52 protein-coding genes, 1 tRNA gene and 1 riboswitch (1 of these 54 cut by a window edge) are annotated in these 57115 nt (G+C 65.0%); of the genes, 10 read left to right on the plus strand and 43 right to left on the minus strand.

The annotated features are described in order from the left end of the window. Window positions 1-226: 226 nt before the first annotated feature. The 14 genes from AC1DJB_RS17075 to AC1DJB_RS17140 all read right to left on the minus strand — a co-directional run bounded on the left by AC1DJB_RS17075 (window position 227) and on the right by AC1DJB_RS17140 (window position 15349). Window positions 227-299: transfer RNA gene (locus AC1DJB_RS17075), tRNA-Asn, on the minus strand. A gap of 62 nt (window positions 300-361) precedes the next feature. Further along, window positions 362-2323 carry a DNA primase gene (gene dnaG / locus AC1DJB_RS17080; RefSeq protein ID WP_441433468.1) on the minus strand — a complete coding sequence of 654 codons (1962 nt, stop codon included), beginning with the start codon at window positions 2321-2323 and terminating at the stop codon, window positions 362-364. A gap of 48 nt (window positions 2324-2371) precedes the next feature. Continuing rightward, the gene (locus tag AC1DJB_RS17085) at window positions 2372-3682 is read right to left on the minus strand and encodes a deoxyguanosinetriphosphate triphosphohydrolase (protein WP_441433469.1); all 1311 of its coding nucleotides are present in this window, start codon (window positions 3680-3682) and stop codon (window positions 2372-2374) included. Window positions 3683-3795: 113 nt separating this feature from the next. Further along, complete coding sequence (gene dusB, locus AC1DJB_RS17090) at window positions 3796-4977, minus strand: tRNA dihydrouridine synthase DusB (RefSeq protein ID WP_284989739.1); 1182 nt, start codon at window positions 4975-4977, stop codon at window positions 3796-3798. Between the two features lie 58 nt (window positions 4978-5035). Beyond that, window positions 5036-5647, minus strand: a complete 612-nt coding sequence (locus AC1DJB_RS17095; RefSeq protein ID WP_234750748.1) for a response regulator transcription factor — start codon at window positions 5645-5647, stop codon at window positions 5036-5038. Next, complete coding sequence (locus AC1DJB_RS17100; protein ID WP_476910587.1) at window positions 5644-6528, minus strand: sensor histidine kinase; 885 nt, start codon at window positions 6526-6528, stop codon at window positions 5644-5646. Before AC1DJB_RS17100 ends, AC1DJB_RS17095 begins: the two co-directional genes overlap by 4 nt. Continuing rightward, the gene (locus tag AC1DJB_RS17105; protein WP_476910588.1) at window positions 6501-6800 is read right to left on the minus strand and encodes a hypothetical protein; all 300 of its coding nucleotides are present in this window, start codon (window positions 6798-6800) and stop codon (window positions 6501-6503) included. The genes AC1DJB_RS17100 and AC1DJB_RS17105 overlap by 28 nt, the downstream gene beginning before the upstream one ends. Window positions 6801-6822: 22 nt before the next feature. Further along, complete coding sequence (locus AC1DJB_RS17110) at window positions 6823-7599, minus strand: ABC transporter permease (RefSeq protein WP_307052577.1); 777 nt, start codon at window positions 7597-7599, stop codon at window positions 6823-6825. Then, on the minus strand, window positions 7596-8534 hold the full coding sequence (locus AC1DJB_RS17115) for an ABC transporter ATP-binding protein (RefSeq protein WP_307052578.1): 939 nt from the start codon (window positions 8532-8534) through the stop codon (window positions 7596-7598). Before AC1DJB_RS17115 ends, AC1DJB_RS17110 begins: the two co-directional genes overlap by 4 nt. 104 nt (window positions 8535-8638) lie before the next feature. Beyond that, window positions 8639-10072, minus strand: coding sequence for a YibE/F family protein (locus tag AC1DJB_RS17120; RefSeq protein ID WP_307052579.1), 1434 nt, complete (start codon window positions 10070-10072; stop codon window positions 8639-8641). A gap of 195 nt (window positions 10073-10267) precedes the next feature. Further along, window positions 10268-11641: an FAD-binding oxidoreductase gene (locus AC1DJB_RS17125; protein WP_441433471.1), complete on the minus strand. Its 1374-nt coding sequence runs from the start codon at window positions 11639-11641 to the stop codon at window positions 10268-10270. A 202-nt stretch (window positions 11642-11843) separates the two neighbouring features. After that, complete coding sequence (locus AC1DJB_RS17130; protein ID WP_441433472.1) at window positions 11844-12818, minus strand: GNAT family N-acetyltransferase; 975 nt, start codon at window positions 12816-12818, stop codon at window positions 11844-11846. Between the two features lie 2 nt (window positions 12819-12820). Further along, window positions 12821-14206 (minus strand): glycine--tRNA ligase, encoded by a 1386-nt coding sequence (locus tag AC1DJB_RS17135; RefSeq protein WP_059387867.1) that lies wholly within the window; start codon window positions 14204-14206, stop codon window positions 12821-12823. A gap of 87 nt (window positions 14207-14293) precedes the next feature. Further along, window positions 14294-15349 carry a DMT family transporter gene (locus AC1DJB_RS17140; protein ID WP_441433473.1) on the minus strand — a complete coding sequence of 352 codons (1056 nt, stop codon included), beginning with the start codon at window positions 15347-15349 and terminating at the stop codon, window positions 14294-14296. Window positions 15350-15373: 24 nt separating this feature from the next. Here AC1DJB_RS17140 and AC1DJB_RS17145 point away from each other — a divergent pair, with 24 nt between their 5' ends. Then, window positions 15374-15604 (plus strand): RNA-binding S4 domain-containing protein, encoded by a 231-nt coding sequence (locus tag AC1DJB_RS17145; RefSeq protein WP_059387868.1) that lies wholly within the window; start codon window positions 15374-15376, stop codon window positions 15602-15604. Window positions 15605-15669: 65 nt separating this feature from the next. Here the strand turns inward: AC1DJB_RS17145 and AC1DJB_RS17150 are convergent, their stop codons facing one another. Next, window positions 15670-16317 (minus strand): alpha/beta hydrolase, encoded by a 648-nt coding sequence (locus AC1DJB_RS17150; RefSeq protein ID WP_059387869.1) that lies wholly within the window; start codon window positions 16315-16317, stop codon window positions 15670-15672. A 69-nt stretch (window positions 16318-16386) separates the two neighbouring features. On the opposite strand from AC1DJB_RS17150, the gene AC1DJB_RS17155 reads away from it, so the two are divergent. Both AC1DJB_RS17155 and AC1DJB_RS17160 read left to right on the plus strand, forming a co-directional pair. Next, window positions 16387-17229 (plus strand): SGNH/GDSL hydrolase family protein, encoded by an 843-nt coding sequence (locus tag AC1DJB_RS17155; RefSeq protein WP_441433475.1) that lies wholly within the window; start codon window positions 16387-16389, stop codon window positions 17227-17229. Window positions 17230-17294: 65 nt separating this feature from the next. Next, window positions 17295-17714: a hypothetical protein gene (locus AC1DJB_RS17160; protein ID WP_441433476.1), complete on the plus strand. Its 420-nt coding sequence runs from the start codon at window positions 17295-17297 to the stop codon at window positions 17712-17714. Between the two features lies 1 nt (window position 17715). On the opposite strand, the gene metX is transcribed toward AC1DJB_RS17160, so the two are convergent. After that, window positions 17716-18837, minus strand: a complete 1122-nt coding sequence (gene metX / locus AC1DJB_RS17165; protein ID WP_306961357.1) for a homoserine O-acetyltransferase MetX — start codon at window positions 18835-18837, stop codon at window positions 17716-17718. Between the two features lie 13 nt (window positions 18838-18850). Next, a riboswitch (SAM riboswitch) is annotated at window positions 18851-18966 on the minus strand. Window positions 18967-19181: 215 nt separating this feature from the next. Here metX and AC1DJB_RS17170 point away from each other — a divergent pair. Then, window positions 19182-21548: a S8 family peptidase gene (locus AC1DJB_RS17170; RefSeq protein WP_306961355.1), complete on the plus strand. Its 2367-nt coding sequence runs from the start codon at window positions 19182-19184 to the stop codon at window positions 21546-21548. A 60-nt stretch (window positions 21549-21608) separates the two neighbouring features. Here AC1DJB_RS17170 and AC1DJB_RS17175 read toward each other — a convergent pair whose 3' ends face one another. Beyond that, window positions 21609-22925 carry a bifunctional o-acetylhomoserine/o-acetylserine sulfhydrylase gene (locus tag AC1DJB_RS17175; RefSeq protein WP_306961353.1) on the minus strand — a complete coding sequence of 439 codons (1317 nt, stop codon included), beginning with the start codon at window positions 22923-22925 and terminating at the stop codon, window positions 21609-21611. A gap of 246 nt (window positions 22926-23171) precedes the next feature. Here AC1DJB_RS17175 and AC1DJB_RS17180 point away from each other — a divergent pair, with 246 nt between their 5' ends. Further along, window positions 23172-23810, plus strand: coding sequence for a VOC family protein (locus AC1DJB_RS17180; protein ID WP_028266517.1), 639 nt, complete (start codon window positions 23172-23174; stop codon window positions 23808-23810). A gap of 100 nt (window positions 23811-23910) precedes the next feature. Here the strand turns inward: AC1DJB_RS17180 and AC1DJB_RS17185 are convergent, their stop codons facing one another. After that, window positions 23911-24675: a CPBP family intramembrane glutamic endopeptidase gene (locus AC1DJB_RS17185; RefSeq protein ID WP_284989751.1), complete on the minus strand. Its 765-nt coding sequence runs from the start codon at window positions 24673-24675 to the stop codon at window positions 23911-23913. Window positions 24676-24775: 100 nt separating this feature from the next. Here AC1DJB_RS17185 and AC1DJB_RS17190 point away from each other — a divergent pair, with 100 nt between their 5' ends. Next, entirely contained in the window at window positions 24776-25456 is a 681-nt protein-coding gene (locus AC1DJB_RS17190; RefSeq protein ID WP_059387874.1) for a histidine phosphatase family protein, read from the plus strand. Between the two features lie 16 nt (window positions 25457-25472). Here AC1DJB_RS17190 and AC1DJB_RS17195 read toward each other — a convergent pair whose 3' ends face one another. The 11 genes from AC1DJB_RS17195 to tdh all read right to left on the minus strand — a co-directional run bounded on the left by AC1DJB_RS17195 (window position 25473) and on the right by tdh (window position 36840). Next, complete coding sequence (locus AC1DJB_RS17195; RefSeq protein ID WP_059387875.1) at window positions 25473-26264, minus strand: DeoR/GlpR family DNA-binding transcription regulator; 792 nt, start codon at window positions 26262-26264, stop codon at window positions 25473-25475. Between the two features lie 23 nt (window positions 26265-26287). Beyond that, window positions 26288-27127 carry a class II fructose-bisphosphate aldolase gene (locus tag AC1DJB_RS17200; protein ID WP_441433477.1) on the minus strand — a complete coding sequence of 280 codons (840 nt, stop codon included), beginning with the start codon at window positions 27125-27127 and terminating at the stop codon, window positions 26288-26290. Continuing rightward, complete coding sequence (locus AC1DJB_RS17205) at window positions 27124-28092, minus strand: 1-phosphofructokinase family hexose kinase (protein ID WP_441433478.1); 969 nt, start codon at window positions 28090-28092, stop codon at window positions 27124-27126. The genes AC1DJB_RS17200 and AC1DJB_RS17205 overlap by 4 nt, the downstream gene beginning before the upstream one ends. Continuing rightward, the gene (locus tag AC1DJB_RS17210; RefSeq protein ID WP_284989754.1) at window positions 28089-29039 is read right to left on the minus strand and encodes an ROK family protein; all 951 of its coding nucleotides are present in this window, start codon (window positions 29037-29039) and stop codon (window positions 28089-28091) included. The genes AC1DJB_RS17205 and AC1DJB_RS17210 overlap by 4 nt, the downstream gene beginning before the upstream one ends. An 8-nt stretch (window positions 29040-29047) precedes the next feature. Further along, window positions 29048-29965: an SIS domain-containing protein gene (locus tag AC1DJB_RS17215; protein ID WP_332601460.1), complete on the minus strand. Its 918-nt coding sequence runs from the start codon at window positions 29963-29965 to the stop codon at window positions 29048-29050. Between the two features lie 215 nt (window positions 29966-30180). Continuing rightward, entirely contained in the window at window positions 30181-31404 is a 1224-nt protein-coding gene (gene hutI, locus AC1DJB_RS17220) for an imidazolonepropionase (RefSeq protein WP_332601461.1), read from the minus strand. A gap of 11 nt (window positions 31405-31415) precedes the next feature. Continuing rightward, window positions 31416-32528, minus strand: a complete 1113-nt coding sequence (locus AC1DJB_RS17225; protein ID WP_441433479.1) for an NAD(P)/FAD-dependent oxidoreductase — start codon at window positions 32526-32528, stop codon at window positions 31416-31418. 65 nt (window positions 32529-32593) lie between these two features. After that, window positions 32594-33064 carry a pyridoxamine 5'-phosphate oxidase family protein gene (locus AC1DJB_RS17230; protein WP_059387879.1) on the minus strand — a complete coding sequence of 157 codons (471 nt, stop codon included), beginning with the start codon at window positions 33062-33064 and terminating at the stop codon, window positions 32594-32596. A 54-nt stretch (window positions 33065-33118) separates the two neighbouring features. Further along, on the minus strand, window positions 33119-34519 hold the full coding sequence (locus tag AC1DJB_RS17235) for a 6-phospho-beta-glucosidase (protein ID WP_441437985.1): 1401 nt from the start codon (window positions 34517-34519) through the stop codon (window positions 33119-33121). Window positions 34520-34525: 6 nt separating this feature from the next. Next, complete coding sequence (locus tag AC1DJB_RS17240) at window positions 34526-35734, minus strand: glycine C-acetyltransferase (RefSeq protein ID WP_307052588.1); 1209 nt, start codon at window positions 35732-35734, stop codon at window positions 34526-34528. 59 nt (window positions 35735-35793) lie between these two features. Next, window positions 35794-36840 (minus strand): L-threonine 3-dehydrogenase, encoded by a 1047-nt coding sequence (tdh, locus tag AC1DJB_RS17245; RefSeq protein WP_284989759.1) that lies wholly within the window; start codon window positions 36838-36840, stop codon window positions 35794-35796. A 115-nt stretch (window positions 36841-36955) separates the two neighbouring features. Between tdh and AC1DJB_RS17250 the strand changes: the two genes are divergently transcribed. Next, on the plus strand, window positions 36956-37894 hold the full coding sequence (locus tag AC1DJB_RS17250; RefSeq protein WP_476910589.1) for a LysR family transcriptional regulator: 939 nt from the start codon (window positions 36956-36958) through the stop codon (window positions 37892-37894). Here AC1DJB_RS17250 and AC1DJB_RS17255 read toward each other — a convergent pair. The 11 genes from AC1DJB_RS17255 to AC1DJB_RS17305 all read right to left on the minus strand — a co-directional run bounded on the left by AC1DJB_RS17255 (window position 37891) and on the right by AC1DJB_RS17305 (window position 51261). Further along, window positions 37891-39075, minus strand: coding sequence for a Gfo/Idh/MocA family protein (locus AC1DJB_RS17255; protein ID WP_332601465.1), 1185 nt, complete (start codon window positions 39073-39075; stop codon window positions 37891-37893). The two genes, AC1DJB_RS17250 and AC1DJB_RS17255, sit on opposite strands and share 4 nt — an antisense overlap. 14 nt (window positions 39076-39089) lie before the next feature. Next, entirely contained in the window at window positions 39090-40808 is a 1719-nt protein-coding gene (locus tag AC1DJB_RS17260) for a DUF4091 domain-containing protein (protein ID WP_476910590.1), read from the minus strand. 63 nt (window positions 40809-40871) lie between these two features. Next, on the minus strand, window positions 40872-41843 hold the full coding sequence (locus AC1DJB_RS17265; protein WP_476910591.1) for a carbohydrate ABC transporter permease: 972 nt from the start codon (window positions 41841-41843) through the stop codon (window positions 40872-40874). After that, window positions 41836-42786, minus strand: coding sequence for a carbohydrate ABC transporter permease (locus AC1DJB_RS17270; protein ID WP_476910592.1), 951 nt, complete (start codon window positions 42784-42786; stop codon window positions 41836-41838). Before AC1DJB_RS17270 ends, AC1DJB_RS17265 begins: the two co-directional genes overlap by 8 nt. Beyond that, window positions 42783-44105: an extracellular solute-binding protein gene (locus AC1DJB_RS17275; RefSeq protein WP_306961326.1), complete on the minus strand. Its 1323-nt coding sequence runs from the start codon at window positions 44103-44105 to the stop codon at window positions 42783-42785. The genes AC1DJB_RS17270 and AC1DJB_RS17275 overlap by 4 nt, the downstream gene beginning before the upstream one ends. A gap of 280 nt (window positions 44106-44385) precedes the next feature. Then, the gene (locus AC1DJB_RS17280; protein WP_306961324.1) at window positions 44386-45390 is read right to left on the minus strand and encodes a LacI family DNA-binding transcriptional regulator; all 1005 of its coding nucleotides are present in this window, start codon (window positions 45388-45390) and stop codon (window positions 44386-44388) included. A gap of 101 nt (window positions 45391-45491) precedes the next feature. Then, window positions 45492-46109 carry a DUF5666 domain-containing protein gene (locus AC1DJB_RS17285; protein WP_476910593.1) on the minus strand — a complete coding sequence of 206 codons (618 nt, stop codon included), beginning with the start codon at window positions 46107-46109 and terminating at the stop codon, window positions 45492-45494. A 186-nt stretch (window positions 46110-46295) separates the two neighbouring features. Continuing rightward, window positions 46296-47804 carry an Asp-tRNA(Asn)/Glu-tRNA(Gln) amidotransferase subunit GatB gene (gatB, locus tag AC1DJB_RS17290; protein WP_476910594.1) on the minus strand — a complete coding sequence of 503 codons (1509 nt, stop codon included), beginning with the start codon at window positions 47802-47804 and terminating at the stop codon, window positions 46296-46298. Continuing rightward, window positions 47804-49375 carry an Asp-tRNA(Asn)/Glu-tRNA(Gln) amidotransferase subunit GatA gene (gene gatA, locus AC1DJB_RS17295; protein WP_306961319.1) on the minus strand — a complete coding sequence of 524 codons (1572 nt, stop codon included), beginning with the start codon at window positions 49373-49375 and terminating at the stop codon, window positions 47804-47806. Before gatA ends, gatB begins: the two co-directional genes overlap by 1 nt. 4 nt (window positions 49376-49379) lie before the next feature. Beyond that, window positions 49380-49676: an Asp-tRNA(Asn)/Glu-tRNA(Gln) amidotransferase subunit GatC gene (gatC, locus tag AC1DJB_RS17300; RefSeq protein WP_184736130.1), complete on the minus strand. Its 297-nt coding sequence runs from the start codon at window positions 49674-49676 to the stop codon at window positions 49380-49382. Between the two features lie 136 nt (window positions 49677-49812). After that, the gene (locus tag AC1DJB_RS17305) at window positions 49813-51261 is read right to left on the minus strand and encodes a CitMHS family transporter (protein WP_306961317.1); all 1449 of its coding nucleotides are present in this window, start codon (window positions 51259-51261) and stop codon (window positions 49813-49815) included. 226 nt (window positions 51262-51487) lie between these two features. Between AC1DJB_RS17305 and AC1DJB_RS17310 the strand changes: the two genes are divergently transcribed. Together AC1DJB_RS17310 and AC1DJB_RS17315 are read left to right on the plus strand one after the other, a co-directional pair. Then, the gene (locus tag AC1DJB_RS17310) at window positions 51488-53320 is read left to right on the plus strand and encodes a sensor histidine kinase (RefSeq protein ID WP_476910595.1); all 1833 of its coding nucleotides are present in this window, start codon (window positions 51488-51490) and stop codon (window positions 53318-53320) included. Further along, window positions 53317-53991 (plus strand): response regulator, encoded by a 675-nt coding sequence (locus AC1DJB_RS17315; protein WP_476910596.1) that lies wholly within the window; start codon window positions 53317-53319, stop codon window positions 53989-53991. Before AC1DJB_RS17310 ends, AC1DJB_RS17315 begins: the two co-directional genes overlap by 4 nt. 93 nt (window positions 53992-54084) lie before the next feature. Here the strand turns inward: AC1DJB_RS17315 and AC1DJB_RS17320 are convergent, their stop codons facing one another. Next, the gene (locus tag AC1DJB_RS17320) at window positions 54085-54465 is read right to left on the minus strand and encodes a RidA family protein (RefSeq protein WP_284989773.1); all 381 of its coding nucleotides are present in this window, start codon (window positions 54463-54465) and stop codon (window positions 54085-54087) included. A 57-nt stretch (window positions 54466-54522) separates the two neighbouring features. Further along, the gene (locus AC1DJB_RS17325; protein ID WP_476910597.1) at window positions 54523-55035 is read right to left on the minus strand and encodes a GNAT family N-acetyltransferase; all 513 of its coding nucleotides are present in this window, start codon (window positions 55033-55035) and stop codon (window positions 54523-54525) included. Window positions 55036-55551: 516 nt separating this feature from the next. On the opposite strand from AC1DJB_RS17325, the gene AC1DJB_RS17330 reads away from it, so the two are divergent. Then, window positions 55552-56907, plus strand: coding sequence for an LLM class flavin-dependent oxidoreductase (locus tag AC1DJB_RS17330; protein WP_306961308.1), 1356 nt, complete (start codon window positions 55552-55554; stop codon window positions 56905-56907). Window positions 56908-56991: 84 nt separating this feature from the next. Here AC1DJB_RS17330 and AC1DJB_RS17335 read toward each other — a convergent pair whose 3' ends face one another. Next, window positions 56992-57115, minus strand: the end of a protein-coding gene (locus tag AC1DJB_RS17335) for an inositol monophosphatase family protein (RefSeq protein WP_307052598.1). The gene runs 704 nt beyond the window's last position; only the last 124 of its 828 coding nucleotides appear in the window; the start codon falls outside the window, past its right edge — the gene reads right to left on this strand; the stop codon is at window positions 56992-56994.

Genomic DNA, 57115 nt, shown 5'->3' on the forward strand with positions numbered 1-57115 from the left:
GCCTCTTCAAACTCTGCAACAACAACGGCACCTGGACCCAGCTCACCGCCGACCTCACCGCCTACAAAGGCCAAACCATCACCCTCTGGTACAACGTCCACCTCGACGGCTCCAGCCCCGCCGACGACACCTGGATGTACCTCGACGACATCACCCTCACCAACAGGTGAGGCACAGACGCCAAAAATCCCCGCCCTCTACTGAGGACGGGGATTTTTGAGTAGCGCTCCTCCGACTGGACTTGAACCAGTAACCCTTCGATTAACAGTCGAATGCTCTGCCAATTGAGCTACGGAGGAATGAAGCGTGTACAAGCCTAACAAAGGGCTGCCGGGAAACGAAATCGGCGCCAGGGCGGCCCTCAGCTGTCCATGCGGAGCGCGCGGCGCTGCATTTCCAGCTGCATGAGTTCCCGGTTGAGGCGCTGGAACTCCTCCGGCTGGGCCGAGGCGTCCAGTCGCTGCAACTGGCCCATCTTGTCCGCCTTGACCCTGGTGATCTGCAGCTCGAAAAGCCGGGCCAAAATGTCGCGGCAATAGCGCTGAAGCGCTTCGGGCGTGCTGGCCGGCAGTGGGACGACGGCAAGCTCGGAGACCAGGCCTTGGAGCGGTTCCGGAACCTCCTGGCGAATCCCTTCCACCCAGGCCACAGGGTCTCCCGCGTGTGCCAGCCCGGCGGCCCGGATGGCGGTGTGCACGGCTGAGTAGGCCGGAGTGACGAAATGGGACGCTTCAAACCGTTCCCATGCTCCGCCGCTAAGCGCAGCTTCGCCACCCAGTACGGCCGGGTTCTGGATGACCACTTCGAGGGCCTGCCGTTCCATGGCGGCAATGGGATCCCGCGGATCCGGGCGCATGAACGCGATGGGAGCGTTCGACGGCGGTGCTGCCGCCGGCTGGCCGGACTGGCCCGGCGCTGCGCCTTGCCCGTGCCCCGGGGTTCCTGGAGTGCCTGCAGATCCCGCAGTTCCTGTATTGCCCGCCGCGCCGGAAGCAGCGCGTTTGGCGGCCAAGCCCACGGCCCGGCTGACTTCCTCGATGGGCATGCCGAGCCAGCCTGCCAGCTCGCGGACATAGGCGGGACGGATACCGGAATCACGAATCTGCGCCACGACGGGGGCCGATTCCCGCAGGGCGGCGACCCGGCCTTCCACGGTGTCCAGGTTGTGGCGTTTGAGTGAGGCCCGGATAGCGAATTCAAAGAGGGGCCGACGGGTGCCGATCAGGTCCCGGACAGCCGCGTCGCCCTTGAGCTGGCGAAGATCACAGGGGTCCGCTCCGCTTGGTTCCACGGCCACGTACGTCTGCGCGACGAAACGCTGGTCTTCTTCAAAGGCGCGCAATGCGGCCTTCTGCCCGGCGGCGTCGCCGTCGAAGGTGAAGATGACCTCTCCCCCGGTGCCGTCGTCGGACAGCAAGCGGCGGGCGATCTTGATGTGGTCCGTACCGAAGGCCGTACCGCACGTGGCCACAGCGGTACCGACGCCGGCAAGGTGGCAGGCCATGACGTCCGTGTACCCCTCCACCACCACCAGTTGCCGGTCCTTGGCGATGTTCCGCTTGGCGAGGTCGATGCCGTAGAGGACTTGGGACTTCTTGTAGAGCACGGTCTCCGGAGTGTTCAGGTACTTCGGTCCTTGGTCGTCCTCGTAGAGCTTGCGGGCGCCGAAGCCGATGGTGTCGCCGGCGATGTCCCGGATGGGCCAGATGAGGCGGCCCCGGAAGCGGTCGTAAATGCCCCGGTTGCCTTCGGAAAACATGCCCGTCAGCTTCAGCTCAGCGTCCGTGAATCCGCGTCCGCGCAGGTATTTCAGGAGTGAGTCCCAACCCTGCGGCGCGTAGCCGACGCCGAACTGTTCGGCCGCGGTCCGATCGAAGCCGCGGCCATGGAGGAAATTGCGGCCCTCGGCGGCCCCTGCCGTGAGCAATTGGGCACGGAAGAATTCGTCGGCGATCTTGTGGGCATCCAGCAGCCGTTGGCGCTTGCCGACCTCTTCGCGGTTGGGACCCGTGCCGCCGTCTTCATAGCGGAGCTCGTAGCCGATCCGGGCTGCGAGCTTTTCCACGGCTTCGTGGAAGGAGCTGTGGTCCATTTTCTGGACGAAGGAGATGGCATCGCCGTCTTCGCCGCAGCCGAAGCAATGGTACCGGCCCACTTGCGGACGGACAGTGAACGACGGCGAGCGCTCGTCGTGGAAGGGACACAGGCCTTTGAAGGTCCCCAAGCCGGCACCCTTGAGGGTGACGTAGCCGTCCACTACTTCCTTGATATCGGTGCGCTGGCGTACTTCGTCGATATCTTCACGTTTGATCAGGCCAGCCACGTCACCATCCTAGTCGCTCCGCACGGGCAGCCGCGGGCCGCCGTCGGGCTACCAGAGCGAGGGGAGGCTGCCCACGAGGCGTTCGTACATCGCCAGCGCCGAAGCGTCCGTCAGGGACGCCACCTGGTCGATGACAACGCGAAGCCGGGCGCCGTCGTCGGGGGCGTCCCGCCAGTCCGCGGCGAACATCGGTTCCAGATGCCGGTCTCCGCTCGCGTTGAGCACGCCGACGAGGGCGTGCAGGACTTCGCGCTGGCGCTCATAGACGGGCTGCCGATGGTCGGTGGAGATCACGAACGTCGTGGCAAGGCCCTTCATGGCCGCGATCTCGGTGACGGTTTCCTCGGGGACCATGAGTTCCGCAGCGTACCGGGTGAGGTGGTCCGGTCCGAAGTGCGCCCTCGTGGTCTCCAAGGCACTCTGGCAGAACCGGCCGATCAACTGGCTGGTCATGTCCTTCAGCGCGGCCATCGACTTGCGGCTGCCGTCGGCTTCGCGGACCCACACGCTCGTGGCTTCGAGGCGGGCCAAGGCAGCATCGATTTCAGCGGGATCGTTGTGGGGCAAGTACCACTGCTTGGTGTAGCCCACCACGCGGGCCCGGTGGTCCGGATTGTCCAGCCACTTCAGCTGGAAATGGCCGGCAACAATGGCGTCCTCGACGTCGTGGACGGAGTACGAGATATCGTCGGCTAGGTCCATCACCTGGGCCTCGATGCAGGAACGGTTGCCCGGTGCGCCGTCACGAAGCCAGGCAAACACGGGCAGATCGTCCTCGTACGCACCAAATTTGCTGCTGCGCTGTCCGTGGATGACGGGGGCGTCGACGGCGGACCACGGGTATTTGGACGCGGCGTCAAGGCTGGCGCGGGTCAAGTTCAGGCCCGCGGGCCGGCCGTCGGCGGCAAGGACCTTGGGTTCAAGCCGGGTCAGCAGGCGCAGAGTCTGGGCGTTGCCTTCGAAGCCACCGATTGCATGGGCGACCTCGTTGAGCGCCGATTCCCCGTTGTGGCCGAAAGGCGGATGGCCAAGATCGTGGCTCAGGCACGCCGTATCCACAACATCCGGATCGCAACCGAGCGCGCGGCCCAATTCGCGGCCCACCTGGGCCACTTCAAGGCTGTGCGTCAGTCTGGTGCGCACGAAGTCATCGGTATCCGGGGCCACCACTTGGGTCTTGGCCCCGAGCCGCCGGAGCGCTGACGAATGCAGCACCCGTGCCCGGTCCCTTTCGAAGTCCGAGCGGTAGGTATTCTTGCGGGGTTCCTGGACCCAGCGTGCCGAGTCGGCCTCCACGTAGCCTGGAATGCCCGTTGCGTTTTCGGCCGGGCGTGCTGCAGACATCGCTTCAGTTCCCATGGGTATCTGCCTCCTCCGCTTGCCGTGCACCGGCGTCTCTTCAGCCCGTGCCTATGCAGCCAGTTTTCCACGACTCGGGCCGTGCGCGTGCACGCGCCGGTCCGGGCCGCGCTTTAGCCGCCTGAGACGTCGAGTTCGGCTGCGGCGATATCGCGCGTCTGGTCCGCGTCCATCTGCCGGCTGAGAAGCCAGTCCTTGGGCAACGCCGGCTTTTTGGGGGAACCTGCGCGTCCGCGCGGGCCTTCCGAATCGATGCCTGGGTACGGCAGGTCCATGTCCAGCTGGTCCAGCAGCTCGCGCAGGACCTCGAGCGTCGGTACCGTGGCCAGTTTGGCACGCAGCTCCCCTCCCACCACGTAGCCCTTGAAGTACCAGGCCATGTGCTTGCGGATCTCACGCAGCGCCTTGTACTCGTCGTTGCCGAAGGTTTCGATCATGAGCTCGGCGTGGCGGTAGACGCCCTCGGCTACTTCGCGCAGGCCCGGACGGTGGCGCTGGTCGCTTCCCTCAAACGCGGCTTGGAGGTCGCCGAAGAGCCACGGGCGACCTTGGCAACCGCGGCCCACTACGACGCCGTCGATCCCGGTTTCGCGCACCATGCGGACTGCGTCTTCGGCGGACCAGATATCCCCGTTGCCCAGGACGGGAATGTCCGGGAGGGCTTCGCGCAGGCGTGCGATGGCGGACCAGTCGGCCTGGCCGGAGTAGAACTGAGCGGCCGTGCGGCCGTGGAGCGCGACGGCGGCAACGCCCGAATCGCGGGCGATCCGGCCGGCGTCGAGGTACGTGAGGTGGTCCTCGTCAATGCCCTTGCGCATCTTGATGGTCAGCGGGATGTCGCCCTTGGAGGCTTCCTTGACAGCGGTCTGGACGATCGAGGTGAAAAGGTCGATCTTCCAGGGGAGGGCGGATCCGCCGCCGCGCCGGGTGACCTTGGGCACGGGGCAGCCGAAGTTGAGGTCGATGTGGTCCGCCCGGTCTTCTTCGACGAGCATGCGCACTGCCTGGCCAACGGTGACGGGGTCCACGCCGTACAACTGCACGGAACGGACTTTTTCATCGTCGTCATGGGAGATGATGCGCAACGATTCCGGGGTGCGCTCCACTAAGGCACGGGAGGTCACCATCTCCGCCACATACAGGCCGCCGCCGTATTCACGGCACAGCCGACGGAAGGCCGAGTTGGTGATTCCGGCCATCGGGGCGAGGATCACGGGGGTGTCCACCGTGATCCGGCCGAGCTGCAGCGGGGGCAGTTCGAGCTTGGGCGAAGGGGGCGTTGCTACTACAGTCACCCGTCCATTGTCTCAAAGCGGGGCAAATCGACGGGACGGTCGAATACGTGCCTGGCCGCTAGAGCAGCCAGCCGTTGTCTTCGGCGATGCGCACGGCCTCGGCACGCGTCCGGCCGCCGGTCTTGGCCATCGCGGCGGACAGGTAGTTCCGGACGGTCCCTTCGGAAAGCATCGCTGACTTCGCGATGTCGGCTACCGTTCCGCCGTCGGACGCTGCCTTGAGCACCTCCCCCTCGCGTTCGGTCAAAGGGCTGTCTCCCGCGGTCAACGATTCCGCGGCAAGCACCGGGTCCACCACCCTGAGCCCTTGGTGTACGCGGCGTACCGCTTCGGCCAGTTGCCGGGCAGGCGTGTCCTTGACGACGAATCCGGAGGCGCCGGCCTGCATGGCGCGCTTGAGGTAGCCTGGCCGCCCGAAGGTGGTCACCATGAGGACCCGGCAGGACGGCGCGGCCCGCCGCACGGCGGCTGCCGCGCTGATCCCGTCCAGGCCAGGCATCTCGACGTCGAGCATTGCCACGTCGGCGGAGTGCTCGACGACGGCGGCCGCCACCCCTGTCCCGTCGCCCAGTTCGGCGACCACCTCGATGTCCGGCTCCAGCCCCAGCAACGCGGCCAATGCTCCGCGCACGAGCGCCTGGTCGTCTGCGATCACCAATCGGATACTCATACCTCCACCGCCAATCTGAACCCTCCCAGGTCGCTCGGGCCAATGCTGACCGTTCCCCCGGCGGCACCCACGCGTTCACGGATCCCGGCCAGTCCATTCCCGGAGCGGCCCCCGGAGGCCGGACCGACGCCGTCGTCCTCGACTAGAACGCTCGACGCCGTCAACCGGACGCGGCAGCGCGCGGCGCCGGAGTGCCGCACAACGTTGGTGACGCCTTCGCGCAGCACCCAGCCGAAGAGCTCCCGGTGACGCGCCGGAACCTGTTCGACGGTTCCCGGCAATTCGGCGTCGATCCCTGCCGATTCCAGGGCCGTCCGGGCGACTGCGAGTTCCGCCAGGACGTTGACGCCGCGGTAACCGGCCACCGTGGCGCGGACGTCGGCGAGCGCGCCACGGGCCAAGTCCTGCACCGCGGAGATCTCGGCGGCGGCCCGGTCGCGGGCCGGGTACTCGCCGGGGACGGTGTCCAGCATCCTGCCGGCCAATTCGGCCTTCACGGCGATGACCGTCAGGGAATGCCCCAGGATGTCGTGCATGTCCCGGGCCACGCGGCTTCGCTCCGCCGCCACGGCTGCATCGGCCAGTTCAGTCTGCGCTTCCCGGAGCCGTGCGGTCTGCCTGATCAGCCGCGCGAAGGCGGACATCATGAGGCCGAGGGACACGATGATCCCGGCCTGGAGCAAGGCCTGCTCCCCGTTGCCCGTCACCAACTGGGTGGTGAAGGAAGCGAGGGCCAATCCGACGATGAGGAAGAAATCCGCGCGCGGCGGAAGGGACGTCATGGCGATGGCGCAGGCCAGGAACGTCCAGGTCCACAAGGTTTCCCGTCCGATGATGAGGATCATCACCCCGTTCAGCGCCAGCAGGATGAAGACGGACACGATCCCCGCCCGGACGCCCAGCGCCAACTGATCTGTGGCAGGAAGACGTAGGCGGCGAAGAACACCATCAGGGACGCCGACGCCGCCGTTTTCCAGGCCAGCGGCTCGTCCACGGACCACACGATGTTCCACGTTGGCCAGGCCCAGAGCAGGATGGAGAGTCCCGCGCCGATGAACCAGCCCCGTGGCCCAGGACCGCGGAACATGGCACCGCGGAACATGTTGCCGACGAGCATGTCCCTGAAGGAGGTTCGGCCTTGGCTGCTGGTCATGGTGACCACCCTAGCGGCCTGTTCAGACACGTTTCGTGTCGCGGCGGAACGCCATCGCAGCCCCGGCCACGAAGATTGCGAGCCAGATGAGGACGTTGACGATCCACGCCCAGTCGAACTCGCCGGTGATGGGGCTTCGGGCCAATTGCCCGATCCCGTACGCGGGCGTGAACTTGGCGATGTTCCCGAAGGTCTCCCCCATGATCTCGATCGGCATGAACAGTCCACCGAGCATGGCAAGGATGGCCAGGGCCGGGCCGAGGATCTGCATGACGTTCTGGCTCGGCATAAGGTATCCGACGAACAAGCCCAGGGCCGCGAAGACCAGGGAACCCAGCCAAGCGACCAACCCCGCGGTCAGCCAGGTCTGGGCATCCATGGTGACACCTGCAAGGGCGCCGATGACGAACTGGGCCACGACGGCAACAAGGGACAGCGTGAGGGCGGCCATGGCTTTCACCGCGATGTACGCACCGGGCAGGAGGGGCGTGAGGCGAAGCTGGCGGCTCCACCCTTGGGCACGCTCCACCGCCACTTGGCTGCCGGCGCCCGTAGCGGCGGTCATCGCGGCATAGACCGTGAGGCTGATGAGGATGTACTGGCCGTAGCTGTGCCCGTTGGGCAGGAGCTTGTCCTTGTTGGAGAGGCCGAAAATGAAGAAGAAGACGGCTGGCATGAATACCGTGAACATGATGGTCCGGCGGTTCCGGAGCATCCGCTTGATCTCGATCCAGAGGAACGTGCGGTTGACCCCGCCGGTGGACGGTTTCCGTTCCTGGAGGACTGTTGCCGCGCTCATACGAGGTCTCCTTCAAACGTGATGCTTGTGGATTCCGGCGCGGCATCGTCTCCGGTGAGGGCGACGAAGGCCTCCTCGAGGTTGTTGGCCGCCACTTCGACGTCGTGGGCGCCCGTGTTGTTGAGCAGGAAGCGCACGACGGCGTCCGAGTCGCCCGTGCGGACGGTGAGGCGGCCGCCGTCGTAATCCATGCTTTCGACGGGCGGCATCCCGGCCAGGAGCCCGCGCTCAGCCGCCGGAAGCGAAGCCTTGACGGTTCGGCCCGAGGCAAGGTTCTTGATCTGGGCGGCGGTGCCGTCCGCCACGATGCTGCCTTGCCGGACCAGCACAATCCTGTCCGCGTAGGCGTCGGCTTCTTCGAGGTAATGGGTGGCGAAGATGACGGTCCGTCCGCGCTGGGCGTCGCTCCTGATCGCGGTCCAGAAGTCCCGTCGTCCCGCCACATCCATGCCGGTGGTGGGCTCGTCCAGGATCAGCAAACCGGGATCGGAGACGAGGGCCATGGCGAAGCGCAGCCGCTGCTGCTGGCCGCCGGAACACTTTTCGACCTTGCGGTCGGCGATCTCCAGGATGCCCGCCCGCGCCAGGACTTCGTCCACGGGCCGGGAGGAATCGAACATGGCAGCGTTGAGCTGCACGGTCTCGCGGACGCTGATGTCCCGCAGCAAGCCGCCGGTCTGCATCACGGCTGCCACCTGGCCGCGGGCGATGGCTCCCCGGGGAGTGTGGCCGAAGATGGAGACGCTACCCTGGTCCGGGGCGCTCAATCCGAGGATCATGTCGATCGTGGTGGTCTTGCCCGCCCCGTTGGGACCGAGGAACGCCACCACCTCCCCCGGCTGCACGGTGAGGTCCAGGCCGCGTACGGCGTGGACCTTCCCGAAGCTCTTGTGCAGTCCGGCGGCTTGGACGGCCGGCACACTCGCTGTTGTCATGACTCTCCTTGGCTTTGGTTTGCTCCACTACCCATCAAAGCCGGGATCCGTGTCCGGCGCCCGGGCGTGTGTCACCAATGAGGGATGACAAATGTCATCGGAGGCTAGCGGCGCTCGGCTTCCCTGCGTGCCCGCCTGGTCATGACGACGGCGGCAAGCTCGCCAGTATCGAAGGACTCGAAGGCATCGGTGGAACCGGCGTTTTCAAGCTCGCGGACCTTCCCGTCGTCGTCGAGAGCTGGCGCCGCATCCGCCGCGACGGCAGCCGCGAGCCGCCTCGGACCGGTCGCCTTCACCACCAGCACGGCGATCAAGGTGGTCACGGGGATGGCCAGCACCAGGCCGATGGAGCCCACCAGTGTACGGATGACTTCCTCGGACAACTCGGCACTGGTCAGGGCATCGACCAGCGGACGGTCGTAGAGCATGACGATGATCAGGAGGGGAAGGGCTGCGCCGGCGTAGGCAAAGGCGATGGTGTAGACCGTGGAGGCGATGTGGTCCCGGCCGATCCTCATGGCCGAGGTGAACAGCTTTCGCGCGCCAGTCTCGGGTGCGAGCTCGTAGAGTTCCCACACGGCCGCGGACTGGGTGATCGTCACGTCGTTGAGCACTCCGAGCCCGGAAATGATCAGACCGCAGAGAATGATTCCGGAGAGCGAGATCTTGTCCGACATGTTCACGAGCGTGGCGCCCTCGCTGCTCGCGATCCCGGTCAGGTTGGCCGCATCCGTGGCCCAGGCCGCCAGCAGCGCCGTAATGCCGAGGCCGAAGATCGTACCCAGCAACGCGGTGGAGGTCTTGGCCGAGAATCCGTGGGCGAAATAGAGCACCCCCATCATGATGGCGGTGGAGCCGACCAAAGCCACGAGCAGCGGCGGCTTGCCTTCCACCAGTCCCGGAAGCATGAAGCTCACCATCACCACGTAGGCTCCGGCCAGCCCGAGGAGCGCCCTGAAGCCGCGCCAGCGCGCCACCGCAATGACCACCACGGCATACAGGATCGCCAGAAGGGCCATGGGAACGGTCCGCACGAAGTCGAGGAAAACGTACGACGGCGAGCCGTTGCCCGCCGCTGCGCCCTGCACACCGGAGAGGTTCAGGTAGCGGATGCTGTCCCCCACTTTGACGCCGTGGGACTTGGCCACGTCCGGGTTGATGACCACTTTCACCGGGCTGCCGCCGTTATCCGGTTGCGTGGACGCGAAGGTGCACTGGGAGCCCTGCGGCTGTGCGCCGCTGCTTTGGTTCGTGCCGTTCGTACTCGGAGCCTGCGTACCTTGCGTGCAGCTTTCCTGAGTAACCGCCTGGATCTTGCCCGTATCGAACGTCACCCCGGGAGCGGCCGTGTAGGGGCTCGCGAACGTGATGCCCTCTTTGCTCCCCGATGGCCACATGACCAGCATGGCAACGATCGTGAGTACCGCGATCGGAGCCAGCACGGCCACGAGGAGCCAGTTGGCCCGCCTGCGTGACGCGAGCGCCGTCGGGCTTGGCTCGAAATGCTCCGCGTGTCCGTGTGAATGGCCGTGACCCATTAGCTGCAAAACCTCATGCCCACAAGCCTACGTGGGGCAGCGCTGTGTCCCACCCAACTAGCTCGCAGTTGTTGTCGTTATGAGGGCTCAGAACGACAACAAATGCGTGGGCCCACGCCGCCAGGGTTCCCTGGCCGAGCTTGCGAGGCGAGGGTGGCGGTGGGGATCAGTTGGGCTCGCTTGATACCCGAGTGCTCAGGCGGGTTTGATGTTTTGGTTCACGTGGAAGAGGTTTCCTGGATCGTACTTGCCCTTGATGGCTTGCAGCCGCTCGTAGTTGACCCCGTAGTTGTCACTGATCCTGCTCTGGTCTTCCGCATCCATGAAGTTGATGTAGCCGCTGGCAGCAGAGTGCGGACGGAGAGCCTCCGCGTAGTTCCGGGCCCAGGCAATGTTGGCTTCATTGTCCGCGGGGTCCGGCCATTGTGCCGCGATCACCGGGGCGAACTTCATGCCGCGGTTCGCGAAGGCGGTGTCCTGGGCTCCGACCCGGGCCGCCGCGCCGTCGATCGGGTAGACATGGACGGCGGTGTTGAGGCTGGTCACCGTGGACCCGAACTCCGCATGCGCACCAATGACGCCATCGTTGAGTTCACTGATGAAGTTGGCTTTCCAGTATCCTTGCAGCCCCTTGGGATTGAGCCCGTCAAATGCCACGTTGAGTGCCGGGTACGGCATCGGGGTGATCAGGGATCCGGCTACGGGTGCGGCTTCGAGGAACGGCGCCCAGCGGGATTCGCCTTCGGCCATGTCTCCCGTCCACATCCCGACCACGACGCACACTGGCTTGCCGTGCCATTCTTCCGGAAGGAACGGCACCGGCGGGCCTTGATGGAAGCCGAGGAACGCGCCGAACTCTTCGGGAGCGGAGTCCATGTAATCCCGGTAGAACTTCGCCACCGTCTCGGTGTTCTCAGCTCCATAGATGACAATGCCCACATGGACCATGTCCACCGGGTGCAGCTTGTACTCCAGCGACGTCACCACACCGAAATTACCCCCGCCTCCCCGCAAGGCCCAGAAGAGATCTTCGTTCCGGGTTTCGCTCGCAGTCAGGAACTTGCCGTCCGCAGTCACCACGTCAGCGGAGATCAAGTTGTCACAGGACAGTCCGTGCTTGCGGGCAAGATAGCCGATGCCGCCACCCAGGGTCAGGCCTGCGATGCCGGTGGATCCCACAATCCCGCCAGTGCTAGCGAGTCCGAAGGCGTGGGTGGCGTGGTTGAAATCTGCCCAGGTTGTTCCCGCCTCGGCACGGGCCGTACCGGCGTCGGGGTCAACACGGACCCCGGTACGGTTGACGAAATCTATGACAAGGGCATCGTCCCAGGTCCCGAAACCGGGGGCGCTGTGGCCGCCGCCGCGGATAGCCAATGGCAGGGAATTGTCCCGGGCGAAGTTCACGCTCGCGATGACGTCCGCCACTTGGGCCACCCGGACGACTCCCGCCGGACGCTTGTCGATCATCCCGTTAAAGACGGCACGGGCGGAGTCATAGTCAGGATCGCTGGGAGTGACGAGTTGCCCACGGAGCTGTTCACGGAGTCCGTCGAGGGCTGTTCCATTCATGGGTGTTACCGCCGATTCTCTTCATGAGACCGGATTCGTTCCACCCGCCGCTACCCCACCAGAGCAACGGCCGGGGCTTACGTCGTCATGCCTACACCCAGTGCAGCAGCGCCGTCAAGGGTTCACCCAACTGGCTCGCAGTTGTTGTCGTTATGAGGGCTCAAAACGACAACAACTGCGAGCCAGTTGGGCCAGCCGCAAGCTATTCGCTGACCACCAGGGTGTCCGCACCGCGCAGCTTCGCCTTGCCCAGCTCGAGCAAGGGATCGACGACGGCGCACACGGCCGTCATGGAATCGTCCACTTCAAGGAGCACGGGGTGCTGGTAAGCAATAAGCGCCAGCAGGTCGCGGACCGCCTCCCGCGCCTCGTCATCCGGCAAAAGCGGGTCGTGGCCAAGGAACACTTCCGAGGGCTCGTCCGAGCTGCCCTGGGCATAGCTGATGGCGAAGGCCTGCAGCTTGCCCTTGCGGGTGGCCGGAACGCCGGCGCCAAAGGCACTCGCCTTGGGCGCTCGCAGCACGACGGCTCCGTGGGCCCCTGTCAGATCGTCGAGGAACAGCCGCTGCACGGTGGGGATGCCCAGCTCGCCGGGGTTGTCCCAGTGGTGCACGGCTGTGTAGTACCGGCCGACGACGTCGCTCAGTTCCACCGATCCCGTGGCGAGGTCCTCCACCCGCTCGGAAGCGGCTTCTTCGGAGCCGTCACCAAACACAGGCAGCCTGAGCGGCTCGGGATCCACCACCACAAGCCGGGAACGCTGGATGGGTGCAAGCCCTGCCCACTCGGCGAAGGCGGCACCGGCCGTGCCGGGCTCCACTTTGCTGCGCAGCTTGGTGACGCCCGACGGCGACTGCCCGGCTTCGCGCCGCAGCATGGTCAGGAGCGTGGCCCCGATCCCGCTCCGGCGGTGGTCCTTGGCAACCTCGATGTAGGCCCAGAGACGTTCCGCGTGCAGGGACGCCTCGTGGACCACCCCCGCGGCCACCGGAATTCCGATGCCGTCAACGACGTCTTCCGCCACGATGCACCGGCGCCAAGGCTGGCCCTGGCCGCCGTTGCTCGACGGCGCAAGGGCGGCGCGGAATTGCTGGGCCGGCAGGGTCTCCGGCCCACCCCACATTTCCAGGAGCGCGAGGTCGTCGCCCTCACGCCATTCGCGGTACTCGATGGACACGCTTAGGCGCCGATCAGTCGTGCGGCCAGGTAGCCCTCCACCTTGTCCAGGGACACACGTTCCTGGCTCATGGTGTCGCGCTCACGAATGGTGACGGCCTGGTCATCGAGGGTGTCGAAGTCCACGGTGATGCAGAACGGGGTACCGATCTCGTCCTGGCGACGGTAGCGGCGGCCGATGGCGCCGGCGTCGTCGAAGTCGATGTTCCAGTTCTTGCGCAGCTGGGTGCCCAAGTCCTTGGCCTTCGGGGACAGGTCCTCGTTGCGGCTCAGGGGCAGCACGGCTGCCTTGACCGGCGCCAGGCGCGGGTCAAGCTTCAGGACAGTACGGACGTCGACGCCGCCCTTGGCGTTGGGTGCCTCGTCTTCCGTGTAGGCGTCCACAAGGAAGGCCATGAAGGAGCGCGTCAGGCCGGCGGCCGGTTCAATGACGTACGGCGTGTAGCGCTCGTTGGTGGCCTGGTTGAAGTAGCTGAGGTCCTGGCCCGAGGCCTTCGAGTGGGTGGAGAGGTCGAAGTCGGTGCGGTTGGCGATGCCCTCGAGCTCGCCCCACTCGGAGCCCTGGAAACCGAAGCGGTACTCGATGTCCGTGGTGCCCTTGGAGTAGTGGCTGAGCTTGTCCTGCGGGTGCTCGAAGAAACGCAGGTTCTCCGGCCGGATGCCCAGATCGGTGTACCAGGACATGCGTTCTTTCATCCAGTACTGGTGCCATTCCTCATCCGTGCCCGGCTCGACGAAGAATTCCATTTCCATCTGTTCGAACTCGCGGGTGCGGAAGATGAAGTTGCCCGGCGTGATCTCGTTGCGGAAGGACTTGCCGATCTGGCCGATGCCGAACGGCGGCTTCTTGCGGGACGTGGTGAGCACGTTGCTGAAGTTGACGAAGATGCCTTGCGCGGTTTCCGGGCGCAGGTAGTGCAGGCCTTCTTCACTGGCCACTGGGCCCAGGAACGTCTTGAGCAGGCCGGAGAACTCCTGCGGTTCGGTCCACTGGCCGCGGGTGCCGCAGTTGGCGCAGGCGATGTCCTTGAGGCCGTTTTCGGCGGGACGGCCCTTCTTTTCCTCGTACTCTTCCTCGAGGTGGTCGGCGCGGTAGCGCTTGTGGCAGGAAAGGCACTCGACCAGGGGGTCGGAGAACACCTCGACGTGGCCGGAGGCTTCCCATACCTGGCGGGGCAGGATCACGGAGGAATCCAGGCCCACCACGTCTTCGCGGCCGCGGACAACGCTCTGCCACCACTGGCGCTTGATGTTTTCCTTGAGCTCGGCACCGAGGGGGCCGTAGTCCCACGCGGACCGGGAGCCACCATAGATTTCACCGGCCTGGAACACGAAGCCCCTCCGCTTGGAGAGGGAAATGACCTGGTCGAGGACGGATTTTGCTGCCATGGGTACTCCAATGTTCTACAGGGCCGCTGGGTGCGGTCCGTGGTTGTGCGCGAAGGTAATGCTGTGCAGGAAGCTGCGTGTCCTAGCCTACCGGCCTTTGACCGCTGTCCTGCCTCCGGGACTGGCCCGAATGGCGCTTGGCGGGACGGCGGGAGAGAGCGCGCCCTTCGGCCAAGGCAGCGTGGCGACGATGATGGCGAACAGGGTCAGCAAGGTGCCAAGGATCGTGGGGAAAGCCACCAAGGTTCCCGGAGCCGGCAGGATCAGGTCAAGCGCGAGGGATCCGAGCAGCTGCCCGGCGATCATCCCCAGCCCCGTGACCAAAACACCGAGGCTGCGGACCAACAAAGCAGCCAGGCCGATAAAGACGCACCCCATCGGGCCGCCCACGTAATACCACCACTCAGCAGGAAGGGCGTGGCCGGGACCAAGCAACGACACCTTGATGAGCCAGGCGATCCAGAGAATGACCGTTCCGGCCACGAAATTCACCAGCGTCGCGGCGATGGGGCTGCCGTAATGCATCGTGGCAGTCCCGTTCATGGCTTGTTGGAAACTCATGAGGCAACCCGCCACGACTGGCAACAGGATCGGGAACAGCAAGGACCCGACGTCGGCCGCAGCCCCGAGGCGCGGCGACACGGCCCAGGCGACGGCGGCGATCGTCAGGATGCTTCCCAAAATCCTGACCCCCGTGATCGAGCGTTTCCCGCCGGGACCGATGCCGAGCCGGTCCACGAACAGGCCGCTCACGGTCTGCCCTGTGATCACGGCTACCGTGAACAACGCGACTCCAAGAAGGCCAATGGTGAACGATTGGGCAATCACGTAGAGGGCGCCGATCCCGCCAGCCACCACATAGAACCGCGGAAAGCTGCGCTCCTTGACGGCAGGCACTATCCGGCGCAAACCAGCGCGGCCTTTCGGCAGCGCAAGGCCGATCACGGCGATCAGTACCAGCCCGGTAGTGAAGCTGACGACGGCGGCCGCCACGCCGTCGTCGAGCTTTGCCCCCAGCGCACTGTTGATCCGGCCTTGGACCGGAAGCAGGGTACCGTTGGCCACCGCGAGAAGCAGGCCGGTGAGCAACGGACGGGAGGTGCTTCGGATGGCGGGACGGGACGATTGCGGCACTTTCACCACCTCACTTCAGGCATCATTGCTTGTATGAGCAACCCGGAAATCGAAGAAATCCCCATCCGCGACGACATGATCCGACTCGGCCAGCTCCTGAAGCTCGCCAACCTGGTGGAGGACGGCGTGGAAGCCACGGAACTCATCAAGAACGGCCTGGTCAAAGTCAACGGCGAGATCGACGATCGGCGCGGCCGCCAACTCCATGTCGGCGATACGGTGACCGTCAACGGACAGACGGTGCGGATCGCGGCCGCTTCCTAGGGCAACGCGGGGTCACTTACGGCCCATAACGTACTTCGGGATGGGCCGTAAGTGACCCCGCGTTGCTACGAGAGGACCTTGTGCTCCAGGAATTCGCCAACGTGGCCGATTTCCTGCTGATTGATGCCGTGCCACATGCCTGTGTAGAGCACCTTGGTGAGGTCCGTGTGCTTTCGGACCCAGTCCATGGTGTATTCGATCTTGTCCGGGGTGATAACAGGATCCTGCTGGTCCCGTCCCCAGAAGAGCGGCACGGAACCGTCCAGTTCGGCGTCGCGGAATGCGGGGTCCGCATCGGCGTCGACGGCGAAGCCTGAAAGCCCGACGACGGCGGCAAAGTCCGCCGGGCGCTGCCGCAACAGCGAGGTGGCCATGGCCATGCCCATGGAAAAGCCGAGAAGCGTCACCGAGCTGTGGTTGGACTTGAAGGAGTCCAACCAGGAAAACACGTACTCCGCGGCGTCCTTGACGGCATCGAGGGAATAGTCGATGGACGCCGTGAGCGGGAACCACGTGAAGCCCGGGCCCGTCGCGATCGGCGCACGGAGCGAAGCGACGACGAAGTCCTGGGGCAACAAGCCTGCAAGGCTGAAGAGGTCCTGCTCGTTGGACCCGTAACCGTGCAACAGGACCAGCAATGGCTTGCCAGCCCGCTCCTCCTCTTCGTGGGACCACAAAACGACCGGGGCAGGAAAGGCGGAAGCTTGACTCATGGGACTATTCTTGCAGTTACCCATGAGTAACAAGCTACGGGCGCGTGGCGTTGCAGCAAGAGGCAGGATATGGACGTGAGTGACATTGATCCCACGGTGGGACCAAAGCCGGACGAACGGATTCATCCGTGGACCCGCTACGTGGCATTGGGTGATTCCTTTACCGAAGGGATCGGCGACCCCGAGCCCAACAACCCCGGGGGACATCGTGGCTGGGCCGACCGCGTAGCCGAGGAACTGAGCCGGGGACACCGGGATTTCGCCTACGCCAACCTGGCCATCCGCGGGCGGTTGCTTCAGCAGATCCTCGACGAACAACTTGGCCCGTGCAGGGACCTCAAGCCGGACCTCGTGAGCATCTCCGCAGGCGGCAACGACCTCATCCGTCCCGGCGGCGATCCCGACGCCTTGGCCGAGAAACTCGATGCCGCAGTGCAGACCCTGAGTTCCGACGGCGCCACCGTGGTTCTCTTCAACGGTCCGGACACCGCGTCATCGGTCCTCGGCCGGATCCGCGGCAAAGTGGCCATCTACAACGAAAACCTCCGCACGGTGGCCGCCCGCCACGATGCCGTGATCGCCGATATGTGGTCCCTGCGGCAACTCTCCAACTCCCAGATGTGGGACGAAGACCGCCTGCACTTCTCGCCGCTCGGCCATCACACCATCGCGGCGATGGTCCTCGATTCACTCAATGTGCCCCACAACCTCGAGCCGCTGTTCCCCAAGCCGCTCCCCCAGCGCAGCTGGCGCGAGGCCCGCTCGGGCGACCTCGTATGGGCCCGGGAGTATTTTGTCCCGTGGGTCATCCGCCGGATCCGGCACCGCTCCTCCGGCGACGGCATCCTGCCGAAACGCCCGACGCCGGGACCCGTCTTCGGTCCTGCCGACACCATCCTGCCCCGGAGCTGAACGGGAGCCGTGTGGGTCACAGGGAGCGGGGCTAAGCTGGTGAAAGACTAGGGAGGCCCTCCACCGTGAACAATGTGATCTTCTGGATCATCGTCTGCTCTTGGCTGATTCCCATGGGGATCCGCATGTACAACCGATCGCGCCAGCGCAGGCTACGGGACTTCCCTCCGCAGGATTACCCCGGGCAGCCCTATCCTCCACAGGATTACCCCGGGCAGCCCTATCCTCCACAGCACTACCCCGTCGGATACCCGGAGCAACCCCCGGTCATCTTCCCGGCTGAGCCGCAACCCCCGGTGGGAATGCCCGGACCTCAGGCCGCTCCGCCGTCGTCTACTCCGCAAGCGAACAGCGCGCCCCAGCCGGACAGCGCGCCGCAAGGCTACCGGGCACGGAAACTGGCCGAACTCGACCAGGAGTACAGCGACGGGAAAATTGCCATGGAGGACTACATGAAGCTCCGCCAGGAGATCATGAACGGCTGATTCAGCCGAAGAACGCCTCCCGCAGCTGGGGGCCGAGCTGGCCGATCTCGGTGAGGAAACCGTCGTGCCCGATGGGCGCCTCGATCACATGAACGGGGACTTCTCCGGGCAAGGCCTTGGCCAGCTCGTGCGATTGTTCCGGGAAATAGAGCCGGTCCGAGTCCACCGAGGCAACGAAGAACTTCGCCGTGGCCACGGACAACGCGTCCTCCAATGAGCCCCGGCCGCGAGTGATGTCGTGGCTCATGAGCGCCTCAGTGATGGCGATGTAGCTGTTGGCGTCGAAGCGCTGGACCAGCTTTCGTCCCTGGTGGTCGAGGTAGCTCTCCACCTGGTAGCGGCCCCGGTCCCCTAAGGCCGCAGCCTGCAGGGGCGCCTCGCCGCCTTGGGCGTTCCTGCCGAAGCGGAAGTCCAGTTCATCCGCCGAACGGTAGGTGATGTGGGCGATCCGCCGGGCAAGGGCCAGCCCCGCCTCGGGCGCTGCCTGGCCGTAGTAGTCGCCGCCCTTGAAGTCGGCGTCCTGCCGGATGGCGAGAGTCTGGGCCTGCGCGAACGCAATCTGTTCGGCAGTGCTGTACGCCCCGATCGAAATCACGGCACATCGCTTGACGCGGTCCGGATAGCTGACGGCCCATTCCAGTGCGCGGGCACCGCCCATGGACCCTCCCACCACGGTATGCCAGCTGTGGATCCCCAAGGCGTCGGCCAGCCGGGCTTCGGCTATGGTGCTGTCCCGCAGGGTGACGAGCGGGAAGCGGGAGCCCCACGGCTTGCCGTCAGGAGCGCTCGACGACGGCCCGGTGCTGCCGTAGCAGCCTCCCACGATGTTGACGGAGACCACGAAGTAGCGGTCCGTGTCGATGGTGGCGCCGGGACCAACGAGTTGCTCCCACCAGCCTTCTTCATCGCTCTCGCCACGGGCCACATGGGTGCTGCCGGTCAGTGCATGCTCCACGAGGACGGCGTTGGAAGCGTCGGCGTTGAGCCGGCCCCATGTCTCGTACGCAAGGACGACCTCAGGGAGGAAACCCCCGGCCTCCAGTTCGAGCCCTCCTACGGAAACATACTTGAGGGTTCCGTCCTGGGTACCGGAAAGGGGTATGGCTGTTGCAGCAATTGTCATTCGTCGACACCTCACATCGCGCTTGCCCGCCGCCAACACAGCGAAGGGCCAGGTCTTCACCCGGGGCACCCCGCCGCGAAAGGAGGGTTGCCGGCCAGCAAGCCGGGGCTGTCGCTGGCACTCATGACCTATGGGAAGAGTCTAGGAAAACCGGACCCCTTCTGACGAAGATTATGACAGCTTTGTGACACTTGGCCGCGTTTTGTTCACGAAGCCGGGGTTGTGGATGTCTGAAATTGAAGAGACGGGTGATGCCTGTGTGACTGGAGATAGAATTGGGCGCAGCAGTCTGCATCCTTCGGATGTCTCCGCCGCCACTGTGCGTCACAGGAAGATTGAAGCTCGTGAAAAAGCCATCCGGCGTCGTTCCAATAGCCCTGTTCTTGCTGGTATCAGGTTTCACCGTGGGAGTGCCGCTGCCGGCGCACGCCGACACGACTCCGGCAGCAGGCGAAGACAGATACGTGGTCCACTACGCCGAAGGCACCGACGTTGACGGGAAGACCGCGGAGCTGCGCTCGCAGGGAGTCTCGGTGGACAAGACGTTCACGCATGCCGTGAAGGCCGCGGTCGTCACGGCGACGCCAGCGAAGGCCGCTGCGTTGGCGAAGTCGAGCCGGGTTGTGTCCGTGGACCGGGATATGCCGGTGCGGATTTCAGACACTCAAGCACCGGCACCCTGGAACCTTGACCGGACCGACCAGAGATCCCTGCCCTTGTCTGGGAGCTACACGCCGCCTTCGAGCGGCGCCGGGGTACCGATCTACGTGGTGGACACCGGCGTGTTGGCCACCCACCAAGACTTCGGCGGACGCGTGACGGTCGGATATAACGCCGTCGGCATTGGAAGCAACAACGGCGTGGACGACGGCAAGGGAACCACAGACTGCAACGGCCACGGCACGCACGTCTCGGGAATCGCAGCAGGAGCCACCTTTGGGATGGCCAAAGCGGCAACGATCGTGCCCGTACGAGCGCTCAACTGCGCCGGGGGCGGATCGTCACTCGATGTCATTGCCGCTCTCGACTGGATCGTTCAGCATCACCAAGCCGGTCAACCCGCTGTCGCCAACCTTAGCCTTAGCCTCCTGACCGGTACGGACCAGAGCCTGGACGCCGCCGTCCAAGGCGCGATTGACAGCGGGATCACGGTAACCTTGGCTGCAGGAAATAGCAGCGTCGACGCGTGCACACGCTCCCCTGGCCGAGTGCCCGCAGCCCTCACCGTGGCTGCTAGCGACCCGAACGACAGCCAAGCAGGGTTCTCCAACTACGGTCCCTGCGTCGACCTGTACGCACCAGGGGTCCAGATCACCTCCGACTGGGCGACCTCGAATACTGCGACCAATGTCCTCAGCGGAACTTCAATGGCCTCGCCCCACGTCGCAGGAGCGGCCGCGATGCTCCTCGCCATGCATCCCTCGTGGAGCCCCGCGCAGGTCTCGGCAACGTTGACCGTCGGCGCAACAGCCGGAATAGTCCAGTCAACCGGAAACTGCATGCCTAACCGGCTGCTGTACGTCAGCCCGTCGCTCTTTTCGCCGTCGCAAGACCCGTTGGGCGGATTTGCGGCCACGACCCCCTGCCGGCAGCTTGACACGCGGGACGGGACCGGTGGCGTCAACGGGCCGGTCGCCCCCGGCCAGACGATCAGCGTCAAGGTTGCTGGACGCGGCGGCCTCCCGGCGACCGGAGTTTCCGCTGTCGCAATGAACATCACGGTGGCCAACCCGACGTCGAACGGCTTCATCACCGCGTACGCCGGCGGAACAAATCGTCCGGCGACCTCGAACCTGAATTTTGCCCCAGGGCAGATCGTCCCGAATTTCGCGATCACGCCGGTGGGGTCGGATGGCACGATTTCCTTCACGAACAGCTCCAACGGCACGGTCCAGCTCATCGCCGACATCACCGGTTACTCCCTCACGCCTGGCGCGTCGCCCGCTCCCGGGACGTTCTCCGCCCAGGCCCCGTTCCGGCAGTTGGATACCCGTGACGGCACCGGTGGCGTCGGCGGACCCGTTGCCCCCGGACAGACCATCAACGTCAAAGTCACAGGCCGCGGCGGTATTCCCTCTTCCGGTGTTTCCGCCGTCGCGATGAACATCACGGTGGCCAATCCCTCGTCGTTCGGCTTCATCACCGCCTACGCTGGAGGGACTCCGCGACCGAACGCCTCGAACGTGAACTACGCCGCGGGACAGATCGTTCCGAATTTCGCCATTACGCCGGTCGCTCCCGACGGGACGATTTCATTCACGAACACCTCCGGCGGAACCGTCCAGATCATCGCCGATACCTCGGGCTATTACCTTGCGGGCACACCGTCAACCGCCGGGGCGTTTTCCGCGCAGGCCCCGTTCCGCCAATTGGATACCCGTAACGGCACCGGCGGGATCAACGGACCTGTTGCCCCCGGACAGACCATCAACGTCAAGGTCGCGGGACAGGGTGGCATTCCAGCGTCCGGTGTTTCCGCTGTCGCGATGAACATCACCGTGGCCAACCCGACGTCGTTCGGGTTCATCACCGCCTACGCCGGAGGAAGCCCGCAGCCGAGCACCTCGAACGTGAACTACGCGACGGGACAGATCATCCCGAACTTCGCCATTACGCCCGTCGCTCCGGATGGCACGATCTCCTTCACCAACAACTCCAACGGCACAGTGCAGCTCATAGCCGACACTTCCGGGTACTACATCGCGGGCTAACCGCGAGATGGGGCGCCCATCGGAGTGGGCGACCCATCACGGAACGAACCGGCGACTGGCCTAGCTGCCCTTGGCCGCCCGGAATCCTGACTCGAGGTCCGCGAGGATGTCGTCGATGTGCTCGATCCCGACGGACAGCCGCACCAGTCCCGGGCTCACGCCGGCCACGGCCTGCTGTTCTGGGGTCAGCTGGCTGTGCGTCGTGGACGCGGGGTGGATGACCAGGGAACGGACATCGCCGATGTTTGCCACATGGGAATGCAGCTCCAAGGCGTCCACGAAGCGCTTGCCGGCGTCGATCCCGCCCCGGATGGTGAAGGACACCACGGCGCCGGTTCCCCGGGGCCCGTACTTCCGTCCTCGTTCGAACCACGGGCTGGAAGGCAGCCCCGCATACGCGACCGATTCGACGTCGTCGCGCCCTTCCAGCCATTGCGCCACTTTGGTGGCGTTGTCCACGTGGCGTTCCACCCGCAGGCTGAGGGTTTCGATTCCTTGGGAGATCAGGAAAGCGTTGAACGGTGAAACTGCCGAGCCGAGGTCGCGCAAAAGCTGGACCCGGGCCTTGAGGATGTAGGAGAGGTTCGCGCCGAGGGCACCGTCCTTGCCGAGGTCGCGGGCATAGACCAGGCCGTTGTAGCTCGGGTCCGGGGTGTTGAAGTTGGGGAACCGCTCAGGGTCCTTGCCGAAATCGAAGTTGCCGGAGTCCACGATGACACCGGCAATGGCGGATCCGTGCCCGCCCAGGTATTTGGTGGCCGAATGCACCACGATGTCAGCGCCCCACTCGATGGGCCGGATCAGGTAGGGCGTGGCGAGGGTGTTGTCCACGACGAGCGGGACTCCAGCCTCGTGCGCGGCGCGGGAGACGCCTTCGATGTCCAAAACGTCCTGGCGGGGGTTGGAGACAACTTCCGCGAAGAACAGCTTGGTGTTTGGCTGCACGGCCTCGCGCCAGTGGTCGAGGTTGTCCGGGTCCTCGACGAAGGTCACCGAGATTCCGAATTTCTTCAGCGTATGCGCCAGCAGGTTGTAGGTGCCGCCGTAGAGGCTCGGGCTGGCCACCACGTGGTCACCGGCCTCGGCGACGTTGAGGATGGCGAACGTTTCCGCGGCCTGGCCGGAGCTCAGCAGGAGCGCGGCCAAGCCGCCTTCCAGGCTCGCTATGCGCTGTTCCACCGCATCCTGCGTGGGATTGCCGATCCGGGTGTAGATGGGCGCCAGCTCGGCGAGCGCAAAGCGGTTGGCAGCGCTTTCCGCGCTGGGAAACACGAACGAGGTGGTCTGGTAGATGGGGAGTGCCCGGGCTCCGGTGGCGGAGTCCGGCTCCTGACCGGCGTGGATCTGGCGCGTTTCGAATGACCATCCTTGGGACATGCGGACTCCTGGTTGTCTGGGCTCTTGCCGTGCTTCAGCTTGCCGGGCCGAAGTATTCAGCCTGCCGGTGTTCGGTTGCCGCCAGTCTAGGGATGGTGTTGCGGGCTCCGGAAGCTTTGTGACGAACACAGTAGTTTTCGGTCCCGGCACGTCCTGAAGTGACTCTGAGCTGCCTTTTCGATACATCCCACCTTGGTTAGGCTTGACTTAGCTGAGAGCTCCATCACAAAGTGCCAAGATGAAGCCATGCGCATGGATCACGTCTCTTACGCTTGTGAACGAGATGGCCTTTTGGCCACCACCGAGCGGATTTCCGCAGCATTGGGAGTGGACGCAGTCCGGGGCGGAGTGCACCCGCGCTTCGGTACCCGGAACATGATCATTCCCCTTGCTGACCACAAATACCTGGAAGTTGTCGAGGTCCTTGACCACCCGGCATCCGACAAGGCACCTTTTGGACAAGCCGTCCGTGCACGCTCCGCCGCGGGAGGTGGTTGGATGGGCTGGTGCGTCGCTGTGGACGACCTGAGCCCGTTCGAACAGCGGCTTGGACGCGCCGCCGTTCCTGGCAACCGCAAGTTCCCGGACGGCCGCGAACTCGTCTGGTCGCAAATCGGCATCCTGGGGCTCATCGCCGATCCCCAGGTTCCCTACTTGCTGCGGTGGGAGGGCGACCCTGCACTTCACCCGTCCCTCGTCTACCCAAGCGACGTCAAGATGTCCAGCCTCACCATCGCCGGCTCCGCGGAGCGTGTCACCGAGTGGCTAGGGGAACCCGTGGAGAAGCCTCTCGAGGACGTTGCAGTCCAATGGATGGCTCCGCACGGAACGCCGGGAATCATGTCGGTAACGTTCGAAACCGCCAACGGAGCCGTCACTATCTGACGGACCATCGGGCCAGGAGTGCCCGGGAAGAACTTCGGCCGCCATATGCGGGTGCCAATGACGTCACCCCGCAGTGGCGGCCGAAACCTTTTAACGCGCTTCAGCCCAGCCCGATTGCCTTGCCGAAGACGCTGAAGCCGACGAACGCCACGATGTCCAGGAGAGCATGGGCCACCACCAGCGGCATGACCCTTTTGGTCTTGGTGTAGATCCAGCCGAACACGAGGCCCATGACGGCATTGCCGATGAAGGGCCCGAAGCCTTGGTACAGGTGGTAGCTGCCGCGAAGGAGCGCGCTGAGCACAATCGCCAGCGTGGTGCTCCACCCGAACTTCCCGAACCGGTCCAGGAGGTAGCCCACGACGATGACTTCTTCGACGACGGCGTGCCGCACCGCGGAGAGGACCAGGACGGGCACTGTCCACCAGTAGGAGTCCAGGCCGCTGGGGATGATCGCCGTCGTAATCCCGAGGGCGCGGCCGGCCGCGTAGAGGCCCAGCGACGGGATCCCGATCAGCGCGGCGAGGCCCAGTCCTTGCAACGCGTCACGGCCCGGGCGGGCGAAGTTGAAGCCCAGCCGGGTGAAGCCCGAGGGACTCTCCGCGGTTTGGCGGTGCAAAGACAGGAAGTAGAACACCAACACCACCGGGACCAGGGCAAACGCGATGTCCAGCAGCTGGTAGGTGAGATCGAAGTACTCGCGCGTGCTCTGCGAGCGGTTGAGCGTGGACGTCGCATGGGCCAAAGGCCCTTGGGTCATCTTGTCCAACAACTGCACCACGGAGTACACGGCCGATTGGCCCAGGGACAGGCCAAGGACGATCAGTACTTCGGCGCGCAACCGGCGCGTTGAGGCTAGGAGCATGCTCCTATCTTGCCTTCATTTGCCTGAGGTTTCCCCTGAGGCGGGTCCACCAGTGTCCGCCTGCGCGGGCCGGGCCACTCCTGAGCCTATGCTTGGTGGGATGAGCGCGCCAGCACGAATCTTCATGATCCGGCACGGCCAGTCCGCCGCCAACGCCGACACTTCCATCTACAACCGTGTGCCCGATTACCGCATCCCGTTGACGGAGCTTGGCGTAGAGCAGGCACGGGCTGCGGGTGAGGCGCTGCGCAGGAAGCTCGACGGCGAACCCGTATGCGTTTACGTCTCTCCGTACCTTCGGGCCTACCAGACCCTTGAGGCACTGAATCTGGGCAGCCTCACGGAAAGAGTCATCGAGGAGCCCCGGCTGCGTGAACAGGACTGGGCCAACTTCCAGATCGCCGGAGACATCGGGGACCAGAAGGAGCTCCGCAACCTCTACGGGCATTTCTTCTACCGGTTCCGCGAGGGCGAATCAGGCTCCGATGTGTATGACCGGATTTCGTCCTTCATGGAAACCCTGTACCGGCATTGGGAGAAACCCGACTACGCGCCCAACACCCTGCTGGTGACCCATGGCCTCACCATGCGGCTCTTCTGCATGCGGTGGTTCCACTGGTCTGTGGAGTACTTCGAATCTCTCAACAACCCGGGCAACGCGGAGCTACGGACACTGATCCGCAACGACCAGGACAAGTACGATCTGGACACGCCGTTCAGCCAGTGGGTGCAGCGCAGCACCGATGAAACCGTGCTGAATGCTCCCCCGATGGTCTTCTGACGGTCACTTATCGAAGCTAGTCGTCCTTGGCCACGATCACTTCGGTGCCGCTTGCTTCAAACGCAGCCTTGTCTTCTGCCGTGATGCCCGAATCGGTGATGAGCCGCCGGAAGTCGTACCCGGCCATTGCCGCGAAGGCACGCTTGCCGATCTTCGTGGAGTCGGCCAGGACATAGGAGTCGGTGGCACGCCGGGCCATGACGGTATTCACCATGGCTTCTCCCTCGTCGGTGATGGTGGGCCCGATCTTGGGATCGACGCCGTTGACCCCGATGAAGGCGATGTCCAAGGCAACCTTCTGCATGATGACATCGGTGTAGGGCCCCACAAGTTCGTAGGAACGCGGGTTCAGGATGCCGCCGGTGACCATGATCTTGATGTTGGGGCGCACGGCAAGCTGGGCTGCGATGTTGATGGCGTTGGTGACCACCGTCAGCATGGGCCGGTTGGAGGGCGCGTTCAGGTCTTCGCGGGTAGAAAGCACCTGGGCCAAAGCCGTGTTGGTGGTGCCTCCGCTGAGTCCGATCACGGCCCCGGGCATGATGAGCTCCGAAGCGGCCAAGGCAATCTGCTGCTTGGCCTCGGCGTGGTCATCCCTGTTGTAGCGCCCCGGAAGTTCGTACGCCACGGATCCCGTGGTCGCACCCCCGCGGGTTCGGCTCAGGAGCCGCTGCTTGGCGAGGCTGTCCAGGTCACGGCGGGCCGTCGCCGGCGAGACGGCCAAGCGGGTCACGATATCCTCGACCTCAACATGCCCTGACTCGGCGAGGAGATCAAGGATGGCTGTCAGTCGATCGTTGCGGGTCATCACGAACCTTCCGAAAATTGGGACTAGTTCACTTTCGCGAACAGCGTCAGCAGACGTGCGGTTTCCAACACCAAGGCGTCACGTCCGGCCTTGATGTACTTGCGGGAGTCCACCACGGAAGGGTTGGCATCCAGGTACTCACGGACGGCGCGGGTGAAGAACCCGTTCAAGTGTGTGGATACGTTGATCTTAGTCATACCGGCCCGGATTGCCGCCACCAGCGTTTCATCTGCTACGCCGGAGGACCCGTGCAGGACGAGCGGCAGCCGGACGGCTTCCTTGAGCCGGGTGATCAGGGCCAGGTCCAGGGCTGCGCTGCGTTCGGTCATGGCGTGCGAGGAACCAACGGCGACGGCGAGGGCGTCGACGCCGGTGGCTTCCACGAAGGAACGGGCTTCGGCCGGATCGGTGCGGACTCCCGGGGCATGGGCACCGTCCTTGCCTCCCACCTTCCCGAGCTCGGCCTCGACGTAGACCCCGTGGTCCTGGGCGTAGGTGGCGACCCGACGCGTGACTTCGACGTTCGCGCGATACGGCAAGTGCGCGCCGTCGTACATGACGGACCCGAAGCCGAGGTCGACAGCCTGCAGGGCAAGTTCTTCGGATTCGGCGTGGTCCAGGTGCAGGGCCACGGGCACCGAAGAGTCCCGGGCGATGGACATGGCACCCCGGGCGATCGGTACGAGTCCGCCGTGGAAACGGACACAGTTCTCCGAGATCTGCAGGATCAACGGAACACCAGCCGACTCCGCCCCGGCTACCAGGCCTTCCGCGGTTTCGAGGTGGATGACATTGAAGGCGCCCTGTCCGATTCGGTTGGCCGTGGCGGTGTCCATGAGTTCCCGTGTACTGACGAGCGTCACAGGGTCTCCTTCCAGCTGAGAATGAGTTGGTCTTCGAGGTCCGCGTAGAGCGGCGAGATCTCGCCGGCGGCCGGCATGAGCACCGCGGCGGCGGACCAGGCTGTAGCCCGGCGGAGGATCGTGGGGATGTCGGTGATGCCGTCGGCGAGCGCGACGGCGGCCGCCGCCACTCCGGCGTCGCCGGCTCCTGTGGGGTTGCCGCTGAGTGGTTCCGGGAGCCGGGCGGCCCAGTACCCTCCGGGGGCGGCATGGTGGAACGCGAGCATGCCGTCGGCGCCGGCACTGACCAGGACCGTCTTGGCCCCGAGCCCGATCAAACGCTCTGCTGCTACGTCCAGGCTGCTTTCCCCTGTTGCTTCGAGGAGCTCGTGGTTGTTGGGCTTGAGGAGGTCCGCCCCGGCGCGTGCGGCGGCGATGATCCCGGGACCGGAGGTATCGACGACGGCGGGAATCCCGGCGTCGTGCGCCAGGCGCACCAGCGCCGGGTAGAAGTCGGCCGGAGCGCCGGGCGGCAGGCTGCCGGAACCGACAAGCACTCCCGGGCTTTGACCGTCCAGGGCGTCGACGACGGCGGCGGCCAGCGCCTGCCATTCTGACGGTTGGAGGGGACTGCCCTCTTCATTGAAGATGGACGTTTCGCCGCCCACCGTATCGACGAGGGCGATGCTGCGCCGAGTGTCCGCGGCGACTGGAACCAGGCGATGCGGCACGCCGCTGCTGAGGAGTTCGGCAGCGAATTCGGCACCCGCCGTGCCGCCGCAGGGCGCGAGTGCCAGCACGGGATGGCCCAGCTGGTGCGCCACGCGCGCAACGTTGAGGCCTTTTCCGCCTGCGCGGCTGAGGGGCGCGGCAACACGATGGCTTGCTCCGGGGGTGATCCCGGCGACGTGGTAGCTCAGGTCGATGGCCGGATTGGGCGTGACGGTGATGACCCGTTTCATGGCCTGGTTCATCGGCTGGTTCATCGCCCCGTCCCCGTGCCGGAGGCGGCCTTCGCAGCCGGGAGCAGTGCCCGGGCCCTCATGGCGGCGCCAAGCAAACCCGCATCCTGGCCCAGTTGGGCGCGCATGATGATGGGCCGGCGTTGGAAATCGAGCAGTTCATCGAGGCGGGAACGCAGTGGCTGCAGAAGTCCTTCTCCGGCTTCGGCAAGCCCGCCACCCACTACCACTGCCTCGGTGCCGATGATGCTGACGCATTGGCTGAGGCTGAACGCGAGGGCGTCCACGGCGTCGGCCCAGATCCGGGCCGCAAGGGCATCGCCGGCTGTGGCCCGTTCGAGGACTTCACGGGCACCGGCGCGCGGAGTTCCGGCTTTGTCGCTGTAACGCCGGGCGATCGCTCCGGCGGAGCCGACGGCCTCGAGGATCGTGTGGCCCGGACCGTCGGGGTCCGGAACGAGGGCGTGCCCCAGTTCCCCGGCGAAGCCGCCTGCGCGTACCGGGTACCCGTCGGAGATGACAGCGGCGGCGATCCCGGTGCCGACCACCATCACCACGACGTTGCGAAAATCCCGGGCCGCTCCGAAACGGAATTCGGCTTCGGCGGCCGTGCTGACATCGTGCCCGAAGGAGACCGGCAGTCCGAGGCGTTGCGCGGCCTTTTCCCCAAAGGGAAAGTTCCGCCAGCCCAGGTTCGCCGAATAGATCCCCACTCCGGTGTCGGAGTCAACGATTCCCGGGACCACAATGCATGCTGCCTTCGCCGGGTGGGCGGGGAATTCAGCGGCAAATTCCGAGGCCAATGCCTCAACGGCGTCCAGGATCGCCTCGCCCGGCCGCAAAGGATCATGCGGCGTAGCCCTGCGGCGTAAACCCAGGACATTCCCGGCTGTGTCGACCAGGCCTGCCTTCAGATCGGTCCCTCCGACATCGAAGGCCAGGACTGCGGATTCAGCGGCTCCGAGAACCATGGGATTGCCTAGGCCGTGGCGTTCAGGACAACAGAGCGCGTGAGGTTGCGCGGGAGGTCGGGGTTGAGGCCGCGCACGCGTGCCCGCTCCAGGGTGACCTTGTGGACCCGTGCCAGCTCGGCGAGCGGGTGCTTGCCGGTATTGACGTAGAGGGCGCCGGTGCGGCCCATGTCGGCGTCCAAGCCCTCGGGCTGCGGGCCGAAGATCCACGTCACCCGGCCAGGGGCGGCGATGGAAATGGGACCGTGCCGGTATTCCATTGCCGGATAGGATTCGGTCCAGCCCTGAACTGCTTCGCGCATCTTGAGGCCTGCTTCGTGGGCCAGGCCAACGGTCCAGCCGGTACCGAGGAAGGTGAACTGTTCGGCGTCGAGCAACTCCTGGGAAACGGGCTCGGCCACTGCCGGACGGGCGTCCTCGATTGCCGTGCCGAGTTCGATGCCCAGGCTCGTCAGGAGGTACACGAGGGCGGTCGTGGCGAAGCGGGTCTGGACCACCGATTTCTCGTCCGCGTAGGGAAGGCCGATCACGGCGTCCGCCAGGGTGGTGATGGGTGAATTCACGTCGCCGATCACCGCGATAGTGCGGACTTTTCCACGCAAGGCTTCCAGGAGCTCAAGCACCTCCGTGGTGGTGCCGGAGCGGGTAATGGCGATGACGGCGTCGTACTGGCGGCCCGCGCTGTTGTGATTGAGGAAGGCTTCGGACGCTGCGAACGCGTCGGTGACGCCCTTGCCTGCGGCTTCGCGGGCGGCGGCATAGCTTTGCGCCATGAACCATGAGGTACCGCAACCGACGACGGCGATCCGCTCGCCGTCGACGGGAAGCAGGTGCTCCGCTTTGGATTGCTCGACGGCCCGCTGCCAGACCTCGGGCTGCGAAACAAGCTCTTCTTCCATGAAGGCCCCGAGGGTGTTGTTACTCATCGCACTTACCATTCCTGTCCGCGCTACTTCGACGCGCTCTTCAACACTCAATCATTTGACGTTTTATGATCCATATAAACACTAAACGATCATATTCAATCGCACAAGGATCGTGCGGCACCTCGGACACGCCCAAGCAAAAGCAGGGCCCCTCCATCTGGAGAGGCCCTGCCTGTGCTGCGAAAGCTGTAGGGAGACGCGTTGCGGAGGCGCCGCTAGACAGCGCGGACGCCCGCCCGCCACACGGCGAAAGTCAGCGGGATTCCGGGCCGGTACGCCAGATGGGTCGCCGACGGCGCCTTGAGCATGTGCAGGTCGGCGCGGTGCCCGACGGCGATCGAACCCACCGCCCGTTCGCCGTCGACGTCAACGCCCGACTCCCTGCCGAGCGCGAGCGCACCGCCGTACGTGGCCGCCCGGACAGCTTCATGGACGCTTAGGTGCATCTGCAGCACCGCCGTGGTGACGCAGAAGGCGATGGAGCTCGTGTAGGAGGTGCCGGGGTTGCAGTTCGCGGCCAAGGCAATCTGCACCCCAGCGTCGATCAGTGCCCGGCCCGGGGCGAGCGGCTGGCGGGTGGAGAGATCGCAAGCAGGCAGGCAAGTGGCAACCGTGCCGCGCGTGCCCGTTCCGGTGGAGGCATCCCAGCCGCTCCAGGTCCCGGCGAGCGCCCCGATGTCTGCCGCCGAGAGGTAGTTGACGTGGTCGACGCTGGCCGCACCGAACTCCACGGCCAACTGCACGCCAGGTCCTTCACCCAGTTGGTTGCCGTGGACGCGCAGGCCCAGGCCCGCGTCGCGGCACGCGGTCAGGACGCGGCGCGACTGCTCTTCGGTGAAAGCGCCGCGCTCGCAGAAGACATCGGCCCACTTCACGTACGGCCGGACGGCGTCGAGCATCGGACCGCAGACGAGGTCCGTGTATTCCTCGGCGTCGGCTCCAGCCGGGACCAAGTGCGCGCCGAGGTAGGTGACTTCATCCACGGTCGCTGCCGCGATGCGGGCACTGCGGGCCTCGTTCTCAAGGTCCAGTCCGTAGCCGGTCTTGCTCTCGAGGTAGGTGGTGCCCTGGGAAACGGCTTCTGCCACGCGCCCGGCAGCGAGCCGGGTCAGTTCCTCGTCGCTCGCTGCGCGCGTGGCGCCCGTGGTGACGGCGATGCCGCCGGCGCTGTAGCTCTGGCCGGCCATCCTGGCCTCGAATTCGGCGGTGCGGTCTCCGGCGAAAATCAGGTGCGAGTGCGAGTCAACCCACCCCGGGAGCACGGCGCGGCCTTCCGCGTCCACGTGCCCATCAGCCGAGGGAGCCTCCGACGCCGGACCGATCCAGGCAATCCGCTCACCCTCGATTACTACGGCGGCATCCTTGAGGACGCGATGCTCCGCGTCCTGGGTCATCAGTTCGCCGATGTTGCTGATCAGTGTGCTCGTCTGCCCGCTCATGAACCTATTGTTCAACGGCGGATGGACCAACGGGCCGCTGCCAGCTCCCTCGGTGTCCGGGATGCCGGACTGATGCCCGGTGCGGTGCCAACGGTCCCCGAACCCAGGATCTCCGCGGCGGCGAGTTCGGCGATGGCGGAAGAGGTCTGGAATCCGTAGCCGCCCTGTCCGGCAAGCCAGAAGAAGCCGGGAGCCTCGGCGTCGAATCCCACCACCGGAACGCCGTCGGCAGCCTCGGTGCGCAACCCCGTCCAGGCTTTCGCCACGGAGCGGATGCCCAGCGACGTGATCGAATTCAGCCGGGCCACCAGCTCCTCCACGTCGCCGGGCCGCGGCCGCGCGTCCTCGGGACCGCTCGGCACCGTTTCCGACGGGGAAATGAGCACCTGTTCCCCCTCGCGCCGGAAGTAGTAGGTGTCATCGGCCGCCGCCACCATCGGGGTGCCCGGCCGAAGCGGGCGCTCGACGTCGACGATGGCCGCCGTGCGCCGGAACGGCTGCAAGCCGAGCTTCTCCACGCCGCTGAGCACCGCGAGCTCGTCCGCCCAGGCACCTGCCGCGTTGACGACGACGGCGGACTGGAAGCCTTCCAGCCCGGCGCCCAATTGCCAGCCGGAACCAAGCCGTTGGGCAGAATGGACCCGGGCGCCGGTAATGATGTCCACTCCCCCGGCCTCGGCGCGCTGCCGGTGGTCTTCCAACAGCACGGGCGCATTGCAGGCGAATGACCCCGTGTCCAGGCCGGCGGCCGTGAAGGCCTCCGGATTCAGTGCCGGGCACAGCTCAAGGGCTTCGGCGTGCGTGATGGGGTGCATGTGTCCGCTGGCTTCCGCCTTGACGGTGGCTTCGTCGCCCACCAGCATGAACGAGCGCGGTTCCAGGACCGGTACCGGCAATCCGGCGTCGCGGGCTGCCATCAGCTCCAGCGTGCGGACGGTGAGTTCCTGCACGACGGCGGGTCCATAGCTGGGGATGAGCTGCCGGGCCGAGCGGGAGGACGTGTGGTACGCCAGTGTCTGTTCGGCTTCCACGAGGGCTACCGAACACTGGCCGGCCAGCGCTGAGGCGAGCGACAACCCGGCGATTCCTCCACCGACAATTACCACATCATAATTTGCAGCCATCCCCCCATCCTGTCAGCGCGCAGGCCCAGATGCGAGTAGCGCCCGGTGCCGAACAGGGCCGCCGGCTATTCCAACGCGGACGGCTTGATGCCGCTGTAGGGGGTCCACCACGTGAGCGGTTCCGTGACAGTGAAGCGCCGTCCGGAGATCGAATCCGCGGGAACCCGCACGAAATGGTCCTTCTTGCCTGATTCCCAAGGAAACAGGGGCAGGGAGAACGTGTTGATGACGTCGTCGAGCTGTTTGACGGGCGCCGCCTTGCCGTGGAGCACAACGCTCCACGCGACGCCCGTGTTGGCGTCGACGCCGTCCACCTCCATGGCCACCGGGAATTCGCCCAAGGCCGCGGCGAGCTTTGTGCCCGCTCCGGTCCTGAAGACCACCGTCCCCTGGTCCACGGTGTAATTGATCGGAAAAATGTCAGGGTGGTCTCCCAGCCACACGGCCAGCCTGCCGACGGACACGCCCCTCAGGAGATTCCAGCATTGCTGCGAATCCAACACTTCGGTCACGGAAGGTGCTGCATCTTTGTCCATGCTGCAGATACTAGGCCTCCTCTCCCCCTCGGGACAGGGCTTAGGCGAAGGGGTTCAGCGCAGGTATTGGAGTTCCTTGAAATGGCCGATGTAGTCGGCCAGGAGCGCTTCTGCCACCCTGACCGAGTCCACGAGCGGGTTCATGGCCATCGCCTTGTAGGCGGAGCGCCGGGAACCCGTGAGCGCAGCGTCGATGGTGGCGCGTTCCACCGCCTTGGCGTTGACGACGAGCCCGCGCGCGTAGTCCGGTAGGGGCTTGGCCGGGAGCACGCGGGCTCCACCCGCATCCACGAGGCACGGCGCCTCGATGACGGCGTCGGCGTCGAGTTCCGCCAGGGTGCCTTTATTGGGGACATTCAGGATCAGTCGGGCCGATTCGCCCTGGCTGATGGCGCGCATGATCGCCAAGGCCACGGCCTCGTAGCCGCCGGAAACCAGGTCTTCGGCGTCGCGTTCGAACGTGCCTGCCGCGTCCCTGTTGCTCTGCATGTATGTCTCTTCGCGATCGAGCTTGGTCTTCTCCCAGAGCCTGAAAGCCGCTTTCGACGACGGGACCCCCTGGGCGGGCTCCGCACCGCCGTCGTTCGCTGCCGCGAGCCCGCTGTAGAAGGACGACTGTTGGCGCGCCAGGTAGGCGCCGCGGGTAATGTGGGCGCGCCGGTCGGCGTCGAGCGCTTCCCGCCTGAAGTAGTAGTAGTGCAGATATTCGTTGGGAACCGCACCTAGGGCTTTGATCCACGAAGCGCCGAACAGCCGGCCCTCCTCAAAGGACTCGATGGCGCCGTCGTCGGCCAGGAGCCGCGGCAAGACATCCGCACCGTCGACCACGAGCCCGCGCAACCAGCCCAGGTGGTTCAGGCCGATGTAGTCGATCTGCACGGAGCCATCCCGAAAGGCAGCCGCGCCGCGGTGGATTCCGGCTGCGAGCAAGCATCGCCTGGCGAGCCCCACCGGCGAATCGCAAATCCCCACCACCTTGTTGCCAAGGACCCGCGTCATGACCTCGGTGATGACGCCGGCCGGGTTGGTGAAGTTGATGAACCAGGCGTGCGGAGCATGCTTCTTCACCGACTCGGCGATATCCAGGACCACGGGAATGGTTCGGAGGGCGTAGGAAATCCCCCCTGCACCGACGGTCTCCTGCCCAATGACTCCGTGTTCCAGTGCGATCCGCTCATCGGCGGCGCGCCCCTCGAGTCCACCCACCCGGATGGCGGAGAAGATGAAGTCGGTGCCGGGCAAGGCTGCCGGCAGCGCTGTGAACGTCCTCACAGCTGGTGCGTCGGGCACCCCCTCGGCCATGTCGGCGAGGACCCTGGCCACCACGCCCAGGCGCGCGGGGTCGGCGTCGAACAGCCTCAGTTCGGTGACCCGGCCGGGCCCATGGTCGGACAGCAACGCTGAATAGACCAGGGGTACCCGGAATCCCCCGCCGCCCAGGATGGTGAGGATCATGGGAACTCAGAGCCCCGCGGCTGCGCGGCTCTTCACGAAGGCCTGGACACACGCCTCGACGTCCTCGGAGCTGTGCGCGGCCGAGAGCTGCACGCGGATCCGGGCCGCTCCCTTGGGTACCACGGGGTAGCTGAACGCGGTGACGAACACTCCGTGGTGGAGCATCTCGTCGGCAACCTTCGCGGCAAGCACGGCGTCGCCGAACATCACCGGAATGATGGCGTGTTCGCCGTCGAGCAGCTCGAAGCCTTCCTCGCTCATGCGGCGCCGGAACAAGGCAGCGTTCTCGAAGAGCCTGGAGCGGAGCTCGCCCGAACCCTGGACCAGCTCAATGGCCTTGATGGTGGCTGCGACGATTGCCGGGGCCAGGGAGTTGGAGAACAGGTAAGGGCGGGCCTTCTGGCGCAGCATGGCGACGATTTCGCTGCGGCCGGAGACGTAGCCTCCGGAGGCGCCGCCAAGGGCCTTGCCGAACGTGCCGGTGTAGATGTCGATCCTGTCCGAAACACCCGCGTGTTCCGGGGTTCCGGCACCGGTGGCTCCCATGAAGCCGACGGCGTGGGAATCGTCCACCATGACCAGGGCGTCGTGCTTTTCGGCGAGATCGCAGATGGCTTCGAGCGGCGCGAGGTAGCCGTCCATGGAGAAGACGCCGTCCGTCACGATGATCTTGCGCCGGGCCGGAGCTTCGCCGCTCGAGGCTTCGATCAGCTTGGCTTCGAGGTCAGCCATGTCCTGGTTGGCGTAGCGGAAGCGCTTGGCCTTGCTGAGCCGGATGCCGTCGATGATCGAGGCGTGGTTCAGGGAGTCGGAGATGATGGCGTCCTCGGCCCCGAACAGGGACTCAAAGACACCTCCGTTGGCGTCGAAGCAGCTGGAGAAGAGGATGGTGTCCTCGGTTCCGAGGAACTGTGAGACCCGGGCTTCGAGCTCAAGGTGCAGGTCCTGGGTGCCGCAGATGAAACGGACGGAGGCCATGCCGAAGCCGCGCTCGTCCATGGCGGATTTGGCGGCAGCGATGATGTCCGCGTGGTCTGCCAGGCCCAGGTAGTTGTTGGCGCAGAAGTTCAGCACGGTGTTCGCCGGCTGGCCGAGCTGGCCTGCGGAGATGTGGCTGGCCTGCGGCGAGTCGATGTGCCGCTCGGTCTTGAAGAGGCCTGCGGTGCGGATCTCTTCAAGTTCGCCCTGCAGCTGGTCTTTGATGCTTGAGTACATGGTGGCTCCTGGTACTGGGGTCTTGGGGAGGACTTTACGGTGTCTTAGAATTCGGCGTTCTAGAGTTCAGTCCAGTCGAGGACAACCTTGCCGCCTGTGCCGGCGCGGGCGATTTCGAAGCCCTTTTCCCAGTCGGTGGCGGACAGCTTGTCCGTGACGACGGCGGAGATGTGGCTGTGCAGCACGGGGTTGGAGGACAGCATGGCACTCATGGCGTACCAGGTTTCGTACATTTCGCGGCCGTAGATGCCCTTGAGGGTCAGCATGTGGGTGACCACTTTGCCCCAGTCGATGTCGATGGACTGGCTGGGCAAGCCAAGCATGGCGATGCGTCCGCCGTGGTTCATGTTGTTGATCATCTCAGGCAGGGCCGTCGGATGCCCGGACATTTCCAGGCCGATGTCGAATCCTTCGCGCATGCCGAGCTCGAGCTGGGCATCCTTGACGCGCATCTTCGACACATCAACGGCGAGGTCCACGCCCATCTTCCGGGCGAGTTCGAGGCGGGGAGCGGACACGTCCGTGATGGCGATCTTGCGGGCACCGGCGTGGCGCGCGACGGCGATTGCCATGAGTCCGATGGGGCCGGCGCCTGTGATGAGCACGTCCTCGCCGACGAGGGGGAAGCTCAGTGCGGTGTGGACGGCGTTGCCGAAGGGGTCGAAGATGGCGCCAAGCTCCGGGGTGACGGAGGGATCGTGGTGGACCCAGACGTTGGTCTCCGGAATGACAACGTATTCGGCGAAGGCGCCGTCGCGCTGCACGCCCACGGACACCGTATGGATGCACATCTGGCGGCGGCCTGCGCGGCAATTGCGGCAGATGCCGCAGACCACGTGGCCTTCACCGGAGACGCGGTCACCGACCTTGACGTCGCGGACGTCCTCGCCCACGGACACCACTTCGCCGTAGAACTCGTGTCCCGCGATCAAGGGAGTCTCGATGATGCTCTGCGCCCAAGCGTCCCAGGACTGGATGTGCAGGTCCGTTCCGCAGATACCGGTGGTCATGACGCGGATCTTGACGTCGCTGGGACCTGCCTCCGGTTCGGGCCGTTCGACGAGTTCAAAACCAGCGTGGGGACCGGACTTGTAGAGAGCCTTCATGGGTCTTCCTAACTCAAGGGATTGGGCCGTTTGTGTGCCGTTTCACTTCATTGAAGCCCCACGGACGGTTTAGCACAACTAGGTTTTTCTCAATCAACGATTTAGCATTTGCTAAATGGAAGTACATCAGCTCCAAATGCTCAGGGAACTAGGAGATCTCGGCAGTGTCAAGGCCGTGGCCGAGACGCTCATGGTCACTCCCTCGGCCGTTTCCCAGCAGCTCGCCCTCCTGCAGAAGTCGGTGGACGTGCCCTTGACCCGCAAGGAAGGCCGCGCCTTGGTGCTCACCGATGCGGGCCGGGTCCTCGCCGACGCCGGAGCCGCCGTCGTGAGCGCCATGGCCGACGCCCAGGCGGCGATCGGCGCGTACCATGACTCCCCGGGCTCCACCGTCACTGTGAGCGCCTTCCACAGTGCGGGGCAGGCTTTGTTCGCTCCGCTCGCGGCCTTGTTGACGACCGCGCGCACCGCGGGTCCGGAAAACAGCGTTCCCCGCGTGAAGCTCGCCGACGAAGACGTCGCACAGGAAGACTTTCCGGGCCTCGCCGCGCGCTACGACCTCGTGCTGGCGCACCGGATGGAGCACAGTCCCGGCTGGCCCACCGACAAAGTAGCCGTCATCCCGCTCGCCGACGAACCGCTCGACGTCGCGTTGCCTGCCGGGCACCCGCTCGCGGCGCGCCGCGAACTCAGGCCGGCCGACGTCGTCGGGCAGCCCTGGGTGACCAGCCGCGACGGATACTCCCCCGCGGACGTGCTGGCCGCCGTCGTCGCCGTCAGCGGGCGTCCGGCGGACGTCCTGCACCGCATCAACGACTATTCCACCGTGGCCTCGCTCGTGGCGGACGGTGGCGCGATAGGTTTGCTCCCGCGGTTCACCGCCCAGCGCGTCCTGGACGCCGGCGTGGTGCTGCGACCGCTCGCGGGGGTGAATTCCGTGCGCAAGATCGACATCCTGGCGAGGCCGGAGACCCTGAAACGGAAATCGGTCATGACGGTCTGCGAAGCACTACAGACCGTCATGACCGAACTCGCCGGGGGCACGCGGCGCTAGAGTTCCCGGACCCGGGCCGGCTGCCCTGCGTTGAAATACTCCACGAGCTCTTCCGGCAAGGCCGGAACCAGCTTCGCGCAACCGTCGCCGCGGAGGGAGTCGGTGGCAAGCACTCCCGCGGCCACGGCCTCCCGGGCCGCGATCGGCGAGGTCGCCGTGGTTCCCCCGTCCTTGGCGAACCGCAGGAACTCTGCGATCAGCAAGGGGTCCGCACCGCCATGGCCGCCTTCGCCGTCACGGACCAAGACCTTCTGGTCGGGTTCGGCGAAACCTGAGGTTGTCCGGGTGGTCCATACATAGATCTGATCGCCGGCCCCGTCACCGAAGTTCTCGATCCTGCCCTTGGTGCCGATCACGGTGTAGTTCCGCCAATAGTCCGGGGTGAAATGGCACTGCTGGTACGAGGCGAGCACACCGTTGTCCAGGACCATGTTCATCATCGAGATGTCCTCGACGTCGATCGTCTCGGCGAGGTCCGTCTGTTCGGTGGGGGGCCAATTGTCCACCGAAAACCAATCCCCCATCCGGCGGCCCGTGTTGTCGCGGCGGGACGCGACGTCCCCGTAGACGGCCAGATCCCCGATTGCCTGCACCTTGGTGCTGTATCCCCCGGCGAGCCAGTGGATGACGTCGATATCGTGCGCGCCTTTTTGCAGCAGCAGCCCGGTGGTGTTGGCGCGCTGGGCATGCCAATCCTTGAAATAGTAGTCCCCGCCGTTTCCCACGAAGTGCCGGCACCAAACGGCCTTGACGTCACCGATGGTCCCGGCCTGGATGATGTCCCGCATCTGCACCACTACCGGCATGTGCCGCATGTTGTGGCCCACGTACAGTCGTGTCCCGGTGTCGAAGGCCGTCTGGAGGATGAGGTCGGCTGCTTCGAGCGTGACATCGAGCGGTTTCTCGCAGAAGGTGGGAATGCCCGCTTTGAGCGTCCGGACCGCGACGGCGGCGTGCTGGTTGTCCGGGGTCAGGACCAGCACCGCGTCCAGGCCGGAGGCCAACAAGACGTCCAGGTCCTCGGTGATGACCGCCGTCGGGATCTTCTCTGCTGCGTCAGCCCTGCCGCGCTCGCCCAGATCGCACACAACCGTGACTTCCGAACCGTGGCCGGGCTTGTGCGCGTGGCGCCACAGCGACGACCGCAAGCCGAATCCGACGATGCCTACTTTGAGGTCCATAAGTACTTTCCTAACTAGATAAGTTGATGCGCGGGCGGTGTTTGACCCACGCGCTGCGCGATTCCCTGGTTGACCAGCTCGCGAACCCTCCGGTAATGAAGGGGGTCGTAGCTGAAACTGTCCATGGCGAGGCTGCCGCCGGAGCCGTTCGTATCGATGAGCGCCAGCACCTCCTCGCGACCGGCCAGCTTGGCCAGGAGCGAGAGAGCCCGGTGGTCCCACATGGCCTGGGCGAACACCTTGTAACGGATCGACTCCCACGGCACCCCTTCCGGTCCCGGGTAGACCAGGAAGGCATCGCCGCCCGGGAAGGCTCCCCCGGCACACGTGTCCTTGAACGGGTCCACGGGCGCCAACGAATGGGCCGAGTTATAGAAGTTGAATCCCCAATGCAGGAACCCCGCACATTCCAGGGCGAAGAGATGATGACCCAACACCCTGTTTCGCACCGAAGGCATGGAAATGAACCGGTTGGCAACGCCGGTGTCCTGGGCGACGCAGTAATAGACCCACAGGTCCTTCACCCCGGCGGCCAGGAACGGTGCCACGGCATCGCTTGCCACCACGGGATTCGGCACGGCCCCGCTGCGGTAGAACTCAAAGTCGCTCAGGGCGTCAACCACCGTCAGACCGTCCAGGAGATCCGAGACGACGCCCTTTGCCTGTTGGTACCCCGCCAGGGCCTCGGCGCCCTCCGGTTCATCGGATATGTGGAAAATGACCCGGTCAAGCGACCAGTGCTCCGCCAGGAAGGAACGCAGGGCCGGCAGCAGTTCGGCCATGAGCTCCCGGTACGAGGACGACGTCGACGGCACGTCCCAGCCAAACCGCCGCTCCAGGCCTTCCGCGGTTTCGACATAGATCGCCGGAGTCGCTTTGGCCCCCCATTGGGTAAACAAGTGGGCTATTTCCAGGTACTCGATGCCGTGTTTGGCGCAAAGGCCAACCCAGCGCTCCAGCCTGCTGAAATCAAAGTGGTAGCCGGAATCGTCGCGGATCCCGATCAGTTGGGTGGCCAGCCGCGTTCCCCCGATGGCCGTGTCCAGTGGAGGGGTCCATGTGGGTGTCAGCAGCGAGTTGGCGCCCATCCTTGCCGCGGACCCCATGAAGGCATCGATGATCGACCAATGCTGCTCACTGAAGACCTCGACGCCGTAATGGCTCGCCAAGCCGTCGCAGTGGAACCAGTGGGCGTTCACGATCTCCAGTTCCGGGGCGTGCGCATGCACCACAGTGACGCAGAGGTGGGTGGCGAATAGCGTGTTGCCTTCCGCGTCCCGTACCGAGATCCCGAGTTCATGCTCACCGGCGTTCTCCGCGGATGGCACCACGAAGTCGATCCATGCGGAGGTCCATTGCCCGTAGAGGGGCTTGATCATCCCGTCCGGGGCTGGCCGCAATAGGTCCGGATACAGTCCGGGGGTGTCGCGGTCGTACCCGGCATCATGCTCCGGGAATGCCGCCAATGAACATGGCACCAGCTCAACCTGCGAAATGGAGGTAAATCCTGCCGCCGGACCATCGACTGAGACTTCCAACGCCCCCGACAGCCGGAAGTCGTGCTTCATGGGCGGCCTGAGGGCCACCTGCACCGAGGCGGTCTCGCCGGGGAAAACGGACATCGGAATGGTCCTGTCGAACGGCCGGGGTGGAGCGTCCGGGTAGACCTTTTCCAGGGCATCCACGAGCACGAACGACCAACCGTCTTCCGGGGCCGGGTTCTTTTCCGTCAAGGCTGCGATCCTTTCCTAAGTGAGGCTCTACGTGGGTCTCTACGTGGGTGTCCACGTGAGTCCCTACTTGAGTCCGGAGCGGCCGATGCCCGCCATGACACGCTTCTGCATGAGCAGGAACATGATCAGGATCGGCGCCATGGCCATGAGCGAGGCCGCCATGAGGATCGGGTAATTGTTGGCGTGCTCACCCTGGAGGTTGGAAAGCCCGACGCTCAACGGTGCGGCGTTCGCCGTCGACGTCACCACCAAAGGCCACAAGAGGTCATTCCAGGACCACAGCACAGTGATGATGACGAGGGCCCACAGGCCATTGGCCGCTAGCGGCAGCATCACGCGGAAGAAGATCTGGAATGGATTGGCGCCGTCGAGCCGTGCCGCGTCTTCGAGTTCGTCCGGGAGCCCCATGAAGAACTGGCGCATCAGGAACAGGCCGAAAGCGCTGAAGATGCCCGGAGCCACGATGCCGGCAATGCTGTTCAGCCACCCCAGGTTTTGGATGATCTGGTACTGCGGGATCAGGAACAACTGGGACGGCACCATGATGATCGACAAGACGACGGCCAGGATGAGCCCTTTGAAGCGGAACTGCATCCGCGCGAAGGCGTAGCCCGCCATCGAGCAGAGGAGCACTTGCCCGATCACCCGGATCACGGTGATTGCCACCGTCACCCAGAGCTGTGAACCGAAATTCATGGAGGTGAAGACGTCCGCGAAGTTGTGCCACTGGACAACGCTGGGCCACAGCGTGGGCGGCGTGCTTTGGACTTCTGCGTTCGTCGAAAGCGACATGACGATCTGGTACAGGAGCGGCGAGATCATGGCCAAACCGCCAATGCCCAGTACACAATGTGCCAGCACGTTCGAGCCTTGCTTGCCGCCTGTGGCGCCGCCTCGGCTCTTGCCGTTGCTGCCCTTGGTGCCGCGGCTTGAGGGTCCCGGTGGTTTGCCCTCGGCGCGAGAGGGGCTGAATGCAGCTGTTCCGCTCTGCCGCGATTCGACGCCGCTTTTTGTTGAGAGCATCGATTCAGACATAGTTGACCCACCTCTTCTGGATGCGGAATTGGAAAGCGGTCAGAAGAGCGATGATCAGCAGGATCAAGATGCCGATGGCTGCCGCATAGCCCTTGTCGTTCTGCAGGAAGGCCTGGTTGTAGAAGATGTACACGAGGCTTTGCGTCTGCGGCATGGCCAGGTTCGCTTTCCCCATCATCACGTACAGCAGATCGAACAGCTGGAAACCGCCGATCACGGTGACGATCGTGACGAAGAAGATGCTGGGCGTCAACAGCGGAACGGTAATGCTGAAGAATTGGCGGACCCGGCTGGCCCCGTCCATCTCCGCGGCTTCGAAGAGCTCCCGCGGAATCTCGCGCAGTCCCGCGCTGATGATGATGAGGTTGAATCCCAGCGACATCCAAAGCCCCACGGTAGCCACGGCAAGCAGCGCGAACCCCGGCGTCGATGTCCAGTAGGGGCCCTGGATCCCGAACAAGCCCAGGAACCAGTTGATGGGTCCGAAGTCACCGTTGTAGATCAACCTCCATACGATCCCGACGGCGGCCGGCATGGTGATGTAGGGAATGAAGTACAGCGTCCGGTACAGGGCCGCGAAGCGCAGGCCGGGACGCTCGATCAAGGACGCAAGGATGACCGCGATGGGAATTCCCAGCAGCACGACCACCGTGTAGACCAGCGTATTGACGATTGACTGCGGAATGGTGGAATCCACGAACATCCGCACATAGTTGTCCAGGCCGATGAACTTGGTTCCGCCGAAGACTCCCCACTTGGTGAAGCTGTAGTAGAACGTCTGGACGATCGGCCAAAGGTAGAACACGCCGATGCCCGCGACAGTAGGCACCACGAACAACCATGGCCACCAGCCATCCGATTTCGATTTTCCTTTGCGGCGATGCCCCGCTGGTAGGGCTGCACGGACGCCCTTGGCTGCCGGCGTCAGGGTCTGGGCTTTCATGATTCTTTGGCCAGGGCGGCATTCATTTGGCTGGCAAGGTCCTTTGCGACGTCGGCAACCGGCTTGGTCCCGGCGAACGCCTGGGGCAGCAGGGTGTTCTCGAGTTCGTTCCAGGCGGCTGTATTGGCCGACGCCGGGTAGGGCGAGGCATCCTTGGCCAGGTCAAGGAAGACGCTGAGGTCAACGGAGGGAACAGACTTTACCCAGGCGTCCTGGGTGCCGTTGAAGGCCGGGATGACGGTTCCCGTTTCCGCCTGGATCTTGGCAGCATCCTGGGTTCCCAGGAAGGCCACGAATGCCTGCGCCGCGGCAGGGTTCTTCGCATTGGCGGGAATCACGTTGGCAAGTCCGTGGATCACGCTCTGGTTGCTCTTCGGCCCCTTCGGGAGGCTGACAATGCCCAGATCGTCACCGAGTGCCTTTTGGGCTGGCCCGACGGTCCAGGAACCGTCCATGGTCATAGCCAATTTCCTGGACGTGAACATGTCGCTCGAGGAGGTGTCCGTCAATTGCTGCATCGAGGGTGAAACCCCGGACTCGATCAGGTCGCGCCAGAACTGGAGGCCGGCGATTGATCCGGCGGAGTCGTATCCGGACTTCTTGCCGTCGGTCGAGATGATGGTCCCGCCGGCTTCAATCATCGTGTTGTAGTAGCTGGTCTGGCCACCCGTGAGGTCGCCGGCATAGCCGTAGATGCCTTTGCCCTGGTAGAACTTGGATAGTTTCGCGCCGGCGGATTTCACGTCGTCCCACGTCCAGGTGGACGTCGGTTCGGACACGCCGGCCTCCTTGAAGAGGGCCTTGTTGTAGAAGAGCGCACTGGTGTCGAAGTCCTTGGGGACCCCGTAGAACGCCCCGTTGACGGTGTACAAATCCACGAGTGCCTTGGGGTAATTGGCCGTGTCCACTGCTTTGCCGGACACCAGGCCGTCCAGGGACAACAGCTGGTTGTTTTGCGCGTAAAGCTTGATGTGCGGGCCGTTCATCCAGAAAACGTCCGGAAGGGTGTTGCTGCTTGCCTGGGTTTGGATCTTCGTCCAGTAGGCCGAGCCCTTGGACGGCGTGACGTCGATGGTGACTTTGATGTTCGGGTATTGCTTGTTGAATTCGGTCACGATCTTCTGCATCGCGGGCTTTTGCGCAGCGTCCCAGATGGCGTAGCTCAGCTCCGCGCTCAGGTCCTTCGCGGGAGCAGCGTAGGCGGCCTTGGCTGCGCTACCCCCTGCGGCACTGTTCCCGCCGCAGGCAGCGAGCGAAACGACGGCGGCACCGGCAGCCGCAAAGGAAAGGAATGACCTGCGGGTCACGTTGTGGTTCATAAGAATTCTCCGATGTCTTGGTCAGAAGACCGACGGTCCTTCGGGGCGGGCCCGCATTCGGCGAACAGCCAACCCAACTGGTGTTGTGCAGTTGATCACATCATGTTAATCGTTTAATGGCAAGATTTCGAATGATCTTTTCTTAACTTTTTCGGGCACAAAACGTCACCAAAGTGCATGGAGGGCGGTTAGAGCGATCACCGGGCGCATGCCTCGACCTGCCAAAGGGACAGCCCCGGCTCACGCCGGGAGCGTCGGGTTTCTCATCGGAGGGTCGGATTCACGCCGAGGGCGCTGAGTCCCTCACGATGAGCTTCCACGGGAATTCCAGAATGCCGGCAGGCACATCGGGATTCTCTGCGCGGTCGAGCAGGAATGCGGCCAAGCCATCGAAAAAGCCCTCAGGACCAACGGTGGTCAACGACGGCGTCATGCGCTCGCCTTCCGTGGTGTTGCCGATCCCGATCACTTCGACGTCTTCCGGAATGCGGAGTTGCAGGCGTTGGGCCGCATGGATGGCTGCGATCGCGGCGAAGTCGGTGGTCGCATAGATCGCGGTCGGTCGGTCCGCACGCTGCAGGAGCCGAAACGCTGCGTCGAACGCGCTGAGTCCGTCGCGGTCATACGCCTCGACGTAGTCGTCCCGGTACTCCAAACCAGCCTTGGCAAGGCCGCGGGTGTAGGCACCCAAGCGGATGTCCAGGGTGCTCATCGACGGTGCTGAGGAGATCAGGCAAGCCACGCGGCGGTGCCGCGCGGTGAGGTGCTCCACTGCCAGATCGCACGACGAACCAACCACCGGCCGCACGACGTCGAATCCCTCAGGTTCCATGGTGTCGCTGAAGACCACCAGGCGCTGCAACCTTGCCGCCTGTGCCAGCAGTTCGACGTCGCCGGGCTCGTCGGCGCCGTCGATGAATGTCACGTCCGCGTTTTGCCGTTTGAGGGCCACCCGCCAGTCGGTATCGGCCAGGATCATCGGCGTAATGCCTCGTCGGGCCGCAGCCGTACCAACAGCGCGGCTCACATCCAATGCCCACGGATCCGAGATCATGGTGAGCGACAACATGAGCAGGTTCGTTCGTCCGGTGCGGATTGCCCGTGCCGATTGGTTGGGGCGATATCCGAGGGCGAGGGCAGCCTCTTGAACCCGAAGCACGGTAGCTGGTGCCACCCCGGAACCGCTCCTGCTGCCGTCTTTGCCGCTCCTGCCTGAAAGCACATAGGACACGGTCGCCGTCGAGACCCCGGCTGCCGCCGCCACGGACTTGATCGTGGGGCGCATTCGTCTCCTTCGTGGCTAAGCCGCCGGACCACGGGCGTGGTGCGGCGGTAGTAGCATCATAGCCAGACGAGCGGGGCGCGCAGGGTCAGCTCGAACAGCGTTCAGGAAGAGACGCTCCCGGAGCCCAACCGCCGTCCGCCATCACTGGGCGCAGCAGGCAAGGTACCTCCGATAATGCGGGTAGCCGTGACCGTGGTGCCGCTCTTCGTGCCGGAGACTGCGACGGTGTCGCCCGCTTTCAGGTCGGTGGCCTTGATGGTTTGGGGCGATGGCCGCCGGCCTTGCGTGCCCGTTCCGGAAGCGGGGAGCTTGACGATGGTGGTCGACGATGTGATCGCGTAGCTCTGCGTGAAGCCGTCATCGCTCTTGACGGAAATGCTCGAATCGCTGACGGACTGCACGGTGCCTCGCTGCGACACGAGCGTCGTGTAGCTGCCGTCCTTGTTCTTGACCGTGAACTCACCGTGGATCCCCGGACCTGCGATGCCGCGGGGAAGCACGGGGAACGGCCTGGCCTTGCCGGGCGACGGCGTGGCGGGCGACGTAGCCCCGGGCGACGGCGTGGCGGGCGACGCCGTACTTGTCGGCGTCGCGCTTACCACGTACGCGGGGATGATCTGGCCGGCAGCCCAGACTGCGGCCACACCACCGCCGCTCAAGACGACGGCAATACCGCCGGCGATGAGGGCCTTACGAACCCCCGGAGTCATGGTGGACATGGCCGAATCCTTTCTCCGCTCCTCCCCGGGCCGGTAAGGGGCGGGCAGCAAAGAACTGATGACTCCATGATGACGCTTGAAGCTGTGTGGGGGCTGTGGATCCAGACACAACTGAGTCGCAGTTGTTGTCGTTTTGACGGCTCAGAACGACATTAACTGCGACTCAGTTGGGTGAGGCGCGGGTGGTCAGCCTTCGACGCCGAGCCGCTCCAGGATCAGCTGCTTGACGCGGCCGGCGTCGGCCTGCCCTCGGGTGGCCTTCATGACTCCGCCGACGATCGCACCGATGGCCTGAACCTTGCCGCCGCGGATCTTCTCCGCAACGTCGGGCTGGGCCGCCAGTGCGGCGTCGATCGCTTCCAGCAGGGGGCCGTCGTCGGACACGACCGCGAGGCCGCGCTTCTCGACGATCTCGGCCGGGGTTCCTTCGCCGGCGAGGACGCCGTCGAGTACCTGGGAAGCCATCTTGTTGTTGATCTTGCCGCCCTCGACGAGCTTGTTGAGCTCCACGATGGTTTCCGGCGTGACGCCGAGTTCGGAAGGATCGACGTCGGCTGTCTTGGCGCGTCCGACGATCTCGCCCATCCACCACTTGCGGGCCACGGAGGCGCTGGCACCGGCGGCGATGGTCTCCTCGATGGAGTCCATGACGCCGGCGTTCACGACGTCGCGGAACTCGAGGTCCGAATAGCCCCAGTCGGCCTGGAGCCGCTTGCGGCGCGCCGCGGGCGGCTCGGGCAGCGTGGCGCGGAGTTCTTCGACCCATTCGCGGGATGCCAGGACCGGAACGAGGTCCGGCTCCGGGAAGTAGCGGTAGTCGTCGGCGTCGGACTTTGCGCGGCCCGACGTCGTCGTGCGCGTGTCCTCGTGCCAGTGGCGCGTTTCCTGGATGACCGGCTCGCCGGAGTCCAGGACGGCTGCGTGGCGCTGGATTTCGTAACGGACGGCGTGCTCGACGGCGCGCAGCGAGTTCACGTTCTTCGTTTCGGAACGGATGCCGAAACGTTCGCGGCCGTGCGGGCGCAGCGAGACGTTGGCGTCGCAGCGGACGTTGCCGCGTTCCATCTTGGCGTCGGAAACGCCGAGGTTCTTGACGATTTCGCGTACTGCGGCCACGTAGGCCTTGGCGAGCTCAGGTGCCCGGCTACCCGCGCCCTCGATCGGCTTGGTGACGATTTCGACGAGCGGAACACCGGAACGGTTGTAGTCCACCAACGAATAGTCGGCGCCCTGGATGCGACCGGTGGCGCCACCCATGTGGGTCAGCTTGCCGGCGTCCTCCTCCATGTGCGCGCGCTCGATCTCGACGCGGAACACAGTGCCGTCCGAGAGCTCGATGTCCAGGTAGCCGTCGTACGCGATGGGCTCGTCGTACTGGGACGTCTGGAAGTTCTTCGGGGTGTCCGGGTAGAAGTAGTTCTTCCGGGCGAAGCGGCAGGACTCGGCGATCTTGCAGTTCAGGGCAAGGCCGATCTTGATGGAAGACTCTACCGCCGTTTTGTTCACCACGGGCAGGACGCCGGGCATGCCAAGGTCAACCTCGTTGACGTTGGTGTTCGGCTCGTCGCCGAAGACATTCGGAGCGGAGGAGAACATCTTGGTCTTGGTGTTGAGCTCCACGTGGACCTCGAAGCCAAGGACGGGGTCGTACTTCTCCATGGCCTCTTCGAAGCTGAGGATGGCGTCGGTAGACATCAGTTGGAACCTCCGGCGGTGTTGAATGCGGTACCGAGACCTGCGTTTTTCAATTCAGGTGCCTTCGCCAACAGCGGGCCACCCCACTTCTCTTCAAGCAAGGATTCAAGGACAGCGCCCACGCGGTACAGGCGGGCGTCCTCGCGGGCAGGCGCCAGCAGCTGGATGCCTACGGGCAGGCCGTCTTCGTCGGCCAGGCCGCCAGGCAGGGACAAGCCCGGGATACCGGCCATGTTCGCCGGGATGGTGGCGACGTCGTTGAGGTACATGGCCAGCGGATCGTCCAGCTTCTCCCCCAGCTTGAAGGCCGTCGTGGGAGCCGTCGGCGAAATCAGGACGTCGGCCTGCGCGAACGCGGCGTCGAAGTCGCGCTGGATCAGCGTGCGGACCTTCTGCGCCGAACCGTAGTAGGCGTCGTAGTAGCCGGCGCTCAGGGCGTAGGTGCCCAGGATGATGCGGCGCTTGACCTCATCGCCGAAACCGGCGGCGCGAGTGGCACCCATGACACGTTCGATCGTCATGGGACCGTCCTTGGGCAGGACACGCAAGCCGTAGCGGACGCCGTCGAACTTGGCCAGGTTGCTCGAAACCTCGGACGGCATGATCAGGTAGTAGGCGCCCAGCGCGTACTTGAAGTTGGGGCAGGAAACCTCGACGATTTCCGCGCCGGCCTCCTTGAGCAGCTCAAGGGACTCGTTGAAACGGTTCTCGACGCCGGCCTGGTAGCCCTCGCCGTGGAGTTCCTTGACGATGCCGATCTTCATGCCCGTGACGTTGCCCGTCTTGGCTGCGGCAACGAGCGTGTCGAAGGGGTCCGTCAGCGAGGTGGAGTCGAAGGGGTCGTGTCCGCCGATGACTTCCTGCAGCAGGGCCGAGTCCAGCACGGTCCGCGAAACCGGGCCGATCTGGTCCAGCGACGACGCCATGGCTATAGCGCCGTAGCGGGAAACGGCACCGTAGGTGGGCTTCATGCCGACCGTGCCGGTGACGGCGCCAGGCTGGCGGATGGATCCGCCGGTGTCCGTGCCGAGGGCCAGCGGAGCTTCGAAGGCCGCGACGGCGGCCGCGGAGCCACCGCCCGAGCCGCCGGGGATGCGGTCCAGGTCCCACGGGTTGCGGGTGGGGCCGTACGCCGAGTGTTCCGTGGAGGAACCCATGGCGAATTCGTCCAGGTTGGTCTTGCCCAGGATGGGCATCTTCGCTGCGCGCAGCTTCTTGATGACGGTGGCGTCGTAGGGGCTGTGCCAGCCCTCAAGGATCTTCGAGCCGGCCGTGGTGGGCTGGCCGATGGTGACGATGAGGTCCTTGACGGCGATGGGTACGCCGGCGAGTTCGTGCAGCGCTTCGGCTTCGGCACCTCCGGCGGCGCGTATCGCGTCCACCTCGGCGGCGACGGCGAGCGCCTCTTCAGCGTTGACGTGCAGGAATGCGTTGACTTGCCCGTCAACGTCGGCAATCCGGTCCAAGTACGCCTGGGTGACCTCGACCGACGTGACCTCGCGCGCGGCCAGCTTGGCGGCCAGCTGAGCCGCGGACAGGCGGATGAGTTCGGAGTTGTTCAATTCAGTCATTCGCTTAGTCCTCATCCAGGATTGCCGGAACCTTGAAGCGGCCCTCGAAGGAATCCGGAGCCCCGGACAGCGCCTGTTCGGCCGTGAACGTGTGGCCCACAACGTCTTCGCGGAACACGTTGTTCAACGGAATCGGGTGGGACGTAGCCGGGACATCGTCCCCGGCGGCTTCGCTGACGGACTTCACCGAATCGACGATGACGGCGAGCTCGCCCGCCATCCTGTCCAGCTCTTCGGCACTCATTTCAATGTGAGCCAGACGCGCAAGATGCGCGACGTCGTCACGGTTGATCGCAGCCATGGATCTCCCCTGCAAAGTTCAAATGGTTTTCCGGACTAGTCTACGTGGGTTGGACGACGAACAACGCGGGGTCACTTACGGCCCATCCGGAGGTCCCGAATGGGCCGTAAGTGACCCCGCGTTGCTGGGTGCTTTGTTACCCGATGCCGATGGCTCCCGTCAGCATGCCCACTGCGAGCATGACGACCGAGATGACCGCCGTGCGCCACAGGACCTTCTTGTGGTGGTCGCCCAGTTCCACCTTGGCAAGCGAGACGAGCAACAGGATCGCGGGGACCAAGGGGCTCTGGAGGTGGAAAGGCTGGCCGGTGATGGAGGCCCGGGCCATTTCCGCGCCGCTGATGCCGTAGTGCGCGGCGGTTTCACTCAGGACCGGCAGGACGCCGAAGTAGAAGGCGTCGTTGCTCATGAAGAACGTCATGGGGATGCTGAGCAGGCCGGTGATGACGCCCATGAACGGACCCATCTCGGCGGGGATGATGTGGACCAGCCACGCGGACATTTCCTTGACCATGCCCGTGCCGTTGAGGACACCCGTGAGGACAGCCGCCGCCATGACCATGCTGACCACCGCCACGATGGACGGTGCGTGGGCCACCAACTGCGCGCCTTGTTCCTTGACCTTCGGGAAGTTCACCAGCAGGGCAATCGCGGAGCCCACCATGAAGACGTAGGGCAGCGGCACAAGGTTGGCCACGAGCATGACCATCACGGCGACGGTGAGGCCGAGGTTGAACCAGAAGAGCTTCGGGCGCAGGGTCTTGCGGTGGGGATCGAGTGCGGTGTCGGTCAAGCCGATGTCGGCGAGGTCAACCAAGGTTTCGGTGCGTTCCAGGACCACGACGCCGGAACCTCCGCCGGTGCCAGTCCCGCCGCGGCCCGAGGATCCTGTGCCGCCAGCGCCGCGGCGCGTGCCGCCGTCGAACACGTCCCCTGCGTCGGCGACGTCGCCCCAGATCTCGGGGGCCGTGGCGCGGAGGCGGTTGCGTTCCTGCAGGCCCAGGAGCCAGGAGAACACGAAGACGACGACGAGGCCGGCGATGAGGGACGGGACCATCGGAACAAACACGTCGTTGACGTCGATCTTGAGGGCTGTGGCTGCGCGGGCAGTGGGACCACCCCACGGCAGGATGTTCATGGTGCCGTTGGCGAGGCCGGCCACACAGGTCAGGACCACGGGGCTCATCTTCAAACGGAGGTAGACAGGCAGCATCGCCGCGGTGGTGAGGATGAAGGTGGTGGAGCCGTCGCCGTCGAGCGATACAGCGGCCGCGAGGATGGCGGTACCCAGAACCACTTTGGCGGGGTCGTTGCCCAGCTTGCGGAGAATGAACTTCACCAACGGGTCGAACAGTCCGACGTCGATCATGAGTCCGAAGTAAACGATCGCGAACATCAGGAGTGCGGCCGTGGACGTCATGGACTTCATCGAATCCATAACCATTGGCCCGATGCCAAGACCGGCACCGGCAAACAGGCCGAAGATGGTGGGAACGATGATCAGCGCCAGAACGGGCGTCAACTTCTTTGTCATGATCAGGATCATGAACACCGCAATCATTGCGAATCCAAGCAATACCAGCACAGCCGGCTCCTTACTACAGTGAACGGCATCACGTCGATGTGATGCGCGATACAGAACCTATAGTGGCGACGCTCACAGCAAGGCGTTTGTGGGATTTGATGGACATACTGCTGATTGAGAGCATTTTGCTCATTGTGCTCAGTGCTTCAATGGAGAGGTAGACGTAGAAGTACAGCGCCGCTGCTGCCCCGCTCCAGCCGGCCAATCCCCGCCGGAAGGAGGCAGCATGCCCAAGCTTGCCCTGCGGTTCTCGACGCAGACCCTGCTCTTGCAACTGGGGGTCGTTCTCTTGGTCGTGCTGCTTAGCGGCACCGTGCATGCGTGGCTCGTCTATGGGCGGATCGGGACGGAGGCGGAGAACCAGGCGCTGACTTTGGCACGCACCGTGGCTTCGGATCCCGCGCTCCGTTCCCAGGTCCAAGCCATCAGCAACGAGCCGGGAACGCCGCCTCCCGCAGTGCTCGCGGCCGGCCCCATCCAGGCTGCTGCCGAGGCTGCCAGGAGCCGCACTGGTGCTTTGTTCGTGGTGGTCACGGACGAGACCGGCTTGCGGCTTGCCCACCCGGACTTGGTCCGGCTGGGCGAACGGGTCAGCACGGATCCCTCGGATGCGCTGTCGGGGAAGGAAGTCACCACCCGGAACACAGGCACTCTGGGACCGTCCGCGGGTGCCAAGGTCCCGGTCTTCGCTCCGGGTTCCGCAGGGACGGGTTCCGCAGCCACGGTGGTGGGCGAAGTCAGTGTGGGCTATTCGATGGAGTCGCTCAGCCAGAGCCTTGCCAAGGACATCGTCCCGATTGCCGTGACCGCGGCAGGCTCCCTGGTTGCCGGGGTTCTGGCGTCATTCCTCCTCCGCCGCCGATTGCAACGCCTGACGTTGGGCCTCGAACCCGAAGAAATCAGCACCCTGGTTCATGACCAGGTTGCCGTGCTTCAAGGAGTGGACGACGGCGTGATCGGCATTTCCGCCGATGGCCGCATCACGGTCTTCAATGCCGCGGCCAGGCGGCTGCTCGGCATGCCGGAAGGCGCGGGAACTCCCGGCTCCCCTGCCGCGGCGGGCTCGGACTGGTCCGGCACGGACTTGGCGGGCACCGATTGGGAGAATGCCCCCGTCCCCGCGCAGCTCAAAGCCCTCACGCAACCCTCTGCGCACGACGCCGAAGCCGTGGAAATCGTCGCGGGCGGGCGGGTCTTGGTTGCCAACGCCCGCAAGGCGCTGCACCGCAAAGAGGATCTCGGCTGGGTGGTCATGCTCAGGGACCGCACCGAGCTGCAGCAGCTGACGCGCCAGCTCGACGCCGTGGGCACCATGTCCGCCGCGCTTCGGGCCCAGCGCCACGAATTCGCGAACCAGCTCCATACGATCGCCGGATTCATGAGCATCGGCCAGCACGGCCAGGCCAAGGACTACCTCGCCAGGATCTCCGCCACCGGCCCACTGAAGTTTCCCGTGCAGCAAGCCGAACTCCTCCAGGATCCCTATCTGCAGGCGTTCGTCGGCGCGAAGAGCGTGGAAGCGGACGAGCGAGGGGTGGCGTTGCGGATCGGCCCGGAGACGCTGGTGCGGGAGCACGTCACCGAGCCACAGGACGTCACCACCGTGCTTGGCAACCTGATCGACAACGCCGTCAATGCCGCCGTCGCCGGCTCTTCGACGCAACGCTGGGTGGAGCTTGAGCTGCTCGACGAACCAGGGCCCGACGGCGGCACGCTGCACATCGTCGTCGCGGACTCCGGCGACGGCCTCGGCGGTGTCGAGCCCGAAAGGGTTTTCGTGGAGGGGTTCACGACGGCGGAACCCGCCGAAGGCGTCATCGCCAGGGCAGGCGGGCAGGGACTCGGGCTCGCGCTGGTCCGGCAACTCGCCCGGCGTCGCGGTGGCGACGTGCGCGTCCTGGACCCCGGCTCGTCCGGCGGCCCGGGCGCCGTCTTCATGGCCACGATGCCGGGGGTTACCGGCAAGCCGGGCGATGCCTCATTGGCAGAATCCTCCGCGGCAGCCGAACCACCCGCAGCTGAACCACCCGCAGCCGAACGCAAGGAAGGACACCAATGAGCGAAGACTTCAGGGTGTTGATTGTGGATGACGACTTCCACGTCGCCAAGCTCCATGCCGCCTACGTGGACTCCGTGGCCGGTTTCCTGGCCCTGGCCCCGGTGGGTTCGACCGCGCAGGCACTGCAGTCCGTGCATAGCCTTCGGCCGGAGCTCGTGTTGCTGGATGTCTACCTGCCGGACGGTTCGGGCCTGGATCTCCTAGGGCAACTCGATGTGGATGCCATGATGCTGACCGCGGCTTCCGACGCCGTGTCCATCAGGACAGCCCTCCGGCGGGGTGCCTTGGCATACCTGCTCAAACCGTTCACCGCTGAATCGCTGTCGCAGCAATTGCGCTCCTATGCCAGATACCGGCGGATCCTGGGCCGGCAGCATGCGGTGGACCAGGACACAATCGAACGGGCCAAGCGGGCGCTCGTCGCGGGGGACGTGGCGCCGTCGGGAAAGCCGCGATCGGCGACCGAAGCATCGGTACTGGAATCCTTGGCGCCGGGGGAACAATACTCGGCCACGGAAGTAGCGGAACGGGTGGGCGTCTCACGCGCCACGGCGCAACGGTACCTGTCCTCGCTGGCCGACGATGGCGCCGTCGAAATCCAACTGCGCTACGGCAGCACCGGCCGCCCGGAACACCGCTACGGCGTCCCCGCGCGACTCTCCCCCAACTGACTCGCCCACCCAAGTAGTTCCCACCCAACTGACTCGCAGTAAGTGTCGTTATGAGGCGTCAAAACGACACTTACTGCTAGTGAGTTGGGCTGTTCAGGCGCTCTTCTGGGCTACCAGTTCGATTTCGACCAGCATCTCCGGGTCGAGGAACGGCAGGACGTGGACCAGGGAAAGGGTGGGCCGGATCTCGCCGAACACCTCGCCGTGCGCGCGCCCGGCGTCTTCCCATTTGGTGATGTCGGTCAGGTAGAGCTTGGACTGCACGACGTCCTCGTAGTCGAAGCCGGCGTCGGCCAGGACCGCACCCAGCTTTTCGAGGATGTATTTGGTCTGCGAGTAGAAGTCGTCACCGACGATGCCATCAGGTCCCGACGCCGCCGTGGCCGAAATGAAGAGCGTGTTGTCCACCTGGACCGCTCGGGAGTATCCAAGTGCCTGTTCCCAGACCGAGCCCGTGCCGAATGTCTTGCGCATGCCGCGCCTTTCTCAGTTTCCGCACCCGGCCCGATGACCGGGGTTTACGAGGAAACTTTATGGCTGACGCACATCCTGCCGATAAACGAACAGTTTTATGTCGGTCCCGGGTACGAACCAATCCCGCTCCGGTTCGCGCTCGAATCCGGTTTTGGCGTAGAGGGCGTTGGCGCTTTCCCACGTGGCGCCTGTCGTGAGGGAGACGGCGTTGATGCCTTCCATGGAGCGGGCTTGGTCGACGACGGCCTGGACCAGTGCCCGTCCTGCGCCGGAGCGCTGAACCTCCGGATCAACCACCAAGGTACGCATTTCGAGTTCGTCCGGAAGGCCGATGTCCGAGAAGTCGCCTCCGGCCTTCGCCGACGTGACGGATCCGATAACCTGGCCGTCGCGTTCGGCGACGAAAACGTCGGCGTACCGGGCGCGGCCGGCCACGTCGCGCAGCTTCTCCAGGTATGGGTGGTCCGGGCTGCCGTAGTAACCAGCGGTCACGTAAGACGACATCGTGATACGGGCTACGGCGTCGTAGTCTTCGGGCAGGGCGGGTCGGACGGTAATCTGCGAATGCACTGATCCATGGTAGTCGCGCCCGAGGTGCCCGGGGTGCCAAAGCGGTGTTTCCGTGACCGAACTATCACCCGGGGCCTAACGCCCGCTCAGATACAAGGCCGTTCCACCCAACGCTCGCTCACTTAAGTGAGCGAGCGTCGGCGGGAAACCCCACATAAGTGAGCGAGCGTCTTAAAGTACGACGGCGGTGGGCGGCTTTGCGTCGTCCCGCCAGCCTCGGACGCCCGCTCAGATATCCACCCCAATCCCCCAACGCCGGCTCAGATATAGGTGAGCGAGCGTCGGGGGAAACCCCCAACGCCCGCTCAGATATGTGAGCGAGCGTCGGCGAGAAACCCCACATAAGTGAGCGAGCGTCGGAGGCCGCTCAAACATTGCTTCGCGTGGCGCCAGATTGAGTCCGGTTTCCGGCTGTGAAGCCCGGTTTCCTGCTGTTGCGGGAAGGTTTCGCGACGCTGGCGCGGGGCGGTTGTCTCGTGGTTGATTGGCGGCCAGGAGACAACGAAAGGAACACAGATGAGCCCCCAGCAACGCACACTCCACCTCAACGCATTCCTCATGAGCACCGGACACCACGAGGCTTCGTGGCGGCTGCCGGAAAGCAACCCGCGCGCCAGCACCGACATCCGGCACTACCAAAACCTCGCACGGATCGCAGAGCGCGGCACGTTCGACTCCATCTTCTTCGCAGACTCCCCCGTGATCTTCGGCGACGTCGGACGCCGTCCCGCGGGCAAGCTGGAACCGACGGTGCTGCTCACAGCGATTGCGGCTGCCACCGAGAAAATCGGCCTCATCGCCACGGCGTCCACCACGTATAACGATCCCTTCAACCTGGCTAGGCGCTTCGCCTCGGTGGACTTCGTCAGCGGCGGACGGGCCGGCTGGAATGTGGTGACAACAGCCGGACCGGAAGCCGCCCGGAACTTCGGCATCGACGATCAGCCCGCCCATGCCGCCCGCTATGAACGAGCGGCCGAGTTCCTGGAGGTGGCCGCCAAGCTCTGGGACAGCTGGGAGGACGACGCGGTCATTGCCGACAAGGAAGCTGGCGTCTGGGCAGACTCAACCAAGGTCCGGCCCATCAACCACGTGGGCAAGCATTTCCGGGTCCGCGGACCGCTCAACGTGCCGCGCTCCCCCCAAGGCCATCCCTTGATTGTCCAGGCCGGTTCCTCCGAGAACGGCAAGGGCCTGGCCGCCAGGTACGCCGAGGCCGTGTTCACGGCCCAGCAAACCCTGGAAGATGCCCAGGCGTTCTACGGAGACCTCAAGGCCCGGACGGTCGCGCTTGGCCGGGCGGCCGAGAGCATCAAGATCCTGCCGGGTATTGTCCCGGTGATCGCCTCCACGCATGCCGAAGCGCTGCGCCTGGAACGCGAACTGGATGAGCTGATCCGGCCCGAATACGCGAGGGCCGAGCTGGCCAAGACGCTCCGCGTGAACCCAGAGGACCTGCCCCTCGACCGCCAACTTCCCGCCGATCTTCCGGACGAGGACTCGATCGAAGGCGCAAAGAGCCGCTACACCCTCATTGTGGAGCTTGCCCGCCGCGAGAAACTCACGGTACGCCAACTGATCGGCAGGCTGGGAGGAGGCCGCGGCCACCTGACTTTCGCGGGAACGCCGGAGCAAGTGGCCGACGCGATCCAACTATGGTTCGAAAACGGCGCGGCCGACGGCTTCAACATCATGCCGGCCGTTCTACCGTCGGGTCTCGAAACCTTTGTTGACCGCGTGGTGCCGGTGCTGCGCCACCGGGGGCTGTTCCGCACCGAATACACGGGCAGCACGCTGCGGGACCACTACGGCCTGGACCGCCCGGCGAACCGCTTCTCGGAGCTTGGGTCGCTCGCCGCGGCCGGGGCCTAACGACGAAGGGTCCAGACGCGCAGCCAGGCACAAAGCCCCGACGACGGCGGTCATCCCGCGTCGTCGGGGCCAAGGTGAAAGGCCTTAGAGCGGGAACTTGCCCGAGAGCTCGAGGGTTCCCGCGCAGGTCCACGCTTCCAAACGATCCGCATCCGTGGGGCCGCCATCCAGGGGGCTGGCCAGCCGTGGGCGGCGGACCCAGCATCCG

This window comes from Arthrobacter sp. 01T428 (assembly GCF_056398685.1).

Bases quoted from the DNA above. Each gene is read 5' to 3' on its own strand.
- AC1DJB_RS17085 (WP_441433469.1), bottom strand. From the start codon at position 3,682: ATGGGAACTGAAGCGATGTCTGCAGCACGCCCGGCCGAAAACGCAACG.
- AC1DJB_RS17095 (WP_234750748.1), bottom strand. From the start codon at position 5,647: ATGAGTATCCGATTGGTGATCGCAGACGACCAGGCGCTCGTGCGCGGA.
- AC1DJB_RS17105 (WP_476910588.1), bottom strand. From the start codon at position 6,800: ATGACCAGCAGCCAAGGCCGAACCTCCTTCAGGGACATGCTCGTCGGC.
- AC1DJB_RS17110 (WP_307052577.1), bottom strand. From the start codon at position 7,599: ATGAGCGCGGCAACAGTCCTCCAGGAACGGAAACCGTCCACCGGCGGG.
- AC1DJB_RS17115 (WP_307052578.1), bottom strand. From the start codon at position 8,534: ATGACAACAGCGAGTGTGCCGGCCGTCCAAGCCGCCGGACTGCACAAG.
- AC1DJB_RS17120 (WP_307052579.1), bottom strand. From the start codon at position 10,072: ATGGGTCACGGCCATTCACACGGACACGCGGAGCATTTCGAGCCAAGC.
- AC1DJB_RS17125 (WP_441433471.1), bottom strand. From the start codon at position 11,641: ATGAATGGAACAGCCCTCGACGGACTCCGTGAACAGCTCCGTGGGCAA.
- AC1DJB_RS17135 (WP_059387867.1), bottom strand. From the start codon at position 14,206: ATGGCAGCAAAATCCGTCCTCGACCAGGTCATTTCCCTCTCCAAGCGG.
- AC1DJB_RS17145 (WP_059387868.1), top strand. From the start codon at position 15,374: ATGAGCAACCCGGAAATCGAAGAAATCCCCATCCGCGACGACATGATC.
- AC1DJB_RS17150 (WP_059387869.1), bottom strand. From the start codon at position 16,317: ATGAGTCAAGCTTCCGCCTTTCCTGCCCCGGTCGTTTTGTGGTCCCAC.
- AC1DJB_RS17155 (WP_441433475.1), top strand. From the start codon at position 16,387: ATGGACGTGAGTGACATTGATCCCACGGTGGGACCAAAGCCGGACGAA.
- metX (WP_306961357.1), bottom strand. From the start codon at position 18,837: ATGACAATTGCTGCAACAGCCATACCCCTTTCCGGTACCCAGGACGGA.
- AC1DJB_RS17175 (WP_306961353.1), bottom strand. From the start codon at position 22,925: ATGTCCCAAGGATGGTCATTCGAAACGCGCCAGATCCACGCCGGTCAG.
- AC1DJB_RS17180 (WP_028266517.1), top strand. From the start codon at position 23,172: ATGCGCATGGATCACGTCTCTTACGCTTGTGAACGAGATGGCCTTTTG.
- AC1DJB_RS17185 (WP_284989751.1), bottom strand. From the start codon at position 24,675: ATGCTCCTAGCCTCAACGCGCCGGTTGCGCGCCGAAGTACTGATCGTC.
- AC1DJB_RS17190 (WP_059387874.1), top strand. From the start codon at position 24,776: ATGAGCGCGCCAGCACGAATCTTCATGATCCGGCACGGCCAGTCCGCC.
- AC1DJB_RS17195 (WP_059387875.1), bottom strand. From the start codon at position 26,264: ATGACCCGCAACGATCGACTGACAGCCATCCTTGATCTCCTCGCCGAG.
- AC1DJB_RS17205 (WP_441433478.1), bottom strand. From the start codon at position 28,092: ATGAACCAGCCGATGAACCAGGCCATGAAACGGGTCATCACCGTCACG.
- AC1DJB_RS17210 (WP_284989754.1), bottom strand. From the start codon at position 29,039: ATGGTTCTCGGAGCCGCTGAATCCGCAGTCCTGGCCTTCGATGTCGGA.
- AC1DJB_RS17215 (WP_332601460.1), bottom strand. From the start codon at position 29,965: ATGAGTAACAACACCCTCGGGGCCTTCATGGAAGAAGAGCTTGTTTCG.
- hutI (WP_332601461.1), bottom strand. From the start codon at position 31,404: ATGAGCGGGCAGACGAGCACACTGATCAGCAACATCGGCGAACTGATG.
- AC1DJB_RS17225 (WP_441433479.1), bottom strand. From the start codon at position 32,528: ATGGCTGCAAATTATGATGTGGTAATTGTCGGTGGAGGAATCGCCGGG.
- AC1DJB_RS17230 (WP_059387879.1), bottom strand. From the start codon at position 33,064: ATGGACAAAGATGCAGCACCTTCCGTGACCGAAGTGTTGGATTCGCAG.
- AC1DJB_RS17235 (WP_441437985.1), bottom strand. From the start codon at position 34,519: ATGATCCTCACCATCCTGGGCGGCGGGGGATTCCGGGTACCCCTGGTC.
- AC1DJB_RS17240 (WP_307052588.1), bottom strand. From the start codon at position 35,734: ATGTACTCAAGCATCAAAGACCAGCTGCAGGGCGAACTTGAAGAGATC.
- tdh (WP_284989759.1), bottom strand. From the start codon at position 36,840: ATGAAGGCTCTCTACAAGTCCGGTCCCCACGCTGGTTTTGAACTCGTC.
- AC1DJB_RS17250 (WP_476910589.1), top strand. From the start codon at position 36,956: ATGGAAGTACATCAGCTCCAAATGCTCAGGGAACTAGGAGATCTCGGC.
- AC1DJB_RS17255 (WP_332601465.1), bottom strand. From the start codon at position 39,075: ATGGACCTCAAAGTAGGCATCGTCGGATTCGGCTTGCGGTCGTCGCTG.
- AC1DJB_RS17265 (WP_476910591.1), bottom strand. From the start codon at position 41,843: ATGTCTGAATCGATGCTCTCAACAAAAAGCGGCGTCGAATCGCGGCAG.
- AC1DJB_RS17270 (WP_476910592.1), bottom strand. From the start codon at position 42,786: ATGAAAGCCCAGACCCTGACGCCGGCAGCCAAGGGCGTCCGTGCAGCC.
- AC1DJB_RS17275 (WP_306961326.1), bottom strand. From the start codon at position 44,105: ATGAACCACAACGTGACCCGCAGGTCATTCCTTTCCTTTGCGGCTGCC.
- AC1DJB_RS17280 (WP_306961324.1), bottom strand. From the start codon at position 45,390: ATGCGCCCCACGATCAAGTCCGTGGCGGCGGCAGCCGGGGTCTCGACG.
- AC1DJB_RS17285 (WP_476910593.1), bottom strand. From the start codon at position 46,109: ATGTCCACCATGACTCCGGGGGTTCGTAAGGCCCTCATCGCCGGCGGT.
- gatB (WP_476910594.1), bottom strand. From the start codon at position 47,804: ATGTCTACCGACGCCATCCTCAGCTTCGAAGAGGCCATGGAGAAGTAC.
- gatA (WP_306961319.1), bottom strand. From the start codon at position 49,375: ATGACTGAATTGAACAACTCCGAACTCATCCGCCTGTCCGCGGCTCAG.
- gatC (WP_184736130.1), bottom strand. From the start codon at position 49,676: ATGGCTGCGATCAACCGTGACGACGTCGCGCATCTTGCGCGTCTGGCT.
- AC1DJB_RS17310 (WP_476910595.1), top strand. From the start codon at position 51,488: ATGCCCAAGCTTGCCCTGCGGTTCTCGACGCAGACCCTGCTCTTGCAA.
- AC1DJB_RS17315 (WP_476910596.1), top strand. From the start codon at position 53,317: ATGAGCGAAGACTTCAGGGTGTTGATTGTGGATGACGACTTCCACGTC.
- AC1DJB_RS17320 (WP_284989773.1), bottom strand. From the start codon at position 54,465: ATGCGCAAGACATTCGGCACGGGCTCGGTCTGGGAACAGGCACTTGGA.
- AC1DJB_RS17330 (WP_306961308.1), top strand. From the start codon at position 55,552: ATGAGCCCCCAGCAACGCACACTCCACCTCAACGCATTCCTCATGAGC.